We start from the raw sequence: 57,671 nt of genomic DNA on the forward strand, positions 1-57,671 counted from the left end.
CTGCTTTGTCTGAATATAAATATTCCATAGCTATAGAAAATACATCATGCGATGATTATGTTACTGAAAAATTTTTTGATTGTTTGTATTCAAATACTTTTGTGTTTTATTATGGGTGTCCTAATTTGAGCTCTTATGTAGATGATAGAACATTTGTTAAAATAGATATAGATAATATAGACGAAACAATTAAGGTAATAGAACAAAGTATATTTAAAAACTTATACGAAGACAGAAAAAAGATTTTAATAGAAGAAAAAATAAAGAGTCTTCATAGAGATCAATTTTTTCCATTTATTTCTAATATTTTAAATAGTTTTGATGCTAATTTAAAAAAAGAAAAGTTTACATTGAAAAATGAATTGGAACTGTCAAAACCCTCAAAATATCATGTAATCCAAAAGAAAATAAAAAATTTGATCAAGAAATGCATATGATTTTAAGAATTAAAAAATTTATAAAAAACTGTTTTAAAAGTAACAAAAACAGTAATAATAAAATAAGCCATAACGATTTAATTCAGCATAACAGAGTACAACCTTGGTTTAAAATAAATGGAGATGAAACATTAAGGTTAGATTACGACTTAAATTCAAATTCAATAGTTTTTGATGTAGGAGGCTATAATGGAGATTTTTCGTCAAAAATTTTTTGCAAATATAATTCTAGCATATACATATTTGAACCTGTGAAAAAGTTTTATTCAAATATTGAAAAAAGATTTTCTCATAATGACAAAGTAAAGGTTTTTAACTTTGGGTTATCGTCTAAAGATGATGAATTAGAAATAAGTTTATCAAATAACGCATCTTCAATTTATTTAAATGATGTAAATAGCGAATTGGTTTCTTTAAGATCTATAAATTACTTTATAGAAAAAAATAAAATTAAACAGGTTGATTTGATAAAAATTAATATTGAAGGTGGAGAATATGAATTGTTAGAATCTATTCTAACTAATGGTGATATTAAAATGTATAATAATATTCAAGTTCAATTTCATGACTTTTTGTTTGAAAATGCAAAGGAAAGAATGAATTTGATTCATAAAAAGTTAGTTAAAACACATAAATTGAGTTATCAATACGAATTTGTTTGGGAAAATTGGGAATTAATAAAGTAATTATTTACATAGATGGTGGTTTAGGAAATCAAATGTTTCAGTTCGCATTTGCTAGTATTATTGCAAAAAAAAATAATTCTAAAATTTTAATTGACAACAGTTTCTTTGATGCAAATAATAAAGATATCAACTACATTTTAAGAGATTTTGGTCTAAGTATTTTTAATATAAACTATAAGGTTTATAAAAGTTCTTTTTTAAATAATTTTTTTTTAAAGTTTATAGCTTTAGAAAAATACATAGAACCTTCTTTTGATTTTAATCAGAAAGCACTAAAATTAAAGCCCCCTATATATATAAAAGGATATTTTCAAAGTCATAAATATTTTTATGGTCATGAAAGTTATATAAGAAAAATATTTACTTTTCCAGAACATTTAATAGATCTTAAAAATATTAAAACTTTAGATGAAATACAGCACACAGAATCAATTTCTATTCATATAAGAAGAGGAGATTATGTAGATGACAAAACAACCAATAAAGTTCACGGTACTTGCAGTTTAGAGTATTATCTTGAGTCCATAAAAATGATAACAGAAAATAAATTAAAAAACTTTTGTATCTATTTTTTTTCTGATGATATAGATTGGGTTAAAGAAAACTTTAATGATTTAGAATTTAAAAAACAATTTATTGATAACAATAAAGATGATAAGAGCTGGATTGATATGTTTTTAATGAGTAAATGCAAACATAATATCATAGCCAATAGTTCTTTTAGTTTTTGGGGAGCTTGGTTAAATTCTAATAAAAACAAACAAGTAATTGCCCCTAAACAATGGTTTTTAGATCCAGATTTAGAAGCTCAGTCAAAAAATTTAATTCCACCTACATGGATCAGAATTTAGAAAAGCCTTTAGTTTCTGTTTTAATGCCTGTTTATAATGCTGAAGAGTACATTGAAAAATCGATAGAAAGTATTTTAAATCAGACCTATAAAAACTTTGAATTTATAATTGTTGACGATTTTTCCTCTGATAATTCTGTTAAAATAATTTGTCTCTTTTCAGACTCTAGAATTAGATTAATTACTAAAAATAATAATTCGGGTATAGCTAAAACTCTTAATATTGGACTAGAAAACGCTAAAGGTAAATATATTATTAGAATGGATGCTGATGATATTTGTCATCCCAATAGAATACATAAGCAGGTAGAATTTCTTGAAAATAATGAAGACTACATTTTGTGTGGTTCTAATTATAAAACGATTGATGAAAACATAATTGTTAAACTCCCTCAAAATAATGAGTCTATTAAACTAGGGTTATTAAGTAATTGCTGTATAGCTCATCCGACAGTTGCTATAAGATTTAATGTTTTAAAACAATATAATATTCATTATGATTCGATAATGGAACCTGCTGAAGATTATGATTTATGGGTTTCACTTGCTTCAAAAGGGAAATATTATAATTTGCAAGAAGAACTATTGTATTATAGGGTTCATGAAGAACAAATATCTAACAAAAGAAAAAAAGAACAAGATCAAAAATCTTTTGCTGTAAAAATTAAGTACATTTCTAGTTTTTATAAAAAAATAATAGAGAAAGAAGAGGTAATCTTAAAAAAAATACTACTATCTAGTGAAAGAATAACTAAAGAGGATGTTGAATCTTTTTCAAAATTTATAAAATCAATGAAAAAGAATAATGAATCAAACAGTTATTTTAATAAAGATGAGTTTAATATATTTTTATCAGGTTTAGAAGAATTGCTTTTAGAAAATTATTTTGCAAAATATGAAAGATATACGATTTCTGATATTATTAATTACTACAAAATAAATAGAGAATATGGGTTAAAATTTAGTTTTAAAAAGAAATTTGGTTTGTTTCTAAAATCTGTATTTTTTTATAAAATAAAAACTAGATAAATATGATTCCTAAAATATTACATTATTGCTGGTTTGGAAAAAGTCAAAAACCTTCAATGTTTTTAAAGTGTTTTGATTCTTGGAAAAAATATTGCCCCGATTATAAAATCATTGAATGGAACGAAACTAATTCAGAAATTTTTTCAAACTCTTTTTATAAAAATGCTCTTAGAAAAAAAAAATACGCTTTTGTATCTGATTATGTAAGATCTAAAGTGCTTTATGAATATGGAGGTATATACATCGATACTGATATGTTACTTTTAAAACCAATAGATAATTTATTACAGTATAATTTTTTTTCAGGATTTGAAGTTGATAATAGAGTTGCTTATGGATTATTTGGAGGTGTTAAAAAAAATCATTTTTTCAACAAAATGTTACATTTTTATAATGAAAATAACTTTGATGAATTCAGTCCGCCAGTAATTACTCATACATTTAAAGAAGTAATATTAAATTCTAACCTAAATGAAAAAGAAATTTTATTTGATTCTTCATATTTTTATCCCTTAACTTATCAAGATAAAGATAAAGATTATAAGAAATTTATCAATGAAAATACTTATGCTGTTCATTTATGGAATCATTCTTGGGCGATTAATAAGAAAGAAAACATACCAGTTCTTTTAGAGAAAATAAAGATTGTGATACTAGATTATCTGTTTTTTAATTATTCTAAAAAATATTTTAGAAGGTATTTCAAAGAGTTTTCCAGAAAAATATATTTAATTTTGGTCAAAAGGTAACATGAAAGTTCTGCATATTACATATTCATCTAAGGGAGGGGCTGGAATTGCTGCTAAAAGACTGCACCATGCTTTAACTGAAAATGGTATATCATCAGCTTACATATCAACAAATTTAACAATTGACTTTAACAATAAACATATTAAAGATAATTTTTTCGACTACCATAAATTAAATATCGTTAATAGAATAATTAGAAAAATTAAATTTTTGTTTTTTTTATCAAGAAAACAAAAAATTGACAATAAAATTAAGTCATTTTCTAACGAAAATAATTTTGAAATCATATCGTCCCCTTATAGTAAATTTAAGATAGAGAAACATCCATTATTTTTAGAGGCAGATATTATTAATTTACATTGGGTTTCTGGTATCATAGACTATACCTCTTTTTTTAAAAAATGCAAAAAACCTATAGTTTGGACTTTACATGATATGAATCCATTTATGGGTATTTTTCACTATGAGAATGATGCGTTAAACAATTCAAAAGAAATAGAAGATTTTAATTTAAAGATAAAAAAAATTCAAAAGGAGAATATTAATTATATTAAAAGAGGGGCTATTGTTTCTCCATCTCAATGGTTATTGGAAACGGCTAATAAAAGTGGTTTTTTTTCAAATTTAAAAATGAAAAAAATTACAAACTCTATTAATTTGGACGTATTTTGCATTAAAAATAAAGAAGACATTAGAAATGAATTCTCAATAAATAATAATGAATTTGTTATTCTTTTTGTGGCAGAAGATATTAGGAATTTTAGAAAAGGTTTTGACTTATTAATTAATGCTATAAACCTAATTGATTCTAAGACTATAACAATTGTTACAATTGGAAAAGATGATATCAAAGTTAACGATAATATAAGAGTAATTTCTTTAGGTAGAATTTATGATGAACATAAAATAGCAGAAATTTATAATTTGTCTGATGTTTTTGTTTTACCTAGTAGGGAAGATAATTTACCAAATGTTATTTTAGAATGCTTTGCAACAGGTACACCATTGTTAGGTTTTAAAATTGGAGGAATTCAAGAGCACATTTTAAAAGATAAAACAGGACTTTTAGTAAATAACATAAATCCGGTATCATTATCAGAATCAATTTTAGAAATTATTGACAAAAAAAGTACTTTTGATAATACTAAAATTCGTGAATATGCAAAGACTAATTTTTCTTTTCAAAAACAATATACAGAATACTATTCTTTATATAATGAGCTTTTAGATTAATTATATGAAATTCTAATCGCTTTTCTTTAGATTTATTAAAGTCATTTTATTAAGAAGATACACAATGCCATGAAGCAATTATCTATCATAACTATTAATTATAATAATGAAAAAGGGTTAAAAAACACCATAGATTCTGTAGTATCTCAAACTTTTAAAGATTTTGAATTTATTATTATTGATGGAAATTCTAATGATGATAGTGTTAACCATATATTAGCCGCCCAAGAAAAAATTACTTTTTGGTTAAGTGAAAATGATACAGGTATTTATAATGCTATGAATAAAGGCATTAACAAGGCGAAAGGAGAATATTTATTATTTTTAAATAGTGGTGATTCTTTAAATGGAATAAATGCATTACATAATTTCATCAACCATAAAGGTTTTTTCGGTGATATAATTTATGGTGACTATAAGTTTGATATAGGAGAAAAAATTTTCCCAAATAATTTAACACCACTTTTTTTTATTAAAAGTTCGCTTCCACATCAAAGTACATTTATAAAAAAGAGTATTTTTAAAGAAATGGGAAACTATAATGAACAATATTCTATTGCTTCAGATAGAGAGTTTTTTATAAAGTGTTTTTTATCAGAAAAATATAAATTTAAGCATATTAATATATTGCTTACATCTTTCGATTTGTTAGGTATAAGTAATAATCCAGAATATGCAACGATTAAAGAAAAAGAAGATAGAGAAATTTTAGAAAGCAATTTTGGTATTTACTATAAAGATTATAAACATCTGCTTATATTAGAAAAGAAAATTAACGAATTCAAAAGAAAAACTTTTAGAGGTATTTTTAAGAGAATTATAACAAAAATAAAAACTTATGCAAAAGCCTAAAGTTTCTGTTATAATAACAACATACAATAGGCCAAATTATTTAGAAGAGGCTGTAAAAAGCGTTGTAAACCAAACTTTTCAAGATTTTGAAATATTGATTATAGACGACGGTTCAAAAGAAAAATATGCTAAAGATGTCGTAAACAAATATGAGAAATGTCTTTATTTTTTTAAAAATAATGGCGGAGTTTCGTCTGCAAGAAATTATGGCATAAATAAAGCGAAAGGAGATTATATAGCTTTCTTAGATGATGACGACTATTGGAAAAACAATAAATTAGAAATTCAAGTAAACTTATTAAATAATAAACCAGAAATAGATTGTATTCACTCATCAATAGAAGTTGTTAACGAAAAAGGAAAGCTTTTAAATAAAAGACTTGGGGCTTCAAAAAATAAAGCACACAAGAGGTCAGGATATGTTTTTTGGAATGCTTTAGGGGTTTGGCTTGTTAAAGCATCGACACCATTAATTCGGAAAAAAGTTTTCAATAATAATAAAATGATGTTTGATGAGACTTTAGAAGTGGGAGAGGACACAGATTTTTACCAAAGGATGTTTTATAAACATAAGGTAATTTATATTGAAGAACCGTTAACTTTTTATAGAGAATATAATAACATTTCTAGGCTTTCATTACAAAATAGTAAGTATATTGGATTGGAAAAGAAAATTTATAATAACTTTGTTAAAATGGGTATAAAAAATCCATTTGTTATGTATAAAATTGCTTCAAAATTATTGATTTCTGGGGTAAATAGATATAACTTTCAATTTCCTAAATCTAAAATTAAATTAAATTTATTAGATAAATATATTTACCCTATGAGAAAACTTAAAAACATTAAATTTAATTAGTGTGAATTTATTAATAACTGGAGCCAATGGTTTTATTGGTAGAAACATAATAAATAAGATAAGTATAACAGATGAGTATAATTTATTTTTTATCTCAAGATTTAACGATAGCATTTACCCATATACTCCAGATAAAATTGATTTCACCTTGCATTTGTCTTCTGTGCACAGAGCAATACCAGAAAGCTTAATTTATGATGAAAATATAAAAATTAATCAGCATTTAATTGATGTTTTAAACAACCATAACTTAAAAAGTAATATCTTATTCACAAGTTCAATTCATGAGAATAAAGATACTTTTTATGGAAGATCAAAAAGAAAAAGCAGTTCAACCTTGCAATATACATGTAAAGATTGGGGTACAAAATTTGTCAAAATTGTTTTTCCTAATATTTTTGGTCCATTTGCAAAACCTAATCATACGTCTGTAGTTGCAAATTTTTGTAGTGACATTATATATGGAAAAAAAAGTTTTATAAATGATGTTGATTTAAATTTGTTATATGTTGATTTCGCAGTAGAGGCTATCTTAAATTTTAAATCAAAAGAAGAATTCACAACTCATAAAGTAAATTTATTAGATTTACACAAAAAATTGAAAAATTATTATAATTTATACAAAGATGAAAAACCTATTGTCTTAAATTCTAAATTCGATTTTCAATTATTTACAACCCTAAAAAGTTATTTGAATGAATAAAAATATGAAGTTATTTATAACTGGTGGTGCTGGTTATCTAGGTAGAGAAATTGTAAAGAGATACTATAATAAAGCTCAAATAACGGTTTATAGTAGAGATGAAGCAAAACATTATTTTTTAAAAAAACAATTTCCAGAAATAAAATGTATCATTGGAGATGTAGCTGATTTTGATCATATGAAAAAAGCTGCAAAAGGGCATAATTTTGGCATTTTTGCAGCTTCTTTAAAGCAAATCGAAGCTGTAGATCAAAATGTGGACATAGCAATAAGAACTATAATAAATGGTGCTACCAACTCTAGAAATGTAGCTGAAGAAAATAATTTTGAAGCAGCTTGTTTTATTTCTTCAGATAAAAGTAGAGCAGCAACAACACTTTATGGAGCAATGAAATTCATAGGAGGAGAAGCATTTATTGTTAATGCCGAAGAGTCTAATGTAAGATTAACAACAGCTATTTATGGCAATGTATTAAATTCTACAGGAAGTATTATTCCATTAATTTTAGATTCTATAAAAAACAATTATGAAATAAAGCTATATTCTCCTGAAATGACACGCTTTATGATAGATGTAGAAGAAGCAATAAACCTTATCGATAACTCTTTTAACTATTCAGGATATAATATTATACCTAATATATCAAGTTTTAAAGTTTTAGATCTATTTGAAATTTATAAAAAAGAATTTGGTTTAAAGTATTCTTTAGGTGTACCAAGAATTTCTGAGAAGATTCATGAAATTATGATTGCTAAAGAAGAAATACCAAGGACTTTTTTAGATGAAAATACAAATATGTATATGATGCACTATAAAAAAATATTCAATGACTCTAAAGTGAATTTTAATGAATTTTCAAGTGAAAATGTCGTAGTTTCTAAACAACAATTATATGACAAATTAAAAAAGAATAATTTTTTCCAAAAAAACAACAAGTGAGGATAGGAACTAACCCCAATATTCATAAAGAAATTGACATTCTTCAGAAATCTCATAGAGTAATTATACCTGTATATATTCCAAATTTTGAGGGATATTTTAAAGATTCTCTAAATGTTTTTAAAGTTTGTATAGAATCATTATTGCTTACTATAAATACTGATACAGTTATATCTGTAATTTCCAATGCTTCATGTGATGAAGTAAATCAATATATTTTTAACTTAAAAAAAGAGAAAAAAATAGACCGAGCCATTTTTAATGAAGAAAATGTAGGTAAAATGAATGCCATAATTGCAGAAGCAAGAGCAAGTTTTGAAGATATAATTACTTTTTCTGATGCGGATGTCTTTTTTGATAAAAATTGGCTTTCTAATACTTTCAATATATTTAATAATTTTCCTAAAGCAGGTTTAGTTTCTATGAATCCAATGCCTGGGAGTTATGGTTTCGCAGCTTCAACAATTTTTAGCAATATCTTTGTATTAAAAAAAGAGAAAACTAGTGAATTATGTAGTTTTAGTGATTTAGAAAATTTTCATAAAAGTATAGGGAGAGATAAAAAATTAACAGAACAACTTTATAATAAAAATATTGCATATTTAAAGTCAAATAATGTTAATGCTCTTATTGGTGCAGGACATTTTTGTTGTACTATAAAAAGGACATTAACTTTAAATTATGTACCTAAAGAAAAGTCAAATAAAGCAGCTTCTGGAGGTTCTGAAACTAAATATTTAGATATTCCATTAGATATATCCCATCAATGGCGATTATCTTCTACAAAAGCTTATATATGGCATATGGGAAATACTTTAGAAAAAGAACTATACTTAGAGAAACTCGAAAGCTTAAAATCATTTAAAGAGAAAAACTTCAATTTTCATGGTCTAATGCATGATAATTCTTATTTATTTTCTAAATTCATTCCTTATAAATTAAAACTTAAATTAGTTTCTTTTATTAAAAAACAATTTTTAAAATAAATGTTTACTATAGCAGAAATAGCACAAGCCCATGATGGTAGTTTAGGTATAGCACATTCTTATATAGATGCTCTAGCAAAAACTGGTGTGGATGCAATAAAATTTCAGACCCATATTGCTGAAGCAGAGAGTAGTGTTTACGAACCTTTCAGAGTAAAATTTTCTAAACAAGATAAAACTCGTTTTGAGTATTGGAAGCGAATGGAATTTACGCTAAAACAATGGAAAGAGCTTAAATCTCATTGTGAGGAAGTTGGTTTAGAATTTATGAGTTCTCCATTTAGTAACGCTGCTGTTGACTTATTGGAACAAGTTGGTGTAAAAAGGTATAAAGTAGGTTCTGGAGAAGTAAATAATTTTTTATTGCTTAATAAAATTGCAAAAACAAAAAAGCCAGTAATAATTTCTTCTGGAATGAGTTCTTTTAAGGAATTGGATAATACTGTAAAATTTTTAAAAAGTAAGAATGTAAAATATTCAATTTTACAGTGTACAACAGCTTACCCAACTAGTCCTAATCAATTTGGTTTAAATGTTATTCAGGAGTTAAAAAAACGTTATAATGTTCCAGTGGGCTTTTCAGACCATTCCGCTAAAATAGAGACATCTATTGCTGCAACAGCTATGGGGGCTGAGATACTTGAATTTCATGTAGTTTTTAATAAAGAAATGTTTGGTCCTGATGCTAAATCATCTTTGACAATTGAAGAAACGAAAAAAATGATTACTGCTGTAAAAAACATAAAAAACGCTATAAATAATCCTATTAACAAAAAAGATAATATTCAATTTTTAAACTTAAAGTCCATATTTGAAAAATCTCTAGCAATTAATAAAGATTTGCCGAAAAATCACACAATTACTTTTAATGACTTAGAAGCAAAAAAACCAAAAGGATATGGTATTTTAGCAAGTGATTATGAAAAAGTTTTAGGAAAAAAAATTAAAAATGATATAAAAAAATGGAGTTTTATAAATTATGAAGATTTAATTCTATAATATGTCGCAAAAAAAAATATGTGTTGTTATTACTGCTAGACCCTCTTACAGTAGAATTAAAACGGCTTTAACTGCAATTAAAAATCATCCTAAGTTAGAATTACAACTAGTTATAGCTGGATCTGCTTTATTGGGCAGGTACGGAAATGCAGTAAATTTTATCGAAAATGATGGATTTATAATATCTGAGAAAGTTTTTATGGTGCTTGAAGGAGAAAATCCTTCTTCTATGGCAAAAACAACCGGACTTGGTGTTATGGAGTTAGCTAATGTGTTTTATAATTTAAAACCAGATGCAGTAATTACCATTGCAGATAGGTTTGAAACTATAGCAACAAGTATAGCTGCCTCTTATCAAAATATACCATTAATTCATATTCAGGGTGGTGAAGTTACTGGAAACATTGATGAAAAAGTAAGACATGCTAATACCAAATTAGCAGATTTACATTTCGTAGCATCAGAAGAAGCAAAAAAAAGAGTACTTAAAATGGGTGAAAACCCGAAAATGGTTTTTAATACTGGTTGTCCTTCTATTGATTTAGCAAAAAAAATTAAATTAAACCCAAAATTAGATTTTAAGCCTATAGAAAAGTACGGTGGTGTTGGAGAACAAATAAACTGGGAAAAAGGTTATTTAGTTGTAATGCAACATCCTGTTACAACTGAGTATAATTCTGCAAGAAAAGATGTTTTACAAACGCTAGAAGCAATACATGAGCTAGACATACCTACTTTTTGGTTTTGGCCTAATGTAGATGCAGGTTCAGACGGCACCTCTAATGGAATTAGGTATTTTAGAGAGACTAAAAAACCTCAAAATATTCATTTCTTTAAGAATATGGAACCAAAAGATTTTTTAAAACTTTTAATAAATAGTAAGTGCCTAATAGGAAATTCAAGTGTAGGAGTTAGAGAATGTTCTTATTTGGGGGTACCTACTGTTAATATTGGTTCTCGTCAAAATAAAAGACAAAGAGGTTCTAATATAATTGATGTAGAATATGATAAAACTGAAATTATTAATGCTATTCAAAATAGATTAAACGCTAAAGATATTGTTTCTGAAAGCATTTATGGCGATGGAAACTCAGGAAATAAAATTGCTGACATTTTAGCAACAACAGATTTTACGTTTCATAAAACGATTGAATATTAATGAAAGTTTTAGGAATTATACCAGCCAGAGGAGGTTCTAAAGGAGTAAAAAAGAAAAATATTCGTTTATTAAATGAAAAACCTCTCATAGAATATTCTATAAATGCAGCTAAGAAAAGTAAACTTTTATCACATTTTACAGTAACTACTGATAGCGAAGAAATAATTGATATTGCTAAACAAAATAATTGTAATTACCATAGAAGAAGTATTGCTAATTCTTCAGATTCATCACCTATAGAACCTGTAATTCATGAAGTGCTTGATAGTTTTGATACTGATTTTGATATCATAATATTATTGCAACCAACTGCACCTGCTAGAACAGGTAAAGATATAGATGAAGTTATAAAAATGTTTAAAGATGATGAGAAGTTAGAATGTGTTGTATCTGTAGTTGAGTTAAATGACATTCACCCTGCAAGAATGTATAACATTCATAATCAAAAATTAAATTCATTAGAAAAAGAAAATGAATTTAAAAGAAGACAAGATTTAAAACCTGTTTACCTTAGAAACGGTGCTTTTTATGCTATAAAAAAAGATTCTTTTTTATCAAATAATAGATTAATTCTTGAGAATAAAAAAGCGTACATAATGCCCGAAGAAAAATGGATAAATATTGATACAGAAAGAGATTTAATGATTGCTAATCTACTTATAAAAAATCTGGATATTTAAAATATGGATAAAGTAATTGCTCATATTTCTGGTATAAAAAAATTAACAAACCAAGCTTTAGATATATTATCAAGTATTTCTTCTGTTTGTTATGTGAAAATAAATTCTGAATCAGAATTAAAAAAATCATTAAAAAATTGTGATATTTTTTGGTTTAGGTTAAACCATAAAATTACTGAAGAAGTTTTAAAAAATGCAAGATGTAAATATATACTTTGTGCTGTTACTGGCTTAGATCATATAGATATTATTGCATGCAAAAAATATAATATTAAAGTTATAAGTCTAAAAAATGAAAAAGAATTTTTAAAAGAAGTTAGGGCAACTGCAGAGCATAATTTTGGACTTCTATTGGCTTTAATAAGAAAATCTAAAAGTGCTTTTAAGCATGTAGAATCTTACCAATGGAATCGAAATTTATTTCAAGGAGAAGAATTATATAAAAAAAAAATCGGTATACTAGGCTTAGGTAGATTAGGTAAAATTATTGCTGAATATGCAAATGTTTTTGGGATGGAAGTTTATTACCATGATAAAATAGATTTTGAAGAAAGCATATATACAAATTGTGAATCTCTAGAAGATTTAATTACTCAGGTAGATATATTATCAATAAATATTACCTATGATGATACTACTCATTTTATAATTAACAAAAGGATTCTAAGTAAAATTAAAAAGTCATTATATATTGTAAATACCTCAAGAGGAGGTGTAGTTAATGAAGACGACATTATTACTTTTCTTAATAAAGGTAAAATAAAAGGCTATGCTACAGATGTTTTGTATGGAGAGCCTGATATAGAAGAAAATAAACTCATCAAATATGCTGAAGAAAATGAGAATGTTATTATAACACCTCATATATCTGGATATACCAAGGAATCTATTGAGAAAACTGAAATTTTTATAGCTAATAAGTTTTTGAAAAACTTTAATAAAAACTAACCTATGTGTGGTATTGCTGGTATAGTTGGTGAAAAGTCCAATAAAAAAATATTGACTAAGATGTTGGCTTCTCAAAATCATAGAGGACCAGATAACACAGGGATTTATGGTGATAATGAAGTTATGTTAGGGCATAACAGATTATCTATTATAGATTTAACAAAAAATGCAAATCAACCTTTTACTGATGTTAACAAGCGCTATTATTTAACTTTTAATGGAGAAATCTATAATTATTTAGAACTAAGATCTGAACTTAATTATTGTTTTAAAACAGATTCTGATACTGAAGTTTTATTAGCAGCTTATTTAAAATGGGGAAAAGACTGTCTTCATAAATTAAATGGTATGTTTTCTTTTGCTATTTGGGATTCTGAGAAGAAAAAACTATTTGCAGCTAGAGATCGATTTGGTGTAAAACCGTTTTATTATTGTCTTTATGAAAAAGATTTCTATTTTTCTTCTGAAATTAAAGCTTTATTTGAAACAGGCATAATAAAAAAACCAAATAAAAAAGTATGGGCTAATTATTTTTCTTATGGTTCTTATGGTTTACCGCATGAAACTTTTTGGAAAGATATTCATCAACTTTCCGCTGGACATTATATTGAATATGAAAAAAACAATTTAAAAATTAGTAAGTGGTATTTTTTTGAAGAAGAAATTAGAAAATATTCTACACAAAATTTATCATATCAAGAATCCAAAGAAAAATATACAAAACTTCTAAAAGACAGTATAAAACTTCGTTTTAGAGCAGATGTTTCCATAGGTTTTAATATAAGCGGTGGAGTGGATAGTTCTACTTTATTGGCATTAATAAATAATGAAAAAAGCACAAAGAACATAAAAGCTTTTACTTTTTATTGTGATAATAAAGAATATGATGAGCTTCCATGGGTTGAAGAAATGATATCTCATACTAATAATCCATTAGAAAAAGTTTTACTAAAATCTAATGATGTAAAAAAATTATCAGCAAAAATATCAGATTTACAAGACGAACCATATGGAGGTATACCTACAGTAGCTTATGCTAATATTTTTAAAAAAGCACGTAATCTTAATACAATAGTTTTATTAGATGGACAAGGTATGGATGAGCAATGGGCTGGTTACGATTATTATTTGTCAAATAATAACACTAATACCATACAAGGGGTAGTTAATTCTCCATTTAAAAAAAATGTTTTAACTAAAGAATTTCTAAAATATGCAGATAAACCTACTTATCCAAAACCATTTTCTGATGATTTGTTAAATAAACAATATAGAGATTTATTTTACACAAAAATTCCAAGGGCATTAAGGTTTAATGATAGAATATCTATGGCTTTTTCAACAGAATTAAGAGAGCCCTTTTTAGACTATAGATTAGTTGAATTTGCATTTTCTCAACCATTGGAGTATAAGATTAAAAATAATGTTCAAAAAAAAATGATTAGAGATATTGCGTCAGAATATTTGAGTAATTCAATTTCTTACGCTCCTAAAAGACCTTTGCAAACACCACAAAGGGAGTGGTTACAAAATGAATTATTTGATTTTGTTCTTAATAAACTAAAAACACTTAAAGATTCAGAATATTCTTCTTGGTTTAATTTTTCTGAAATAGAAAAAGAATTAAAACTATATAAGGAGTGCGAATTAGACTCTAGTTTTCATATTTGGCAATGGTTAAATTTATCGCTTTTAATTAATAAATAGTAAATATTGATGAAAAAAAAAGAATTAATAGTGTTTGTAGTTCCTGATGGAACTGGTATAAAAAATTATCTTTTTTCTAATATTATTCCTATTTTAATTCAAAAAGGAAAAGATGTTTTTATTTATCATTCATTAGACGAGAATGCCTTAAATGAAGTTAGAAAAATTCATAATATAGAATTTGAATCTAAAGCTATTCCTACTTTTAAAGAACCTTTTAAACAAAAATTTTTAAGAGAGGCAATTGCATATGCAAGATTAAATTACAATTCAAAAATAGTAAATAACCCTACTATACTAACAAATTGGAATTCTAGTAAAAAAGGGGTTTTAAAGAAAGCTTTTTATTTTTTGGTTGAAAAATCAGGAAAATATTTGTCAAAAAAATATTCTAGAATTCTAAATTTTGAAGAGAAGTATCAACAAACTATAAAAAGTACTATATACAAAGACATTCAATTTCTAGAAAAATTAAATCCTGAGAGTTTATTTTTTACACATCAAAGATCTGTAAAAGCTATACCTATTTTGCATGCTGCAAAACAATTAAAAATAAAAACTATTGGAGCGATTTATTCTTGGGATAATATTCCTAAAGGAAGATTAGCTTTAAGAACACAAAAATATGTTGTTTGGTCTAATTATATGAAAAAGGAGCTTAAATTTTATTATCCCGAAATTAATGAAGAAAATATTATTATTACAGGGTCTCCACAATTCGATTTTTACAAGAAAGAAAGTATAATAGACAAAAAAGAAAATTTTTACAAAACATATAATTTAGATTTAAGTAAGAGAACAGTATGTTTTTCTGGAGGTGATGAATTAACTTCTCCTTACGACCAAAACTATTTACAAGATATAGCAGAAGAAATAAAGAAAAACAAAAAAGAAAATGAAATACAGATTCTTTTTAGAAGATGTCCAGTAGATATTTCTAGTAGATATGATAAAGTTATAGAAAAATACAAAGATTTAATAATACCAATTCATCCTCTTTGGAGTAATGATAGCAAGCACTGGTCTACTTTGTTTCCATATTATGATGATATAAAATTATTAGCCAATATTTGCAAACATAGCGACTTAGTTTTCAATATAGGCTCTACAATAGCGTTAGATTTTGCAGCTTTTGATAGGCCTGCTGCATATTTAAATTATGACACCTGTGAAGATAAAAATTGGTCTGTTAAAACTATTTATAATTTTGAACATTTTAAATCTATGCCTGATAAAAACCAAGTTTTTTGGGTGAATTCAAAGAATGATATTCTTAAAATTATTGAAAAAGCTAGTAAAACTAACTTTTCCTTAGGAAAAGATTGGTTTAATATTATTAATATTGATAATGATAATATATCTTTGAATATAGTTAATCAAATTATAAAATAGTGCATATCATTTTTCTTACGAGTGAATTTCCAGATAATCAGAATACTTATGGAGGTATTGGCACATTTGTGAAGTTTTTAGCTGAAAAATTAGTGGCACAAAATGTTAAAGTATCTGTAATTGGCATTTATAAAAATGATGAATCTATAGAAGTAAATGGGATTAAGGTACACAAGCTAAAAAAATCTAATTGGATTTTAGGTAAGTTTTACCATCATAATTTGAAAATTCAAAAAAAAATAAAAGAAATTAATAATTACTCTCCTATAGATTTTATCGAAGGCAGTGAATTAAATTTTGCTTTTTTTCCAAAAAAAACTTCTTATAAAAAAGTAATAAGATTACATGGAGGTCATCATTTTTTTGCAAATGAACTAGGGAAGAAAACTGCTTTTTGGAGAAGTTATCAAGAAAAAAAATCGTTTAAAAAAGCAAATTACTTTATAGCAGTTACCAATTATGTAGGAAATCAAACAAAAAAGTTTTTAAAATTTAATTTTAAATTTATAACAATTTTTAACACAGTTAAATTGGATGCATTTTATAATTCTAATCCTATAAAAGAAATTCCATTTAAGCTCTTGTTTATTGGTACTGTTTGTGAAAAAAAAGGAGTAGAAAATTTGATAAATGCTTTTTATTTTATAAAACAAAAGTTTCCAGAAGCAACTTTAGATATTATTGGAAGAGATTGGTCTTTTAAAGAAAATGCATCTTATACAGATTATTTAAAGATAATAATAAAAGAAAAGAATATTAGTGGTATTAAATTTTTAGGAGCTTTGCCATATGATGTAATTCCTTCTGAAATAGAGAAAGCTCAAATCTGTGTTTATCCTTCATTAGCAGAATCTTTTGGTTTAACAATTATAGAATCAATGTCAATGGGTAAAGCAATTGTAGCGAGTAAAATAGAACCTTATAAAGAAATAGTTGGAAACAGCAATTCTGTTCTTTTTCATGATGTTAATTCTATTGAAGATATTGTAGATAAAATTTCTTTATTATTAACCTCCCAAAAACGAAGAGAGCAGTTGAGTTTAAAAAGTAGAGATTATGTTATAAATAAGTTTAAAATAGATAAAATCATAGAACAAAACTTAGAATTTTATAAGTCGATATCTTAAATCCTAAAAAATAAATTAATATTTTGTTTAAATCAGATATTTTAAAATATAAAAAATATAGTGGTAAACCAGCACTAATTCTTATAATAACTACCCAAGGTTTATGGGCTATCTGTGTCTATAGAATATCTAATTTTATTTATAAAAGTAATTTGCCAAAACTAATTAAAAAACCACTTCTATTAATCTCTATTTTGTTTCAAAAGTGGATTGAAATTATCACTGGAATTTCTATTCCATATTCAGCATCAATAGGTAAATCATTTTATATTGGACATTTTGGAGGTATTATTATTAATGCTAAAAGCGTAATAGGTGACAATTGTAATATATCTCAAGGGGTAACAATCGGAGTTAGTGGTAGAGGTGATAAAAGAGGAATTCCAATTATTAAGAATAATGTTTATATTGGTGCAAATGCAGTTGTTGCAGGTAAAATCGAAATAGGTAACAATTGTGTTGTTGCTGCAAATTCATTAGTAATTAATTCAATAGAAGATAATTCTACAGTAATTGGTGTGCCAGCAAAAATTATCAATAAAAATAGTTCTATCGGATATATTTAATGAATTTTTTAGTAATCTCAGACGCACCAATAATAAAGCAAAAGGATAAATATTTTGCTTACGCACCTTATGTTAATGAAATGAATATCTGGATGAAATATTGTGAAACCACAATTATTTCACCAACAAAATATCATAAACCCTTATTAATAAAAAATTTTAATAGAGAACCAATTGTTAAATCAATACCAGCATTAGTATTTAATTCTTTTGGTAAATCTTTGAAGAGTATAATTAGTATGCCATATATTTTTTTTATGCTCTTTTTTCAAATATATAAAACAGATCATTTACATTTAAGGTGTCCTGGTAATATTGGATTATTGGGTAGTTTAGTTCAAATTTTATTTCCAAATAAGAAAAAGACTGTTAAATATGCCGGTAATTGGGATCCTAACAGCAAACAACCATTAAGTTATAGAATTCAAAAATGGATTCTCTCTAATACATTCTTAACTAAAAACTGTAAAGTATTGGTTTACGGAGAATGGAAAAATCAGTCTAAAAATATTGTTCCCTTTTTTACAGCCTCATACAGAGCTACTGAAATAGAAGTTATATCTGATAAAGATATTTCTAAATTGATTAGGTTTATCTATGTTGGCGCATTCTCTGAAGGTAAACAACCTATGTTAAGTGTAAAAACTATTGAAAAATTGTTGACTACTAATTATAATATTCAGCTTGATATGTATGGAAATGGAGATGAGTTTGAAAAGGTGAAAAATTATATCAAAGAAAAATCTTTAGGAGAATATATTTATTTACATGGCAATCAATCAAAAGACATTGTGAAAGAGGCTTTTAAAAAAGCTCATTTTTTAATTTTTATTTCCAAATCCGAAGGGTGGCCAAAAGTTGTAGCAGAAGCTATGTTTTGGAAATGTTTGCCCATTTCTTCTAAAGTTTCATGTGTTGAATTTATGTTAGGTTATGGTAATAGAGGGATATTAGTTGATGATAAAACTGATGAAAACCTTCTGTCTAAAATTGTAATAAATATTTTAGAAAATAATAATTACCATAAAAAAGTAAATCTTGCTCAAAATTGGTCGCATAATTTTACATTAGATAAATTCGAATCAGAAATAAAAAAGCTTTTAATCTGATGAGAAAATTAAACATAATTCAGATAATAGATAGCCTTAATACTGGAGGTGCTGAAGTACTAGCAGTTAATATTGCAAACGAACTTCATAATTTAAATTATGGCTCTCATTTATGTACTACAAGAAAAGAAGGTAAATTAAAGAGTAATCTAAAAAAAGAAGTAGGTTATGTTTTCTTAAATAGAAAAAAAAAGATTGACATTACATCGGTATTTAGCCTAAGAAGTTATATTATTAAAAATAATATTAGTATTATTCATGCTCATAGTACTTCTTATTTTATTGCTGTCTGTGTTAAATTTATTTACCCTAAAGTTAAAATTATTTGGCACGATCACTTTGGAGTTATTCAGAGTTTAAATCATAGAAAATTATTTCCTTTAAAGTTTCTTTCTTTATTTTTTAAGACAATAATTAGTGTTAATTCTGACTTAGAAAAATGGGCAAAAGAAAAACTATTATGCAAAAAAGTTTATTTTTTAAACAATTTCCCAAACTTCAATAATTCAGATTCTAGTACAATTTTGAAAGGCTTAAATGATAAGAGGATTATACATTTGGCGGCTTTCAGAGAACAAAAAGACCATATAACATTAATAAAAGCGTTTAATTTATTTCATTCAGTTAATAAAGAATGGACTTTACATTTGGTTGGACAACAGAATAATGAAATCTATTCTAAAAAAATATTAGATTTAATAAAAAAAATGGGATTACAAAATCATATTTTTGTTTATGGATCATGTTTAGATATTGAAAATATTTTAGATCAATCTTCAATTGGAATTTTATCGTCTAATTCTGAAGGTTTACCTTTAGCTTTGTTAGAATATGGTTTGGCCAAATTACCTGTTATCGTAACTGATGTTGGCGAATGCTCTAAAGTTGTTATTGATGGTGTTTCTGGATATGTTGTTAACTCTAAAAATTATAATGAATTATCAGAAAAAATATTACTATTAGTAAGTTCTAATAAAAAAAGAAAAGAATTTTCCGCTAAGCATTATGCTAACGTTTTAAAAAACTATTCTAAAAAAAGTTTTTTTAAAAAAGTAATTGAAATATATAAAGATTAATTGTGCAGAATAGAATTTTAAATAACAAACTTACTTTTATTATTGTACATCTTGTATTTGGTTTTTTGGGAACATTCCCTTTGTTCCCCAGTATGATGGGTTTTTTAAGTATTGTAATACCATTATATTTAATTTTTATTGAAGGTAATGAAAATGAAATAGCTTTTCTTTCTGCCGCATATTTAGTTGGTGCAGAGGTATTTATTAGAATGACTGGAGGTTTCATTTTATATGAATCAGGTAAATATGCTGTTATTGTTTTTTTAGTATATGGTATGTTGTCGGGAAGATTCAAGCAAATTTTTTCAATTCAATACTTAGCCTATTTATTTTTATTGCTAATAGGTATTGTTTTTACACAAGTGCCAGAAGGAGAATCTTTAAGAAAAAATGTATTGTTTAATTTAAGTGGTCCAATAGTTTTAGGAATTTCAGCATTTTACTTTTTCCAAAGACCAATAAAACTAAAATTGTTAAAAGACGCTATGTTCTTTATGTTATTACCATTGTTTTCAATGATAATTTATCTATACTTTAGAACTCCTGACTTAAAAGAAATTGTTTTTGGAGGTGAAGCTAATTTTGCAACTTCTGGAGGTTTTGGACCAAATCAAGTAGCTACAGCTATTGGATTAGGAATGTTTATTTTAACAGTATTTATACTTTCAAAATATAAGTTAACTGGATATCTTTTTTTAGATTCAATTTTTTTAATTTATTTTAGTTACAGAGGCTTATTAACTTTTTCAAGGGGTGGTATTATAACATCTTTTATTACCCTATTAGTTTTTTCATTGTTTTATATTCTCTATAAAAAAATTGCTTTTTCAGTGCTTTTAAAATATATTTTTATTGCCGGATTCTTTATAGTAGCTGTTTGGCTTTATACATCTAATATTACTGGAGGCATGCTTAACAATAGATATACAGGAAAAAATGCGGTTGGTATACAAAAAGATATTACTACTGGAAGAATAGATATTTTTGAAGTTCAATTAGATAATTTTTTAAAAAACCCTTTAGGTATTGGAGTGGGTAATGGAAAGTATGAAAGATTAAAGAGTATAGAACATGTTACTGGAGCATCACATAATGAAGTTGGAAGATTACTAGAAGAACATGGTATTATAGGTTTTTTCTTACTTTTATTATTAATGATTGTACCTCTGTTTAATTTTTTTAGAGGTAATTTTTTGCAAAAAGCTTTTATTATTTCTTTTTATACCATTTGGTTTTTGACAATAAACCATTCTGCAATGCGGATTGCTTTACCTGGTTTTATATATGGTTTAAGCTTGATAAGAATTGAAAATATAGATGAATAAAAAAATTCTATATATAGGTAATAATTTGAACATGAAAACTAAATATCCGACTGCGTTATTAAGTTTAGTTACAAATTTAAAAAATGAAGGGTTTGATGTAATTGTTAGCTCTAATATGCAGAATAAAATACTAAGATTATCAGATATGATTTTTTCTACTATAACAAAAAGAAAAATAGTAGATTATGTTTTAATAGATACTTATAGTACAACAAATTTTTATTATGCTTTAATAATATCTCAATTAGCGAGATTTTTTAACTTAAAATATATTCCAATTTTACATGGTGGTAACCTTCCGAATAGATTAGAGAATAATAAGTTTTTATCTAATTTAATATTTAAATATTCTTACATAAATGTTGCTCCTTCAAATTATTTAAAATTTATTTTTGAAAAACATAGATTTAAAACTTTAAATATTCCAAATACCATTTCCATAGAAAAATATCCATTTAAAAAAAGAGAATTTTATAAACCTAGGCTATTATGGGTAAGATCTTTTAAAAGTATTTATAATCCTATTCTAGCTTTAAAAGTTTTAATTTTGTTAAAAAAAGAATACCCAAAAGCTACTTTATGTATGGTAGGGCCTTTTTTAGATACTTCTTACAAAGAATCAATTAACTATCTTAAAAATAATAATTTAGAAAATTCTGTAGAATTTACAAATGTCATTACAAAAGAAGAATGGCATAAGAAATCTGAAAGTTATGATATATTTATAAATACCACTAATATTGATAATACACCTGTTAGTGTTATAGAAGCTATGGCTTTAGGCTTACCAGTTGTTTCTACAAATGTCGGAGGAATACCTTTTTTGATAAAACATAAAATTGATGGAATGTTAGTTGAGAAAAACAATGTTATTGAAATGAAAAATGCCATAACTTCAATTTTAAATAATGAATATCCTAATATAGCAATTAGTGCAAGAAAAAAAGTTGAAGAATATGATTGGAGTGTGGTTAGAAATAAATGGTTAAGTATTTTAAATTCATAAGTATGAACCTGATTGATTTATCTTTAAAATTAAACGGCTTCCCTATCAATAAGGCAGAAAGAAAACTAAAACAAATTGAAGGTATTCAAGCTGAAAAATATGAAGAGTTTATAAATAATCAAAAACTAGCCATTGTTAACTTTCACTTAAAAAACAATAACTTTTACCGAGAAATTGTTAAGTTAAAAACGCATAACTGGGAATCACTCCCTGTTCTAGAAAAAAAAGATTTACAAATTTCTTTGCAACAAAGGTTAAGTGATAATTTTACCTTAGACAGAATATTTAAAAATAAAACTTCTGGATCCTCAGGTAACCCTTTTTATTTTGCCAAAGACAAGTTTTCTCATGCTTTAACTTGGGCTGTTATTAAGAATAGATTTAATTGGCATCAACTGTATGGAAAAAAACAAGCTCGATTTTATGGAATCCCTCAAAATGGTTTTGATAGAAAAAAAGAGTTATTGAAAGATTTTTTTTCAAATAGATATAGATTTGATGTTTTTGATGTTTCTCATTCTGCAATAGAGAGATGGTTGAAGAAATTTGAAAGTTCTAAATTTGTTTACTTAAATGGTTATACAAGTGTTTTAGTAGTTTTCGCGAAATATTTAATTTCACAAAAGAAATTATTAAAAGACATTTGTCCAACTTTACAAGCTTGTGTTGTCACCTCAGAAATGTTATTTAAAAGTGATAGAACAATTTTAGAAAAAGGATTTGGTGTTAAAGTTATTAACGAATATGGAGCTTCTGAATTAGATTTAATAGCATTTGAAGATGCCAATGGAAATTGGATTTTAAATACAAGTACTTTGTATGTTGAAGTTTTAAACGATTTAAATAAACCTGTTAAAGATGGAGAAATAGGAGACATTGTAATCACCTCATTATTCAATAAAGCCCATCCATTTATACGTTATAAAATAGGAGATAGAGGAGCAATTAAGAAAGTAGATTCAAAAAAATATTTATTAGAAAAACTAGAAGGTAGAAACGAAGATATTATTAAATTGCCCAGTGGTAAAGTATCTCCTGGACTCACGTTTTATTATATTACTAAATCTGTGATGGAAGATTCTGGTAAAATTCGAGAAATTAAAGTAATTCAAAATAGGTTGGATAACTTTACAATTGAATATATTTCTGATATGAAACTGACAAAATCAGAAGAAATAAAAATAACAGATGCTTTAATTAAATATTTAGAGCCAGATTTAGACATAAATTTTGTTAAATTAGAGAAATTAAAGCGTTCTAAAAGTGGAAAATTAAAACAGTTTACTTCATTAATTAAATAACATACTAAATGAGAGTAACTATAGTTGCAGGAGCAAGACCAAATTTTGTTAAAATAGCGCCAATTATTAATCAAATCTTAGATGCAAAACCAAAAGGAAATTCTATTGATTATAGATTAGTACATACTGGGCAGCATTATGATAAAAAATTAAGTGGAACTTTTTTTGAAGAATTAAACATACCAGAACCACATATAAATTTAGAAATAGGTTCTGGATCTCAGGCAGAACAGACTGCTGGAATAATGATTGCTTTTGAGAAAGAATTATTAAATAATCCAACTGATTTGGTTTTAGTTGTTGGAGATGTTACATCAACAATGGCTTGTACAATTGTAGCGAAAAAAAATCAAACCAAAGTAGCTCATGTTGAGGGAGGTATTAGATCTTTTGATCAGACAATGCCTGAAGAAATAAATAGAATGGTAACAGATGCTATAACTGATTATTTCTATGTTACCTCTGAGGTTGCTGTTAATAATCTAAAGAGAATCGGTGTTAAAGAGGAAGCCATTTTTTTTGTGGGAAATACAATGATAGATACTTTAATAGCAAATTCTAGTAGATTAAAAGAACCTCAAATTTTTAAAGATTTAAGTTTAAAAAAAGAGAAATATATTGTTTTAACTATGCATAGACCTAAAAATGTTGATGAAGAGTCTAAGTTAAAATCATTTTTGGAAGAAATTATTAGTTCATCAAATAACTTTCCAATTATTTTTCCTGTTCATCCAAGAACAAAAAACATTATCTCAAAATTAAATGTAAATTTTAATAACTTACATTTGACAGAACCTTTGGGGTATTTAGAATTTAATTATTTAGTTAAGAATTCCTTATGTGTAATAACTGACTCTGGTGGAATTACAGAAGAAACAACCTATATGAAAGTACCCTGTTTAACTTTAAGAGATAATACAGAAAGACCCGAAACAATAACTCAGGGCACAAATAAATTAGTAGGAACAAACCCAAAAAAAATCAAAGCATCATTATCTATAATTTTTGACGGAAAATGGAAAAAAGGTAAAGTTCCTAAATTTTGGGATGGCAAAACTGCTTATCGAATTGTACAACATTTACTAACTTTAGATATCTAAATTTGAATCAAAAGATTGTAATTATTACAAATTATTTCCCTCCTGAAATGGGAGCAGCAGCCAATAGAATTAAAAATCTAGCTGAAGGATTAAAAAATAATGGATATGAAGTAACCATTATATGTCCATTGCCTAATTATCCTAAAGGAAAAATTTATGATGATTATAAAAATAAATTTTTTGTTAAAGAGACTCTAGAAAATATTAAAATTAAAAGATATTGGATATTTCCTTCAAAATCAAAATCTCCTTTTCTTAGGTTATTAAGTATGTTATCTTTTGCAATTTCATTGTGGTTTTCTTTTTTTGGATTTATTAGTAAAAGACCAAAAACAATTATAATACAATCTCCACCTTTATTAGTTGCTTTATCTGGTTTAATTCTGAGTAAAATTTTATTTTGTAAAAACATTTTAAATGTTTCAGATATTTGGCCATTATCAGCATTAGAACTTAAAGTCATAAAAAAAGGTGTTTTTTATAATTTTTTAAAAAAAATTGAAAAATATAATTACAAATTGGCTGATAAAATTATTGGTCAATCAGAAGAAATTATTTCTCATATAAACAAAATTGTAATTAAAAAAAATATCATTTACAGAAATGTTCCGAAGTATAAAAGTTATCCTGTAAAAAGTAAAACAAAAGGAAATTTAAAAATTGTTTATGCAGGTTTATTAGGTTATGCACAAGGAATTTTACAAATATGTGAGCATATAAATTTTAAAGAATTACATTCTGAATTCCACATTTATGGAGCTGGTATGGATGAAGAAAAAATAAAAAATATTGCTAATAAAAATAATAAAAACATATTTTTTCATGGCGTTAGACCAGCAAATGAAATAAAAGAAGAAATTATAAAGTATGATGTTGGTCTAGTACCATTAAAAAATAAAATTTATGGAGCAGTACCTTCAAAAATATTTGAAATGATGCAGTTAGGAATGCCTATTCTATTTATTGGTTCTGGTGAAGCTGCAAATATTATTATTAAACAGCAATTAGGTATAGTTTCGGCACCGAATGATTATAATCATTTGAAAAAAAACATTCTACAGTTTAAAGGCATAGACAAAGAATATTATGCTCGTTATTCTTCTAATTGTATTACAATTCATAAGAATAATTATAATTTAGATTATCAAATGAATAAAATTAAAAAGTTTATTTAATTATCTATAAATATGCTCTTTAACTCAATAGATTTTGCAATTTTCTTACCAATAGTTTTTATACTTTATTGGTTTGTATTTTCAAAAAAAGTACAACAACAAAATGTATTAATTTTAGTTTCAAGTTATGTCTTTTATGGTTTTTGGGATTGGAGATTTCTTTTGTTAATTTTCTTTAGTTCGTCTGTAGATTTTATAGTTGGGATTAAATTAAAAAAAGCATCAAAAACTATTAATAGAAAATTATTGCTATTTGTAAGTATTTTTATAAATATTGGCTTACTAGGTTTTTTTAAATATTTTAATTTTTTTTTAGAAAACTTTGCTAATTCTTTTTCTTTTTTTGGAGATAATTTTTCAGTAAATCGATTAAATATAATCTTACCTGTTGGTATTAGTTTTTATACATTTCAAACTTTAAGTTACTCTATAGATATTTACAGGAAAAAATTAGACCCCACAGAAAACTTTATTGAATTTTTATCATTTGTTAGTTTTTTTCCACAATTAGTTGCTGGCCCTATAGAAAGAGCTTCTAATTTATTACCTCAGTTTTATAAAAGAAGAATTTTTGATTACGATAAATCAGTTTCTGGAGTAAGATTAATTATTTGGGGATTCTTTAAAAAAGTGGTTATAGCTGATAATGCCTCAATTATTGTTAATGGAATTTTTAATAATTTTGAAAATCAGTCATTTGAATCTCTTCTTATAGGAGCTTTTTTATTTTCTTTTCAGATTTATGGTGATTTTTCAGGATATTCAGATATCGCTATTGGTACTGCAAGACTATTTAATTTTGATTTAAAGACTAATTTTAGATATCCATATTTATCAATAAATATAAGTGAGTTTTGGAAAAGATGGCATATTTCTCTTTCTACTTGGTTTAGAGATTATCTTTATTTTCCATTAGGTGGTAGTAAATATGGATTAAAAAAAACGATTAGAAATATTTTTATAGTTTTTCTTGTTAGTGGTTTTTGGCACGGTGCAAATTGGACTTTTATTTTTTGGGGTTTTATACATTCAATATTATATATCCCCTTATTTATATTAAATACAAAAACAAAAAAACAAGCTATAGGGATTAAAAAAGTAAATATTTTAATAAAAACAATATTAACTTTTCTTATGGTAATGTTTTCTTGGATAGTATTTAGATCTGATACAATTTCAAATTCATTAATTTATATTCAAAGAATATTAACTCTTGAAGAAGGATTGAATTTCTTTGTGCAAACAGACAAGTATATGGTAATTACTCTTATATGTTTTATTAGCATCATTTTCTCAATGATAATAGAATTATATAACGAGAAAAAGAATAGGGTAGAAGTGTATTTTAATTCATATTTTTTAATTTTTTTATGCCTTATAATTACATTTTTTGGGGCTATTAAAAACCATGCTGATTTTATATATTTTCAATTTTAAATAATGATAAAGTTTATAAAAAAAATTATTTTCTATTCCTTTCTAACCTTTATTTTAGGAAATATAATTTCTTTTTCTGCAAATTACTTCTTAAAAAAATCTCAATTTTATAAACCTAGTTTTTTGGTAAATGGTTTTAATCCAAATGAAAAGTTAGATTATTTTATAGTGGGTTCTAGTCGTGGTTTAACATCACTAGATTCAAAGCAAATAGATGAAAGTTTAGATGTTAAAGGTATAAATTTATCTATGGATGATACAGATTTAAAAACGCAATTTTTAATGATTAAACACTTCTTTAAATCTGGTTTCAAGTCTGAATACTTAATACTATCACTAGATGAATCTCATTTTATAAATACAACTAAAAACTTAGGTAGTAACGATTATAGGTTCTCTCCTTTTATAGATAGAGATTATGTGAAAAGTCATTTTAAATCTTATGAAAAATCTATATTAAAGATAATTACTAATTCCAATTTAAACCCTTTATTTAATTATTCCTATCATAATTTTGAGTTACTTTTTCCTGCAGTTCTTAGTGCATTAAAACCTAAATTTAGAAATAAATTTGATGAAAAAGGAAATTATTCTTACCCAAACTCAGGAGTAAAACTATTATATCAAGAACCTAAAGTTGAGAATTTAAAAATTTCCAACCCGATTTTAATAAACATTAATTCTTTTTTAAAACAGAATAATTGCAAACTTATAATTTATATAGGTCCTTATTTTAACAAAAATTATGTTTTTGAAAATAATTATAATTTTACCATAATAAATCATTCTAATATTTTAAAGGATGATTTAGATTATTATTACGATTATATGCATGTTAATTTAAAAGGTAGAAAAATTTGTTCAAATTTATTTAGCCTAGATTTTAAATCTTTTTTAAAGTAAGTAATAAGCTGTGTTTTTTTTTTTAAATTTGCTTGTCCCTCATTATATCAATTATTTTATGTCCCCTAATTACAAGTAAAATTACAAGCACTTGACAGCAAACAAATCTTATATTAACATATCAGAAAGAAAAATATTTTTAAGAATAATCGATTTATTGGTTGTTTTTTTTAGTCTTTGGATGGCGTTTATCTATATTGACTTTACTTATATAGATTTTAAGAGTGAATTAGTTTTTAACTGGTTTATATTATTGGCTTTTTATTTTTTGATTTTTGGTCAAATTTTTCAACTTTATAATTTAAATGTATCTAACAATAGATACCTTGTTGTTAGTGCTACTGTTCTTACTGCTTTCGCAACAACTATATTTTATACTTTCACTCCTTTTTTATCGCCTATTTTACCTCAAAATAGATTACAAATTGTTTATTTCTTTTTAATATTATTTATACCTATTATTATATGGAGGTTTGCATATATGTCTTTAATATTTTCACCAAAATATTTTAAGTCAGTATTATTTATTGGGAAATCTGATAAAATTGAAAAATTATTGCATAAAATTAATAATGATTCTTTTCATAATATAGCTACTTATATCTCTGATAAAGAAATTGATGGAATTAAAGGTTTTAAGAATATAAATAATACTAAAATTTCAAAATTTATTGATAAGAATTATATTACAGAAGTTGTTGTTTCTAATAAAGGTTTATCTGAAGATAATATCAAACTAATCAATAAAGAACTAATTCTTTTGTTTGAACAAGGAGTGAATATAATAAGTTATGAGAGTTTCTATGAAGAAGTTAATGCTAGAGTGCCAAGAGAATATCTAAATCATAATTTTTATAAACACATAAACTTTAGTAAAAATAATACGAATCGATTTTATCTTTTTGGGTTAAGAATAGTAGATATAATTGTTTCTTTTATAGGTATGTTATTTTTTATTACTTTATTACCATTTTGTCTAATAGGAAATTTATTCGCAAATAGAGGCCCATTATTTTATACTCAGAATAGAGTAGGAGAAAATGGAGTTATTTTTAAAATTTACAAATTGCGATCAATGATTAAAAATGCTGAGTCTAATGGAGCGGTTTGGGCCAAAAAAAATGATGTTAGAATTACATCTTTTGGTAAATTTTTAAGAAGAACTAGGTTAGATGAATTTCCTCAATTTATCAATATTTTAAAGGGAGATATGAGTATAATTGGGCCAAGGCCTGAAAGACCAGAGTTTGTTATAGACCTAGAAGAAAAGATTCCATTTTATGCAATACGCCATATTGTTAGACCAGGTTTAACAGGTTGGGCGCAAGTAAATTATCCGTATGCAAATACAATTCAAGAACAAGAAACTAAATTACGTTATGACCTTTATTATATTAAAGAAAGAAGTGCTTTTTTAGATTTCAAAATTTTAATTAAGACCATTACTACAGTCTTATATTTTAGAGGTCAATAAGTATTTTTGTAGAAACCAATATCTAAATATTATTAATATCAGTAAAGGTATAATTACTAGTGGGTATACTTGAACTTTAACAATCCAAAGTATTGGAATAATTATTAATAAAAGAGTTATTATTTTTAAGTAATTGATTATCCAATTTGGTAGTTTCTTTTTTAAGAATTGAAAAGAAAAAATTAAATTTAATGGAAATGCCCAAAGTATATTAAAATTATTTGGTGCAGTAGAATGACTAGAGAAAAACCATAGAAAGAAAAGTATACTACCAATAAAGCCTGTTGTAAAAAAAAGTAAAAAATCTAAACTTTTAGTTCTTTTTCTATTTTTAATATCTTTATAAGTAATAAAAAATCCTAATAGAGAAATAAAGCCAAATATTAAAAGAGGATTAAAAATAGAAACGCTTGGTTGCTTTTCTTCAAAAGCTAAAAGTATAGTTTCTTTTTTAACTAGACTTTTAGTTTGATTTTCATTGTAAATAATAGCCTTTCTAAATTGTGTATAAACATAATCAGGCAAATACATATATTCTTCTGCAGTTGCTTTTTCATCTAATTTTATGCCAGCGATTAAATTCAAAGCAAAACTACCCCAAGTATTCCAATTTAATTCTTTGTTGGTTAAATCTCTAAAACTTAATTCTTTTTCGAAATCATCATTATTAAAAACAACTTTATTTTTTAAAATTGATTTGGTAATATCTCTTAATATTGTTGCACAATTATCGAAATATGGATCGTATTGATAGTTTCTGTTTTGTGGCAAAGCATTATTTTCTAAAAAAGAAAAATAGGCTTGCTTTTCTTGTTGATTCAAATTTAATACTTGTTCTTTTAACCAACGTTTATCTCTTTTATAGCTTCGTAAAAAATATTTAAAATCGTAGCGTGCTAAACTGTAAATCATATTTCCTTTTGCAAAATTAGAATAGAAATTTGGTTGATTAAAATCAAAAACCCCATAGTTATAAATTAAATCAAAGTTTAAAACAGGATCTTTAATTCTTATAGCAGAATGCCCAAAAGCTTCGTATAATTTATCACCAGGACCAGCAGTAACAATACTAACTTCTGCATAAACAGAAAGGTTAATTTGTGCTTTAGCAGTATAGTAGAATATGAAAAGTAATAAAAAGGAAAAATATTTTTTTTTCATAAAAAATTAGCGTCTAAAAAAACTATAATCAATAGTAACAGAAAAAATGTTAGAAAATAATGCGTTTCCCACACTTCCAATATTGGTTAAAGCGTAATCAATTTGAATTCCATTGTATTTAAAACCAACTCCAAAATTAGGTTGTAAAGAAAGTGATTTAGAGTTATCGAATTCTGTGATGTATTGAAAATTACCGATACCGGATCTTAAATAAACCAAATTATCATAATCTATTTGAAAACCAGCTGCAGGGTCTATACTTGCAAAATTAGATGATAGAATATCATTAGTTTTTGCAAATCTAACGTTTAAATCTAGTTCTGTGAGTAAATTAAAAAAACGACCAATTCTCCAATTCTTAGCAACACCTAATTGTAATTTTGGCTTTGTTATTTCTGTAGATTCAGGTGCTTGTTGATTTTGTCCTGGAATAGCATTTTTGATTTTATTAAACTCATCATCATTAACAGACCAACTGTTAAAAGTAGTAGTAATATCTCTAGCCATTAGACCAAAATACCAATTATTTCTTTCGAACTGAAGACCAATATCAAAACCAAACCCCCAAGATGAAGCGAAATCGCCAATAATTCTTCTCACAATTTTAGCATTCACTCCAAGTTTTAAATCTCTAAATGGTAAGTTTCTTGCATATGCAAGATTAAAAGCATAATCTACCGAAGAAAAAAGTTGAATTCTATTAAAATCAATGTTTCCTTGGCTATCAATTAATTCTGTAGTATTTAAAATATCATCTACACCAAAACGAATAATAGATATTCCAACAGAACTCTGTTGGTCTACTGGCATTGCAAATGCAGCATGATTATAGTTTGCAATTCCTGCAAAATAAGAAGCATGCATTAATGAACCTTGATAATCTTTAATTCCAACTAAACCAGCAGGATTCCAATATATTGAATTTACATCATTTGTAGTAGCAACAATACTTTTACTCATCCCCAAACCTCTAGCATCAACACCAATATTAATGAATTCATTAGAGTAATTTCTAAATGCCTGTGTATATATTAATGTTGGAATGGTAATTAAAAAAAAGGCTATTATATATTTCAAATTGAAAAATTTATGGATAACAAATATCTAAAAACATACTAAAATAACAGTAGTTTTTTAAAGTTATTGTTTATTCAACATGAATCTTAATGTTTTGTTTAATAAAACGTGCTATCCTTTTTTCTAACCATATATTATCAGAAGGTTTAAAAGATGTCATAAATCCAACATGTCCTCCATAATTAGGAGCTTCAAAGAAGAAATTATCAGAATCGTGGGCAATATCAAATGGAAAACATTCTTTGGATAAAAAGGTATCATCTTTGGCGTTTATTAGAAGAGTTGGCTTTTTAATTTTTGCTAAATAAGGTTTAGAACTTGCTTTATGCCAATAATCTTCTGGGCTTTCGAAACCAAAAACAGGTACAGTATATAAATATTCTAAATGCTTAAATTTTGTAGCTTTAAATAATTTGTCTTTATCTAAATTATACTCAGGAAATTTATGTGCTTTTTCTAGAACTTTGTTTTTCATTGTTTTAAAAAACATTTCCATATATAATTTATTTTTTAGCTTGTCCATTTCTATTTCAGCAGTAGCAATATCAATAGGAACAGAAACCGCAATACCTCCTTTAATTTTTTGTGACAAATCATCACCTTTTTCACCCAAATACTTTAAAGTTAAATTTCCGCCTAAACTAAAACCGGCAATTATAATATTTTCATAGTCATAATTTTCTATAAGATAATTAATAACAAAATCTACATCTTCTGTTTTTCCACTATGATAGGTTGATAACAATAAATTATCTTCACCAGAACAACCTCTTAAATTAAAGCAAACAGTGTCTAAGCCTTTAGAATTTAAATACTTAGTAGTTGATGCCATATATCTAGATTCTGAACTACCTTCTAAACCATGAATTAACAAAACTAAAGTACTTGAACCGACTTGAGAAAAATCTAAATCTATAAAATCGTTATCCCAAGTAGTAACTCTTTTTCTTAAGTAGCTACAAATATCTTTCATAAACAATGGCCTGTACATAGTATTAAAATGACCATTTTTAAACGGTAAAGTAGGAGAGAAGTCTGAGGTAAAAACTGGCATAGCGATTTTCTTTGTTTACAAATATGACAAAAAATTAAGAATAATGAAAACTACCAAAATTTGATTTCTTATTTTAGCTTTTAAATAGATAGTTAAATGAACATTAAAAAACATATTCCTAATTTATTAACACTAGGTAATTTATTTTCTGGAACTGTTGCTACGATTTATGCAGTAGAAGGTAGTTTGGAAATGGCTGCATTATTTGTAGTTATTGGAATTTTGTTTGATTTTTTAGATGGATTTACTGCACGTATATTAAATGTTTCTGGAGAATTAGGGAAACAATTAGATTCTTTAGCAGATATGGTTACTAGTGGAGTTGTTCCAGGAATTATTATGTTTAGAATGATTGAACAAAGTAATATTAAATTTACTGATGGTGGATTTGATGAAGACTTGGTTATACCTCTGTTTGGAATGGATGAATATTTGCCAAATGTCATATATTTAATAGGTTTACTACTTACTTTAGGTGCTTGTTACAGACTTGCAAAGTTTAATATAGATTTTAGACAATCTGATTCTTTTATTGGTTTACCAACACCAGCAATGAGTTTGTTTGTTATTTCTTTGCCTTTAATTTTAGAGTATTCTGATTTTGAAATTGTACATCAATTAATAACTAATAATTACTTTTTAATTATTGTTACAGTATTATTAACTTACTTAATGAATGCAGAAATCCCTCTGTTTTCATTGAAATTTAAAGATTATGCTGTGAAAAATAATGTAATAAAATACTTGTTTTTAATTATATCATTGTTGATGATTATCTTTTTGCAATATATATCTATTCCATTAATTATTATTCTTTATGTGGTTTTATCAGTAATATCAAATTATGGAACTAAAGTCTCAATTTAAGTCGATTAGAAGTTTTATTGGTGCTAAAGACTTTGAAGAATCTAGCAATTTTTATAAAGATTTAGGTTTTTTAGAAACTGTTTTATCAACAAACATGTCAGTTTTTAAGGTTGATGAAAAATTAAGTTTTTATCTACAAAAAGCATATGTTAAAGATTGGGTAGATAATTCGATGTTATTTTTGGAAGTTGATAATTTAGAAAATTATTTAACAGCGTTAAAATCTAAAGAGCTTACAAAGAAATATTTTAATGTTAAATTATCTGAAATTGTAGTTAATAAGTGGGGAAAAGAGTTCTTTTTACACGACCCTTCTGGAGTTCTTTGGCATATAGGTTCTTTTTATTGAAAAACTTTTTTTCTTTTCAATTCAAAATCTTTACCTAAATATACTTTACGAACCATTTCATCAGCAGCTAAATCTTCTGGAGTACCGCTTTTTAAAATACTTCCTTGGTACATTAAATAGGTTTTATCAGTAATGGCTAAAGTGGCTTGTACATCATGATCGGTAATTAAAATACCTATATTTTTATTTTTAAGTTTTGCAACAATACTTTGAATATCTTCTACAGCGATTGGATCTACACCAGCAAAAGGTTCGTCTAATAAAATAAAATTTGGATCAGAAGCTAAACAACGTGCAATTTCAGTTCTACGTCTTTCTCCTCCAGATAATAAATCTCCTCTATTTTTACGAACATGTCCAATATTAAATTCTTCAATTAAAGATTCTAACTTTATCTTTTGTTCTTTTTTTGATAGACCTGTAAATTGTAAAACCGACATAATATTGTCTTCAACCGATAATTTTCTAAAAACGGAAGCTTCCTGTGCTAAATATCCAATACCTTTTTGAGCACGTTTATACATAGCATCTTCTGTAATTTCTTCATCATTTAAGAAAATCTTACCATGATTAGGTTTAATCATTCCAACAATCATATAGAAAGAAGTTGTTTTTCCAGCTCCATTAGGTCCTAAAAGTCCAATAATTTCACCCTGCTGGACTTCTAAAGAAATACCTTTTACCACTTTTCTACTCCCGTAGATTTTTTGAATATTATCTGCTCTTAAAATCATAAATCAAATATAGTAAATGATTGAAGTTGAAGTCTTAAATATATTATAAATTACTTTCTTCTAAAGCCTCCCAATATTCAACAGCCCTTCTTAAATGAGGAATCATAATGGTTCCACCAATTAAGTTAGCGATAGACATGGTTTCCATCATTTCTTCTTTTGTAACCCCGTTTTTCATTGCTGCTTCTAAATGATATTGTACACAATCATCACATCTTAATACAGCAGAAGCTACCAAACCTAAAAGCTCTTTTGTTTTTACTGGTAAATGACCTTCTTTAAAGGCATTTGTATCTAAATTGAAGATTCTTTTAATTACTTTGTTATCAGAATCTAAAATTTTATCGTTCATTTTTTCACGATATTCTTTAAACTCTTGGACTTTTTTGTGCATCTTTTTGTTGTTTTTTTATTACTCTTTTCGAAACAGTAATTCCAATTTCATATAAAATTAGTATTGGAATAGCTACAATTACTTGACTCGCAATATCTGGAGGAGTTATAATAGCAGCTAAAATTAATACAACTACTAAAGCGTGTTTTCTATATTTTTTTAGAAATTCAGGTGTAATTAATCCAATTTTTGTTAAAAAATAAATCAAAACAGGTAACTCAAATAATATTGAAACTCCTAATAACATATTGGTTATTAGACCAATATGTGATTGTAATGTGAAACTATTTACAATACTTTCAGATATTTGATAATTGTACAAAAAATGTACTGAAATAGGAGCAATTACATAGAAACTAAATAATAAACCTATAAAAAATAAAAATGAAGCTGTAAAAATAAATCCTTTTGATTTACTCACTTCTTTTTCTGTTAGACCAGGAGCTACAAATCGCCAAATTTCCCATAATAAATAAGGAAAAGAAACAATTACGCCTAATATTAATGAAGACCAAATAGAATTCATTAATTGCGAGGTTACTTTAATACTTTGTAGTTTTTTATCAGCAAATGTTACATTACAAAAATCACTCTCGAGCCCAAATAAATTAAAAAAGTCACAAAAAACTTGATAAGTAATAAAATCAGGTTTAATATGAGCTAATAAGAAATTGTCATATACCTCTTCAGCAAACACAAAAAATACAATTGCTAAAATAAATATTGCTGATGCACCTCTTACTAAATGCCACCTTAATTCTTCTAAATGTCCTAAAAAGGACATTTCTTTTTGTTTTTCTGCCATTAGAAAATACCTTCTTTAATTAGATCATGCAAATGTACAACACCTACGTATTTATTTTTGTTATTAATAACCAGCATTTGAGTAATGCTGTTTTTTTCCATAATTTGAAGCGCATCAATAGCCATAGCGTTTTTATGAATCGTTTTAGGGTTATTACCCATAATATCTTTTGCTGTAAACTTAGAGATTTGAGTCGTTTTAGAAAGCATTCTTCTAATATCTCCATCTGTAATGATGCCTACTAATTTTTCTTTATTCATAACAGCTGTGACTCCTAATCTTTTTTCTGAAATTTCTATAATAACTTTGGCTATACTGTCAGATTCATTAACTTTTGGAATTTGATTATTTTTAATCAAATCAGAAACTCTTAAATATAATTTTTTTCCTAAAGCACCTCCTGGGTGATATTTAGCAAAGTCTTTGCTTGTAAAACCTTTTAGCTCTAATAAGCAAACTGCAAGTGCATCACCTAAAACTAATTGTGCAGTTGTACTTGTTGTTGGAGCTAGATTATTTGGACAAGCTTCTTGTTCTACATAAGCATTTATAGTAAAATCGGCATGTTCTCCTAAATAAGAATCAACATTACCAGTAATGGCTACAATTTTATTTCCATAATTTTTTATTAAAGGAACTAGAACTTTTATTTCTGGAGTATTACCGCTTTTAGAGATACAGATTACAACATCATCGGTTTGAACATTTCCTAAATCACCATGAATAGCATCTGCAGCATGCATAAATATAGCAGGAGTTCCGGTAGAATTAAAAGTAGCTACAATTTTGGCGCCAATATTTGCACTTTTTCCAATTCCGGTTAAAATTACTCTTCCTTTAGAATTTAAAATAAAATTTACTGCTTTTTCAAAGTCAGCATCAATTAAATTTGCCAAATTAGCAATAGCATTACTTTCAATTAAGATTGTTTTTTTAGCGGTTTTTATAATTGAGTTTGTCTTTTTCAATAGTTTTATATTTTATCAGAACAAAAAAAAGTTATATCTTTAGTTTAAGAAACAAGCAAATTTACTATAAAAAATAGTTAGAACAAATATTTAATAGGTTTGTGTTTGTTTTGAATGTTAAACAAATATTTTACATAAATGGATTTATACAATCCTCTTAAAAAGTTTTTTGGATTTACAAAATTTAAAGGCTTACAAGAAGAAGTAATTAAAAGTATTGTTAATGGTGATAATACTTTTGTTATAATGCCTACAGGTGGAGGGAAATCTCTTTGTTACCAACTGCCTGCCTTAATGCAAGAAGGAACAGCAATAGTGGTTTCTCCTCTAATTGCTTTAATGAAAAATCAAGTAGATGCAATCCGAGGTATATCTGAAAACAATGGTGTTGCACATGTTTTAAATTCGTCTTTAAATAAAACTGAAATTGCTCAAGTAAAAGATGATATTAATAATGGTATTACTAAATTATTATACGTAGCTCCTGAATCTTTAATAAAAGAAGAGTATGTAACTTTTTTAAGAACTCAAAAAATATCTTTTGTAGCCATAGATGAGGCACATTGTATTTCTGAATGGGGTCATGATTTTAGACCCGAATATAGAAATCTAAAACATATTATTAAAGCTATTGATAATGTACCTGTTATATGTTTAACAGCTACAGCTACCGAAAAAGTGCAAGAAGATATTTTAAAAACACTTGGTATTTCTGATGCAAACAGATTTAAAGCTTCCTTTAATAGAGCTAACTTATTTTATGAAGTTAGACCAAAAACAAAAGAAGTTGAAAAAGATATTATCCGTTTTGTTAAACAAAGAATAGGTAAATCAGGTATTATTTATTGTTTAAGCCGTAAAAAAGTTGAAGAGATAGCCCAAATATTGCAAGTAAACGGAATAAAGGCTGTTCCTTATCATGCTGGATTAGATGCTAAAACACGAGTTAAACATCAGGATATGTTTTTGATGGAAGACTGTGATGTTGTGGTCGCTACAATTGCTTTTGGAATGGGGATAGATAAACCAGATGTGCGATATGTTATTCATCACGATATTCCCAAAAGTTTAGAATCTTATTACCAAGAAACAGGAAGAGCTGGAAGAGATGATGGAGAAGGATATTGTTTGGCTTTTTATGCTTACAAAGACATTGAAAAGTTAGAGAAATTTATGGCAAGTAAACCCGTGGCAGAACAAGAAATTGGTCATGCTTTATTGCAAGAAGTTGTGGGTTACGCAGAAACCTCTATGAATAGACGTAAATACCTATTGCATTATTTTGGTGAAGAATTTGATGAAAAGAATGGTGAAGGTGCTGATATGGATGATAACTCTAGGAATCCTAAGAAAAAACACGAAGCAAAAGATGATGTTCAAACTTTATTAAGGGTAATTAAAGATACATTACAAAAATATAAAGCAAAAGAAGTAGTTAATACACTCATTGGCAAAGAAAATGCGCTTTTAACTTCGCACAAAACCCACTTACAACCTTTTTTTGGCATTGGTAAAGATAAATCTGCTTCTTATTGGATGGCATTAATTAGACAGGTTTTAGTTATTAATCTTATAAAAAAAGAAATTGAGCAATACGGTGTTGTAAAATTGACAAAAGCAGGAGAGGAGTTTATAGAGAATCCAACTTCTTTTATGATGACAGAAGATCATGAGTATAATGAAGAAAATGATAATTCGATTATTACTAATTCGAAATCTGCTGGAGGAGCAGCTGATGAAAAATTAGTAAAACTCTTAAAAGATTTGCGTAAAAAAGTTGCAACAAGACAGGGAGTTCCGCCTTTTGCAGTTTTCCAAGATCCTTCGATAGATGATATGGCTTTAAAATATCCAATAAATTTAGAAGAACTATCTAAAGTTCATGGTGTTGGTGAAGGTAAAGCAAGAAAATTTGGAAAAGATTTTGTGAAATTAATTTCTGATTATGTTGAAGAAAATGAAATTCTAAGACCTGATGATTTAATTGTAAAAAGTACTGGAGTTAATTCAGGGTTAAAACTTTTTATCATTCAAAATACTGATAAAAAACTTCCTTTAGATGATATTGCTAAATCAAAAGGGCTGGAAATGAATGAATTAATTAAAGAAATGGAGGTTATCATTTTTTCTGGCACAAAAATTAATATAGATTACGCTTTAGATGATATTTTAGATGAAGATCAACAAGAAGAAATTCATGAATATTTTATGGAGTCTGAATCTGATGATATTCAAGAAGCATTAGATGAGTTTGATGGTGATTATGATGAAGATGAATTGCGACTTATGCGTATTAAGTTCATTAATGAAGTAGCAAATTAAAACTGATATTTCATATCAATAGCATATTTTACCAATTCGTTTCCAGAAGATAAATCTAATTTTCGTATCATATTTTTTCTGTGAGTATCTACCGTAGTTTTTGCTATAAATAAAGTTTCAGCGATGTCTCTTGAGGTTTTACCTTCTGCGATTAAATTTAAGATTTCTTTTTCTCTATTAGACAATACTACTTTATCAGATTTTCCAATAGTAACATTATCATCGATATAATCATTCATAAAATTAAAAGCTACATTTGGGTCAAAGAAAGTTTCTCCACTAGCTACAGTTATAATGGCTTTCGATAACATTTTAATTCCCGAATTTTTTAGGATATACCCAGTAGCCCCAGCAACTAACATTTGTTTAATTGCATCGGGTTGATCAAACATCGTCATAGCCAAAATATTAATATGAGGTAATTTCTTTTTGATGATTTTTGTAGCTTGTATACCATCCATAATTGGCATTCTTATATCGGTAATTACTAGTTTAGGTTGCTTTAAAGAAACTAATTTCACCAATTCTTCACCATTATTAACAGACCCAATAATTGAGATATCTTCATCATATTCAAAAAACGATTTTACACCGTCAATTAGCATTTGATGATCCTCTGCCATTATAATTGTTATCATAGTTTATTTTTAATAAAAATACTATTTTAAATGAATATAAATATACCTACAATTAAGGAGTTAAATAATTGGGATATCAATAATTATAGAACTCCCTTTTCCAATAGTTGAATCTACTGTAAAAGAACCTTTTAAATGCTTAATTCTAGTTTTAATAGAATTTATTCCTATTCCATTTTCTGATTTTATTTTACTGGCATTAAAACCTGTACCATTATCTTCTACAATAACATTTAAATTTTTATCATACAACGAAATATTAATAGAAGCTTTTGTTGCATTTGCATGTTTAATGATGTTTGTTATAAGTTCTTGAATAATTCTAAAGACAGTTATTTCTAAACTGTTTTCTAAACGTTTATCTAGCCCATAATCAATTACTTCGATATGAATTTTATCAGCAGAAGATATTTTTTTTGCCATCATTTGTATAGCAACCAATAAACCTTGATTAGCAATAACTCCAGCATTTTTAGCATGTGCAATTCTACGTACTTTTAAATACGCCTCATCAATTAAGTTTTCGGTTTTATCAAATAATTTATCCTGATCTATTTTCTTTTTGTTTTTATTAATTTTTAAATTTTCAAAATGTAATTTTAGAGTGGCTAAAACAGAACCTAAATTATCATGTAAATCTTCTGCAATTCTTTTGCGTTCTTTTTCTTGACCGTCTACCATGGCATTTATGGTTGTAATTTCTTGTTCTTTAATTAAAGTAAGATTTTTTTGTGTTTCTAGTGCTTTTTGTTGCTCTGCAAGTTTTCTTTTTCTTTTAGAGTTTTGTAGGGTTAGTGTTGCAATTGTTCCTCCTAAGGCTATAAATAGAACTGAACCTATTAATAGGTTTCTGTTTTGTTTATTATTTTGTCTTTCTATTAAAATTTCTTTTTCTTTTTCAGCAGTTTTATATTTTTTATCTAGTTTGGCAATTTCAGATATATTATTCTTATAATCCAATTTTGCTAATTGGATACTAGATTCTTTAAGGTAATCATAAGCTCTTCTATATTTTTTCCTGTCATAATAAATAAATGATTTGTATATGTTAAGATAGTATTCAGAACTCAAAGAATCCGAATCGTTAATATGTTTAGCGGCATGATCTAATTGTTTTTCTGATTCTAAATAATTATTATTTTTTCTATAAAGTTCCGATAAATGTATGTGTGATCTAAAAAGAATATGTTCCAAATAAAAATGCTTTTTTGAAATATTAATTGCTTTTTGAAACATGATTCTTGATTCATTCGTTTTGTTGTCTAACTTCAATAAAATACCTAAGGAAGAATAATAATCTGCGTAAAATGGATGATTTTCATCAAAATTACTCATGATTTTTGAAAAACTTTTCAAAAAGCCTTTGTTTAGATTAACATTGTCCGTAACTGATCTAAGTTTAAGATGAATAAAATGAAGGTAGTAGTAGTAATTATCCGCAGGAATTAAGCTGTTTTTTTTTAATTCATTTAAATAAAATAAACACTCGTTATTAGATTTGTAAATTTCATTATAGTATACATCCAATATTGCAACTAATGTTAATCTTAGTAAAAGAGTATTTTTGTTTTTTTTAGCTAAAACATATGCTTCACTAAATAACTCAAACGATTTTATATCATATGGTGTGGTATATAAATAATAATAACCCCTAGAAATTAGATATATTATTTTGGTATCATTTTTTTTAGGGATTATAACATTTTTTAAAGTAAACCTTTTTTGACCAGCATAAAACTTTATTTTAACTAAATCTAAACAAAGAATTTTTAATTCTTCATTTTTAATAGATAGAGCTTTTTCTGTTGCTTTATCATAATTTAAATTGTAAACTTCTATTAAAAAATTATTAAATATATCTTTTTCTTCGTATTTGCCTTTAAAAGAAAACAAAAAAAATGGTATTAAAACAAAAAAGATATATTTCATGAATTAAATTATTTTATTTCTTGACCTTGGACATCTAGGTGTACCTAAACTAATCAATCCAGCAGAGTATTGGTTATCATCAATATTTACTTCAATTTGTCTCTCTTGAGAGGCTATGTTAACGTTTCCTTGTGAATCTTCATTAATACCATCTCTGTAAAAAAACTCTTCATCAAAAATACCATTTTCAAAGTTAACACCTTGGGGATGCATCTTTGAGAGTTTTCTATCAACAAATAAATATGAATTATTTTTTGGAAAAGGATGGTTCTCATCACAACAATGCACATCCGCTTCATCTTTATCTAATGCTTTTAATGTAATCTTTAACGTACCTCCCAAAGAAATGTCATCTGCATCAAATTCTTTTATAAATGAAGCATTTTCGATACCAATATTTATGAGACCTTTGTAGTTTATTATTTTTAATTTTATTTCTTTTACATAATAATTGTTTTCATCTTCAGTAGTTTTAAAATTTGCGTAGACTATAAAAAATGTACCATATGATTGACTTGAATAGATGGCTTGATAATAATCTTGAGGTTGATGTTTAGTTGAAAAATTGATGTGATTGATAAGTTTCATATTTGCTTATTTAATTAATAATTTATACTGGTGATTGGACGAATCCATAGCTACAATCTCTAGAATCAGTATCCAGAGGTTTACATAACTTTTTTAGTTCAGCTTCTATTTGGTATGCATTAAAATTAGGATATTTTTGATAAAGTAATGCAACAATTCCTGTTACAAAAGCAGTTGCCATACTAGTACCAGAATCATTTTTAAATTGCTTTTGAGGGTCTCCTGTTATAGACCAAGAAGAAAAAATAATTTCTGCAGGTGCAGCAAAATCAATCTTTTGGTTTCTTTTGGCCCTATTAGAAAAATTCGATATTTTCATTTTTTCACTAATACCAGTAACAGACAAAGATGTTGGACAGCTGGCAGGAGATCCAGCAGAAATTTTTATTCCAGATTCTCTATCACTATCATTTCCAACTCCAGAAATACATAATATATTTTTGTTTTTACATTTCCTAATTACTCGTTCGAATACAGTGTTGTATATTTCATGCCTTTTATTTTCTTGAGAAAAAGCTAAACATATAACATTACATTCTTCTTTCATTGCCCAATAAAAACCCTGTAATACATTAAACTGTGAAATATTTATTGATGAATCAGTAACTTTACAGGCATATATTTTTGCTTTCGTAGCAACTCCATACCTTTTATTATTATTGATTCCTCCACATGCTATTCCAGCAATATGTGTTCCATGCCCAACAAAATCTTGCGCAGTATCACTTACAACTGATGTAGGAATAACTCTTCCACTAAAATCTTGATGTTCTAAATCTATTCCAGAATCTAAAATTGCTACTTTTATATTATCACCATCTAGAGAGTTTTGTTCATTGCTTAAGTTAAGTGATTCTATCCCCCAATTACTCGAGACTTCTACATCAGTAAGATTAGGTGAAAGTTTCATAAAAGCTTCTTCTAAAATTTTTGCTCTTATAGATATAGCTTTTGATTTATTAGATAATAAGTTCGAATTTAAATAAGCAATTTTTAAATTCTTAAAGTAAATTACAAATTGAGAATATTCATTTAAATCTTTTATAAATCCGTTATCATGAAAAACTTCTTCATAAATGATAATGTTTTTAGTTATTTCATTTTTTATTTTATTGATGTTAATTGAATGTTTTGAGTAATTCTCAAAAAATAAAAATTTCCATTGATTCATTAGCAAATAAACTTTAGTTCAAATATAAAAACTAATTTTATTAATTATATACCTACAAATAAGTATATTATCTTCCTAAAAATACACAAAAAATTAAAGTGTAGCAATTGTAAGTAGTACCCCTAAAAGGATTGCAATAAACTTTTGCAGGTTAAATTTATGGTTTTCAGTACTTTCAAAAAGAATGATGGTGGAAATATGTAAGAAAACACCTATTATAAATGATGTAATTTCAGTAGCATAAGTTGTAAAAAAGCTAATTCTATCGCCTAATAATACACCAAAAGGACTCATTAAAGCGAAAGTAACTAAAAATGTAAAGACTATTTTTTTAGAATATTTGCTATGAATTAAGAAAGTAGTTAGTACAATAGCAATCGGAATTTTGTGAACCACAATTGCCCATAATAAATTATCGCCAGTGTTATGAATGGGTAATCCTTCTGAAAAGGCATGAAAACATAAGCTAATAAATAATAATGAAGGAAATTTAGTTCCATCCGAATGGATATGAATATGTCCGTGTTCTGCTCCTTTAGAAAACGATTCTAAAATAGATTGAATGATAATCCCAATTAAAATAAATACACCTATTTTTTTATAATCCGTAGTTTCTTGATATACTTCTGGTAATAAATGTAATATAGTAACGGATAGAAGGTAAGCACCACTAAAAGCTAATAATAGCCTTACAATACTTTTCTTCGGTTTTAAAATAAAAACTAAGAATGCGCCTAAAAAAACTGATGCTATTAGTAAGATGTAACTCATTTTGCAACTAAAATTAAACGATCTGATCTTCTAGCTGAAAAGTTATTTAAGTGATAATCTCCAAAAACATCGCAAACTTTAAAGCCAACTTTAGTAAAGAAAGAAGTCATTTTTTCTAAATCTAAATACTTTACTTTTTCTGTATAAGAATGATTGTTTCCATCAGCAAAAAAAGAAATGTGTTTTAGAATAAAACCATTAGTAATTTCTCTTTTAATATGGAAAGTTATGTTATCTACAATTTTAGTTTCTTCAGCAACTAAGTTTAATTTCACTTTTTCAGCATTTAAAAAATCAAAGACAAAATAGCCTTCTGTATTTAAGCCATTTTTTATATTTTGTAGAATTTGAATATCTTCTTCATCATTATCAAAATAACCAAAACTTGTAAATAAATTAAAAACCGCATCATACTTATTATTAAAAGGTTTACGCATATCATGAACTTTAAATTTTAAAGTGTCATTCTCGAAATTTTTAGCTAATTGAATACTGTTTTCAGCTAAATCTCCGCCGGTAACTTTATAACCTAAAGAATTTAAAAAAACTGAGTGACGGCCTTTTCCACATGGCAAATCTAAAATATGTGTAGTTTTTGGTAAATCTAAAAATGCAGTTATATTTTTCATAAATAACTGTGCATCTTCATCATTTCTATCCTTATATAAAATATGATAGTAAGAAGTATTAAACCAATCTGTAAACCAATCTTTTTGTTTCTTAAGTGAGTTATTCAATTAATATTTTACTTTTAAATTTTTGATAATTATTCGCAATGACTTCAATAATATACAATCCGCTTTCTAAAAAATTAGTGCTTATTTCTAATGAGTTTGAATTTGGCTTGTATTGCTTGTTAAAGTTTTTTTTGCCATTCACATCAAAAATTGTCACTTCAATTACAGAAAAATTATTTTTTTGCAAATTTAAAGTTATTTTCTCTTTTGAAGGATTAGGATAGATATTTTTTACAATTAATGAAAGATTTTTTTGGTTTGATAAAGTTGAGGTGTCATAAGTAAAAATGCCTTGTCCTAATGTTCCCGCATATAAACTTGTTCCATCTTTAGAAAAAACTAAACTTGTAATAGCTCTATTAGATAATCCAGAATTTACAATATTCCAACTTTTACCTCCGTCTATCGACATATGTATCCCGTTTTTAATGTCCCCAGCTACAATATTATTTTTATTGGTAGGGTTTACAGCAATAGCGGTTAATAATTTATTAGAAGATCCTTCTAATAATTGTTCCCAAGAGATGCCATTATTACTAGATCTGTAAACACCATTACTTTTAGTTGCAACGTAAATAACAGCATTGTTTTCTGCTAAAGCAATTCCAAAAACACTTTTACCCGGCAAATTTAAACCAATAGGGCTCCATGTAGTTCCTCCATTTGTAGAGTGGTAAATTCCAGAACCTACAGATTCTCTTAATCCAATGTAAATATTATTCTCATCAGTAGAGTTTACAGCCATAGCCGTAATATTTAAATTGGTGTTAGGTATAGAAGTTTGATGACCAACTTGAGACCAATTTTCTCCACTATCTATGGATTTATATACTCCATAACTATTTTGAAAATTTGATTTTGAAGGATTATTATAGAATTGTTGATATGCAAAACCAGCATATATAGTTGAGGGGTTACTTGGACTTATAACAATTTCTTTGACACCGTGTCTGTCTGTAAAAGCACCAGCACTTGCATTCGGATGGTTAAACTTTTGAACCCAATTCTGTCCTCCATCTGTACTTTTTAAAATTAATCCTTCATGCTCATCTGTTATAAACATTATGTTATTATTAGAGGGGTGTATAGCTGCAGAATACCATTCTGCAACCCCGCCAGCATCACCAAAGTAAAGACCTGTATAGGAAGCACCATTATTATCAGATCTAAATGGCCCACTTCGACCAACTGTTAAAAAAGATTTTGAATTTTGATTATCGATAGCAATTTTATGAACAGTAGCACCTGTATAACCAGTACCTAATACATTCCAAGTTTGGGCTCCATCAGTAGATTTAAAAATTCCACCTCCATAATTAGCAGCAAAAATAGTATTTGCATCCTCTTTATCTATTACAATCTCAATAGGAACACCAGCTCTAATTCCTTTAGGTCCCCAAGGCAAAGGAGCGCCATTTACGCCTCCTCTATAACCAGACCAATTAACACCTGCATCAGTACTTTTAAAAAAAGCATAAGCACTAGCAGCATAGACAATATTGTTATTTGATGGAGCAATCTTTACGGTATTAAAAATTTTTTCTGAATAACCTGGTAAAATCATTTCTGTTGGGGCAATTACTTGAGTCCAAGAGTTTCCAAAATCAATAGATTTAAATACGCCACCAGAAATTGAAGGATTCATATTCACTTCAGCATTATTACCAGTTGCAGCATAAATTAAATTAGGGCTATTACCCGCATCAGTCATTCCTCCGATAAATAAACTACCAGTGATTCCAGAGTTCGATTCTACCCAGTTAGTACCTCCGTCTATAGATTTTATAATGCCAACTCCAGAAGTATTATTTGCTTCTCTATCAAAAATACCAGTAGAAACGGTAAGAATATTTGCATTATTTCCGTTAATACAAAGCCATCTAGCTAAACTATCTCCTTCCCAAATTTTCATCCAATTTTCACCTCCATCAATGGTTTTGTAAATAATACCTTTAACCTTTTCAAATTCATTTCCTTGATTTCCAGTAGGAACTTCACCACTCGCATAAACAATGTTAGAGTTCCCGTTGATAACACTAATTTCTCTAAAAACTATATTAGTTTCAGTAATTCCATTATTTTTTTTTGTCCAATTTTCTGCGCTGTCAGTAGATATGTAAATTCCACTATCATACTGAGTTCCAGCCCAAATTGTAGTGGGATTGTTTTGATCAATTCCAATTACAAATACGGGGATTTTGTCGTTTGAAATTCCAGATCTTGAAGTAATTCCATTATTTTTTTGCACCCATGTCTCTCCACCATCAACACTTTTATGTACACCGCTAAATGCATCTGTTATATAAATAATTTGATTATTAGTAGGATGTATTTTAATATTATAGCCCAACCCGCCAATAGGACCTCCAGTTTTATTCCATTGTTGTGCAAAAATTAATGAACAACAAAAGAATAACAATAGTGTTAATTTTGTTTTCATAATAAAAAAGAATTTGATTGTTTGCATACAAGTTACAAAAAAACGACTATTATTTTCTGAATTGAACTACATTTGTTGCATTATTAGTTTGGTTATTTATGAATAAAGATTTTAAAATGGTTGCCACTACACTTTTTGGTTTAGAAAGTGTTTTAGCAAACGAATTAAAGAAATTAGGTGCACAAGATGTAAAAGAGGCAGTTAGAAGTGTTTCTTTTAGAGGAGATAAAGGTTTTATGTACAAAGCCAATATTGCTTTAAGAACCGCTGTTCGTATCCTAAAACCGATTAAGACCTGTAAAGTTTATGATGAAGAAGATTTGTATGAGGCGATTCAAAAAATAAAATGGGAAAAATATCTAGATGCAGAGGGTACTTTTGCAATTGGAGCAGTAGTTAATTCTAAGAATTTCACCTCCAATTCCCATTATATTTCTTTAAAATCAAAAGATGCTATTGCTGATTATTTTAGGCATAAATATCATAAAAGACCAAATGTTGATTTAAAATATCCAGACGTAAAAATTCATGTGCATATTCAGAAAGATTGGCTAACCGTTTCTTTAGATTCCTCAGGAGATTCTTTACATAAAAGGGGGTATAGAACTGCCACAAACATTGCTCCAATAAATGAAGTTTTAGCGGCAGGAATGATTCTTTTATCTGGGTATACAGGTGATGAAAATTTTATAGATCCCATGTGTGGTTCTGGTACCATTTTAATTGAGGCTGCAATGATTGCTAACAATATTCCAGCCAACATCAACAGAAAGCTTTTTGCTTTTGAGCATTGGAAAGATTATGATGAAGGTTTGTATTTTACCATACAAGATGCATTGTTAAAGAAAATACGTTCATCACACTTTAAAATTATGGGCTTTGATAAAGCACCATCAGCAGTTCAAAAAGCAAAAGCGAATATTGTATCTGCCAATCTAGAAGAATTTGTTGGTGTACATCACGTTAATTTTTTTAACTCCACCAAAGAAGTTTTTGGAAATACTACAATTTTATTCAATCCACCTTATGGTGAGCGTTTGAATATTAATGTGGATGAATTTTATAAAAAAATAGGGGATACCTTAAAACATAATTACTCAGGTTCTACAGCATGGTTAATTACCTCAGATACAGATGCTTTAAAGTCTGTAGGATTACGAACTTCTAAAAGAATTGCGCTTAAAAATGCAGATTTAGATTGTAAGTTTGTCAAATACGAATTGTACGAAGGCACTCGTAAAATTAAACCTCGTAAAGAAGATTCTGATGACTAGAACGTTCGTCTTTTTTATACTTTGTAGAAATCTAAATCTTTTTCAAAAGTTTTGTTTATCAAACTAAGAATAAATCTAGTGAATTTTACGTAGTTTTGAAGTGAAAAACATCTGAATTGTCACAATATTTTATTGATCTTATATTACCTATACCGCTTCAAAAAACGTTTACCTATAGCGTAACAGAAGAAGAAGCGAATTTCTTACAAAAAGGAATGCGTGTAGCGGTTTCTTTTGGAAAATCGAAGATGTATACAGGTTTGATCTTTCATATTCATCAAACGGCTCCCACTTTGTATGAAGCTAAAGAAATTCATCAAATTTTAGATGAAAAGCCCATTGTAAACGAGTTACAGTTAAAACATTGGCAGTGGATAGCTAATTATTATATGTGTGCTTTAGGAGATGTTTACAGAGCCTCATTACCCTCTGCTTTTTTATTAGAAAGTGAAACGATTGTCTATAAAAATGAAGCCTTTGTAGATGAATCTATTTTGGCAGATGATGAGTTTCTTATTTCTGAAGCCTTACAACATCAATCTCAATTAACCATTCATCAAATTGCAGATATTTTAGGAAGGAAAAAAGTGATGCCAATTGTTAATGAATTGATAAAAAAGTCAGTCATTTATATTAAAGAAGAAATTTATGAAACGTATAAACCTAAGCTAGTAAAATATATTCGTTTAAAAGAATGCTATAAATCTGATGAATCTTTAAATGCACTTTTAGAAGAGCTATCAAGAGCAAAAAAACAGCGAGTGGCTGTTTTAACATTTTTCCAATTAGCCACTTCAAAAAAACCAATAAAAGCTAAAGATTTAGAAAAAGCTGCTAATGTTTCTTCAACAATTCTGAAGTCTTTAGTAGCTAAAGATATATTCGAGTTTTATCAGGTGCAAACTGATAGAATTAATTTTAAAGGGGATACTAATTCATTAAAAGAATTAAATGAATATCAAGAAAAAGCACTTTCAGAAATAAAAACCTCTTTTGTAGAAAAAGATGTTACCCTTTTGCATGGAATAACTAGTTCTGGTAAAACTGAAGTCTACACCAAGTTAATCCAAAAGGTTTTAGATACCGGAAAACAAGTGTTGTTTTTATTGCCAGAAATTGCATTAACCACTCAAATAATTACACGATTACAATATTATTTTGGAAATCAGATTTCAGTATTTCATTCTAAATATTCGATGAATGAAAGGGTAGAAGTATGGAATAATGTTTTGGAAAACAAAACCAAAGCACAAATAATTTTAGGTGCTAGATCTTCTATTTTTTTGCCTTTCTCTAATCTAGGTTTAATCGTAGTTGATGAAGAGCATGAAACATCATACAAACAATTTGAACCTACACCAAGATATAATGCTAGAGATGCTGCGATAGTTTTAGCAAAAATGCACAATGCTAAAATACTCTTGGGTTCTGCAACTCCATCTTTAGAAAGTTATTTTAATGCACAACAAAAAAAATATGGTTTTGTAGAATTGAAAAGACGTTTTGGTAATGTTCAATTACCAAAAATTGAGTTGATAGATATAAAAGAAAAACACCGAAAAAAAGAAATGAAAGGTCATTTTTCGGATAGAATGCTGAAATTAATCACAGAAGCCATAGAAGAAAAGGAACAAGTGATATTATTTCAGAATAGACGAGGTTTTTCTCCTGTTGTAGAGTGTAAGACTTGTGGAATTTCTCCTCAATGTCCTAATTGTGATGTATCCTTAACATATCACAAATACAAAAACGAATTACGTTGTCATTATTGTAATTATCAGCGTGCAATGCCTAATAGTTGTGGAGCTTGTGGTAGTAACACATTAGATACCAAAGGTTTTGGGACAGAACAAATTGAACTTGAATTGAAAGAATTTTTTCCAGATTTTAAAATTGGTAGAATGGATTTAGACACTACTCGTGGTAAGTTCGGATATCAAAAAATAATAGGTGCTTTTGAAGCTAGAGAAATCGATATTTTAGTGGGTACACAAATGCTTTCTAAAGGGTTAGATTTTGAGAATGTTTCTTTAGTCGGAATTTTAAATGCAGATTCGATGCTCAATTTTCCAGATTTTAGAGCGCACGAACGTGCTTATGATATGATGGTTCAAGTTTCTGGGAGAGCAGGAAGAAGTAAAAAACAAGGAAACGTAGCTATTCAGACCTATAATCCTTATCATCAAATATTACAGCAAGTCTCTACTACAAATTATACAGAAATGTATAAAGAACAATTGCAAGATCGTTGGCAATATAACTACCCCCCATATTACAGGTTAATAAAAATAACTTTAAAACATAGAGATTTTATTAAAGTTGATAGTGGTATAAATTGGTTATTTAGAGCATTATACAATTCTTTTGGAGAACATGTTTTAGGACCAACAACACCAGCGGTTTCTAGAATTAGAAATCTATATATTAAAAATGTTGTAATAAAAATTCCACCAAAACAATCACTTGTAAGCACAAAAAAACAGCTTCAAAAGATTAAAAATACATTTGAAGCTGTTAAAGAATTTAGACCCATCCGATTTATTATCGATGTAGATGCCTATTAAAAATAGACTTAATTAGATGCAAAATCCATAAATTTTTCTCTGTTTAGTTTTATTAATTGTGTTTTGAAATTTTCTATTTTTAAATTAAAAACCTTAATTTCTTTAGTTTGGTTGGGTCTTCCCCAATTATAATATGTTGTTACTTTTATAGTAGTCGGTTTATATTGTTTGTTTCCAAGGTAATTAATATTTACAAGCCAATCACCGTTGTCGAAGTGTTCTATCATAAATTCTTTCGAAGTGTATCCTCGTACTTTCTGATTTATAATTAATTCGTTGTTTTCATCTAATGAATTTACTTCTTTATGAATTTGATTGTTACTATTTACAAATTCTAACTCAAATTCTGCTTCAGAAGTATTCCATTCAAAAACTAAACGAATATCACTTTTTACTATTTTATCATATTCGCTAATTTTAAATATTTCTTTGAAGTCTTTGTTTTCTTTGAGTTTCATATAATTGGCAATCATTTCTGAATTTAAAATATCACCAATATCATTTTTTTCTATTATAAATCCCTTTTTTAAATAGTATTTATAAATTTTCCATGCATTCTTATAATCTTCTTGTTCTAAAAATGTATTTGCAATATCTCTAAATGTTTGTGCGTGGTTAGGCCTTAACTTTGCAATTTTTTTGTAGACTTTCATTGCTTTTTCATTTTCATTTATTTCTTGATATTTATAAGCAATCGTTTTTAAGTCTTCTACATGGTTAGCTGATTTTTTTTCAAAGTCAGATAATACTTTTAATATTAGTTTTTTATCTCTATACTTTTCTTGAAAATGATTTAGAATATTTAAATGAAAACTATTTTTATTCTTATATGCTATAGATTTCTCTATGTAAATTGCTAAAGCTTCATTAGCAGAAGAAATAGTATTAAAAGCTTTAATATATTCTGGTATACCATACTTTACTTCATGAAAAGCTGTTGCGTCGTTCTTATAGAAATCTTGATTTTGATAAAATTTTCGAATATCATTTTTTAACTTTTTATTTCTAAAATCAGCTTTTGTACTCACCAATATTACACCTCCAGCTGCATCATTACCATATAGAGTAGTAGCTGACAGCGAACTAATTACTGCGATATGTTCTATGATAAAAGGATCAAACCTAGGTGGATTCTTTGTTACAAGTCCATCAATATCCCATAAAGGTGGTGTGTTCGAAGAAAATCCTCTTAAAAATACTGTTTCGTTACCAGGTGCTCCCACAATTCTCATACCTGAAAATTTCCCTCTCATTGCTTGAAAAATGTTTATTGCTCCATGATTTAATTTATCACCCGGCAAATATTTTATTGCATAACCAGAAGATTTTATATTAATATTTGCTTGCCCTAAAAAAATCAAATTTTCAACTCCTTTCTTTTTAAGTTTAGATTTTACACTAAATTCTGCCAATTCATTACTTATAACTTTCATATTTATATTTAAAATAGAAGTAACATCTTCAATGTAAATTTTTACTGTTTTAAGACCAAGGTATTTGAAAACTATAATATCTCCTGTATTAGCTTTAAGCGAGAAATACCCCTTATTACTTGTAGTTGTTCCTATATTTTTCCCTTCTATATAAATATTAACTTTAGATAAAGGCTTTTTCTGATGATAAACAAAACCTTTAATTTGCCGATCTATATTTTTATTTTGACTAGCAGCATATAAGCTTGATAAAAGTATTAGAAGTGATAATAATTTTTTCATAATAATTAGCTTTTAATTTAAACTTATACAATTGTTAGAAATCAATTTTTTTGAGCTGAATTTTCATGTTTTTAACTTTTAATTCAAAAACCTCTATCTCTTTTGATTGATTATTTTTCCCCCAATTGTAATACGTTGTCATTTTTAAGATTGTGGGTTTGTATTGTTTGTTACCTAAGTATATAATATTCACTAGATATGGCGTTTTATCTAGTTTTTCAATCATAAATTCTTTTGATGTGTAACCTTTTTGTTTTTGATCAATAATCAAATCATTATTAGCATCCAAAGAATTTTCAACCTTATAAGATTGATTTTTATAATTTACAAATTCTAATATAAATTCTGCTTCAGAGGTATTCCATTCAAAAACCAAACGAACATCACTTTTCATGATTTTTGTAAAATCATTAGATTTAAAAATTTCTTTAAACGTAGAATCTTTTTTTCTATTAATGTAAGTCTTAATCATTTCAGATTCTATAATTTCTCCAATATCATTCTCTTCTATCGTATATCCTTTTTCTAAGTAAAATTTGTAAATTTTCCATGCATTTTTGTAGTCATTAACTTCTAAATATGCGTTTGCTAAGTCTCTGTAAGATTGTGCATGATTTGGCCTTAAATTAGCAATTTTTCTATATAACCTTATTGCTTTTTCAAATTCTTTAAGTTCTTGATATTTATATGCTATAGATTTTAAATCGATAACATTAGAAGCAGCTTCTTTTTCGAAATCTGCTAACACTTTTAATAAGAGTTTTTTATTGCTATATTTTTCTTTAAATTCATTGAAGATATTAAAATGAAAATTACTCTTATAAGAATTATTAAGATATTGATTTGCATATTTAGCAAGAGCAGTATCTAAGTTTGAAATGTTATTATAAACCTTTAGATAATTAGGTTTCCCTGTTTTTATATCTTTATAAGGAATTGCCTTACCATTATAAATTTTATTATTCTCATAGTTGCTACGATTTGATTTAGTAGTATTGTTTATTCTAGCATCAGAATTTGTGCTAATAATTATTACACCTCCAGCCCCATCTGCACCATATGCATTTGTAGCACCCAAAGAACTTAGAATTACAATGTGTTTAATTTGACTAACTGCTAAATTTGGAGTAGTGTTTGTTATTGCCCCATCTACATCCCATAAAACACTTTTTCTTGCTCTAAAAAAATTAGATTGCCTTAAATACACCACTTCTTGAAAAGGTTTTCCTTTAACTTCTAAACCTGGTGCTAACCCTCTAATTGCTCTTGCTAAACTAAAAGAACTTTCATTTAATTTATTACCATTTATGTATTTTATTCCAAAACCAGAAGATCTTGTATTGATATTAAGTCTACCTAATTTTAAAACTGTATTTAAGTTTTCTTCTCTTTGTTTTATTGATGTCGTCGTTCCTTTTTTTCTTTTTTTAGTATTAATACTTATTCCGTCTAACATATTATTATCTATTTTCATAGTAATATTTAGAACAGATGTTACATCTTCAATATAAATTTTAACTGTTTTAAACCCTAAATAATTAAAAACTAAAATTTCTCCAACTTTAGCTTTAATTGAAAAAAAACCTTTATTATTTGAAGTAGTTCCAGTTTTTTGATTGCTAGAAAGCGTAATATTTACATTAGATAATGGTTTATTTTGATGAAATATAAAACCTGTAATATTTCTTAATTCATTATCAATAGGTGATTGGGAAAAGCCTATTGAAGTGAAAAAAAGAATAAGGAGTATATTTTTTTTTATAGAATTATTTATCATTTTCATAACTACAATAATGTTATACTAAAATAATATATAGAACTTATATGAATGCATAAAGAATAGTTAAATTAAAAACATTAGAAAAGAAGGTATCAATAAAAGTGCCATTTTTTTTATTTAATAAGCAACCTTTTTCTAACTTGTGTAGTCTATATATTTGTAAGGCAATAAAAACCGATTTAAGAGGCTTGAAAATTATCAACTTGCATAACCAACAAAAATCGCTCATAAAAAAAGCGATAGACAACCATAGAGAAGCGCAACAACAATTGTTTGAGCAGCATTCACCAAAAATGTTGGGAGTATGTAGGCAATATGTAAAAGATTTGCATCATGCTGAAGATTTGATGTTGCAAGGTTTTTTAAAAGTTTTTGTCAACTTACATAAATTTGAACATAAAGGCAGTTTTGAAGGTTGGATAAGGAAAATAATGGTAAACACTTGTATTTCTTATCTCCGAAAAAAAAATATAATTAATTTATCTGATGAAGATTATGTTTTTAATGATGCGGCAACGAATAGTTTAGAAAATACTTCTGTAGAAGATATCCAAAAACTTATAGATAAATTGCCTGATGGTTATAAAATGGTGTTCAATTTATTTGCTATAGAAGGTTATAAACATTCAGAAATTGCTAAAGAATTAGGGATTTCAGAAAGTACATCAAAATCGCAGTTATTTAAAGCTCGAAAAATATTGCAACAGAATTATATAAAAATGAATAAAACCATAAATGAAGACAAATAAGTTCGATAAAGACATAAAAGAGAAGTTCGATAATAGAACTTTTAAACCTTCTGATTCTGCTTGGGAACGTTTGTCTATGCAATTAGATGAACAATCAAAAGAAAAACAAAAAGGCTGGTTTTTTTATATAGGTATAGCAGCAAGTATTTTACTTTTGGTATCTATTGGAATTCAAATTTTTTATGATAAAACTGAAACAAAACTACACAAAGAAGTATTTGTTAATACGTCAATAGATACTGTGCTTATTAATAACAGAATTAATAAAATGTTTGATGAAGTTCCAGTTGAAGAGGCTTGGGTTAAAAATAACAATGTAGAAGATAAGAATACCGTTATTACCAAAATAGTTAAGCAACCTCAAGGTAAATCGAATACCGTAACTAAAACTAAGATTATTTCTAACTCAAATAATACAAATAGAACCAGTACTATAATTGCAGAAGTTAAAGATAATACAAAGAACACTATTGTTAAAGAAAGCTTATCTAAAGAAAAAGAGATTAAAATCTTCAAAAGAAACCCAAAGAGTCGAATAAAAATCAATAGTGATGATTTGTTATTTGCAGTAACACATTCATCGCAAGAAGTAAAAGATTATTATGCAAAACATAACATAAATAGGAAAGAGGTTTTAAAAACGATTAAAGATGAGCTCAAAAAATCTAGTATTATAATCAATCCTGAAACTATTTTAGCAGAAGTAGAGCGTACAATAGATAATGATGATTTTCAAAATAACTTTATGAAATCGTTAAAAACAAAAATATCAAACATTGCAACTGTAATTGCCAGCAGAAATAATTAAATAAGTCATTGCAAAGAATGAGGTGTTCTTTAAATTAAAAAAGATAATTTCATCTATTCAGTGTAAAAAAAACAAAAATTTTAAAATCAATAAAAATGAGAAGAATACTACTTATACTAGTGTTGTTTAGTACAACTATTGGATTATCTCAACAAAAAACGTTTGAGGAAGAAGTAATTAAAATATCAAAAAAAATAGAACAAATTACCACATCTCAAAAAGATTCTTTAAAGATGAAAGTAATTGCTATAGAAAAACGTTTAGAAAAAGGAGAAATTACAAAAACAACAGCAGATACATTAAAAAAAGAAATTGCTTCCTATCATGCAAGAAGAATAGAAAAATTAGTTGGAGAACAAGAACTTTTGTTGCAAAAATTAGTACAGGATAAAACAAACGGAAAAATTGCAAGTAAAAAAGAACAACCAATTACAACAGAAGATGATGATAATACTTTTACTATTGGTAACAAAGTTTTTCGTTTAAATATAAAAGAAGGAGACCAAAAAGAAAGAGATGAAAGAAGAAAGAAAAGATGGAGTAAAAAGCGAAAAAAACAAAGAAGCACTACTACACAATTTGTTTTTGCAATGGGAGTAAATAATGTTTTAAATGATGATGAGTTAAGCTCATTAGATAATTCTGAATATCAATTATGGAGATCACGTTTTTATGAACTAGGATGGACATGGAAAACTCGTTTTAGTAGAAGACCATCTAAATTGTATTTAAAATATGGAGCTTCTTTTCTTTGGAATAACTTAAGGTTAGAAGGAAATAGAATTCATGTGAAAAATGGGGATATGACAGAAATTCAAACCTTTAATAACCAGTTGTCAGAAAGCAGATTACGTCATGTACAGATGACCTTTCCAGTACATGTTGAATGGGATTTCTCTAGAAATAAAACATATGATGACGGTTTTGTAAGAGATCGAACTAATAAATCTGTTCGTTTTGGAATTGG

Annotated in this window: 53 protein-coding genes (2 of these 53 cut by a window edge); 37 read left to right on the forward strand and 16 right to left on the reverse strand. The window is 26.7% G+C overall.

Features of this window, described 5'->3' with window-relative positions:
• From DIS07_RS12705 to DIS07_RS12845, 29 genes are all read left to right on the forward strand, one after another.
• Window positions 1-437: the 3' portion of a glycosyltransferase family 10 domain-containing protein gene (locus DIS07_RS12705; protein ID WP_181374596.1), read on the forward strand. It extends 526 nt beyond the left edge of the window; the window shows 437 of its 963 coding nt (coding positions 527-963); the start codon falls outside the window, past its left edge; the stop codon is at window positions 435-437.
• The gene (locus DIS07_RS12710; RefSeq protein WP_181374597.1) at window positions 434-1,123 is read left to right on the forward strand and encodes an FkbM family methyltransferase; all 690 of its coding nucleotides are present in this window, start codon (window positions 434-436) and stop codon (window positions 1,121-1,123) included. The genes DIS07_RS12705 and DIS07_RS12710 overlap by 4 nt, the downstream gene beginning before the upstream one ends.
• A complete protein-coding gene (locus DIS07_RS12715) occupies window positions 1,096-1,974 on the forward strand; it encodes an alpha-1,2-fucosyltransferase (RefSeq protein ID WP_181374598.1) in 879 nt (292 codons plus the stop codon). The genes DIS07_RS12710 and DIS07_RS12715 overlap by 28 nt, the downstream gene beginning before the upstream one ends.
• Window positions 1,959-3,002: a glycosyltransferase family 2 protein gene (locus tag DIS07_RS12720; protein WP_181374599.1), complete on the forward strand. Its 1,044-nt coding sequence runs from the start codon at window positions 1,959-1,961 to the stop codon at window positions 3,000-3,002. The genes DIS07_RS12715 and DIS07_RS12720 overlap by 16 nt, the downstream gene beginning before the upstream one ends.
• 2 nt (window positions 3,003-3,004) lie before the next feature.
• Window positions 3,005-3,751, forward strand: coding sequence for a glycosyltransferase (locus DIS07_RS12725; RefSeq protein ID WP_109405641.1), 747 nt, complete (start codon window positions 3,005-3,007; stop codon window positions 3,749-3,751).
• A gap of 1 nt (window position 3,752) precedes the next feature.
• On the forward strand, window positions 3,753-4,985 hold the full coding sequence (locus DIS07_RS12730; protein WP_109405642.1) for a glycosyltransferase: 1,233 nt from the start codon (window positions 3,753-3,755) through the stop codon (window positions 4,983-4,985).
• Between the two features lie 69 nt (window positions 4,986-5,054).
• A complete protein-coding gene (locus DIS07_RS12735) occupies window positions 5,055-5,837 on the forward strand; it encodes a glycosyltransferase family 2 protein (protein ID WP_109405643.1) in 783 nt (260 codons plus the stop codon).
• Window positions 5,824-6,696, forward strand: coding sequence for a glycosyltransferase family 2 protein (locus DIS07_RS12740; protein WP_109405644.1), 873 nt, complete (start codon window positions 5,824-5,826; stop codon window positions 6,694-6,696). Before DIS07_RS12735 ends, DIS07_RS12740 begins: the two co-directional genes overlap by 14 nt.
• 1 nt (window position 6,697) lies before the next feature.
• Entirely contained in the window at window positions 6,698-7,399 is a 702-nt protein-coding gene (locus DIS07_RS12745; RefSeq protein ID WP_181374600.1) for an NAD-dependent epimerase/dehydratase family protein, read from the forward strand.
• A 4-nt stretch (window positions 7,400-7,403) separates the two neighbouring features.
• Window positions 7,404-8,339, forward strand: coding sequence for a polysaccharide biosynthesis protein (locus DIS07_RS12750; RefSeq protein ID WP_181374601.1), 936 nt, complete (start codon window positions 7,404-7,406; stop codon window positions 8,337-8,339).
• On the forward strand, window positions 8,336-9,325 hold the full coding sequence (locus DIS07_RS12755) for a glycosyltransferase family A protein (protein WP_109405647.1): 990 nt from the start codon (window positions 8,336-8,338) through the stop codon (window positions 9,323-9,325). Before DIS07_RS12750 ends, DIS07_RS12755 begins: the two co-directional genes overlap by 4 nt.
• Window positions 9,326-10,324, forward strand: coding sequence for an N-acetylneuraminate synthase family protein (locus DIS07_RS12760; protein WP_109405648.1), 999 nt, complete (start codon window positions 9,326-9,328; stop codon window positions 10,322-10,324). It abuts the gene before it with no gap.
• Between the two features lies 1 nt (window position 10,325).
• Window positions 10,326-11,483, forward strand: a complete 1,158-nt coding sequence (neuC, locus tag DIS07_RS12765) for a UDP-N-acetylglucosamine 2-epimerase (protein ID WP_109405649.1) — start codon at window positions 10,326-10,328, stop codon at window positions 11,481-11,483.
• Window positions 11,483-12,163 carry an acylneuraminate cytidylyltransferase family protein gene (locus DIS07_RS12770; RefSeq protein ID WP_109405650.1) on the forward strand — a complete coding sequence of 227 codons (681 nt, stop codon included), beginning with the start codon at window positions 11,483-11,485 and terminating at the stop codon, window positions 12,161-12,163. The genes neuC and DIS07_RS12770 overlap by 1 nt, the downstream gene beginning before the upstream one ends.
• A gap of 3 nt (window positions 12,164-12,166) precedes the next feature.
• Entirely contained in the window at window positions 12,167-13,111 is a 945-nt protein-coding gene (locus DIS07_RS12775; protein ID WP_109405651.1) for an NAD(P)-dependent oxidoreductase, read from the forward strand.
• A 3-nt stretch (window positions 13,112-13,114) separates the two neighbouring features.
• Window positions 13,115-14,818, forward strand: coding sequence for an asparagine synthase (glutamine-hydrolyzing) (gene asnB, locus DIS07_RS12780; protein ID WP_109405652.1), 1,704 nt, complete (start codon window positions 13,115-13,117; stop codon window positions 14,816-14,818).
• A gap of 9 nt (window positions 14,819-14,827) precedes the next feature.
• A complete protein-coding gene (locus DIS07_RS12785; protein WP_109405653.1) occupies window positions 14,828-16,210 on the forward strand; it encodes a hypothetical protein in 1,383 nt (460 codons plus the stop codon).
• Entirely contained in the window at window positions 16,210-17,337 is a 1,128-nt protein-coding gene (locus tag DIS07_RS12790) for a glycosyltransferase family 4 protein (RefSeq protein ID WP_109405654.1), read from the forward strand. Before DIS07_RS12785 ends, DIS07_RS12790 begins: the two co-directional genes overlap by 1 nt.
• 23 nt (window positions 17,338-17,360) lie before the next feature.
• Entirely contained in the window at window positions 17,361-17,903 is a 543-nt protein-coding gene (locus DIS07_RS12795) for a serine O-acetyltransferase (protein ID WP_317045917.1), read from the forward strand.
• Window positions 17,903-19,012 (forward strand): glycosyltransferase, encoded by a 1,110-nt coding sequence (locus tag DIS07_RS12800; RefSeq protein WP_109405656.1) that lies wholly within the window; start codon window positions 17,903-17,905, stop codon window positions 19,010-19,012. The genes DIS07_RS12795 and DIS07_RS12800 overlap by 1 nt, the downstream gene beginning before the upstream one ends.
• Window positions 19,012-20,088 (forward strand): glycosyltransferase, encoded by a 1,077-nt coding sequence (locus DIS07_RS12805; RefSeq protein ID WP_109405657.1) that lies wholly within the window; start codon window positions 19,012-19,014, stop codon window positions 20,086-20,088. Before DIS07_RS12800 ends, DIS07_RS12805 begins: the two co-directional genes overlap by 1 nt.
• 2 nt (window positions 20,089-20,090) lie before the next feature.
• On the forward strand, window positions 20,091-21,413 hold the full coding sequence (locus tag DIS07_RS12810) for an O-antigen ligase family protein (RefSeq protein ID WP_109405658.1): 1,323 nt from the start codon (window positions 20,091-20,093) through the stop codon (window positions 21,411-21,413).
• A gap of 31 nt (window positions 21,414-21,444) precedes the next feature.
• Complete coding sequence (locus tag DIS07_RS12815; protein ID WP_235869144.1) at window positions 21,445-22,419, forward strand: glycosyltransferase family 4 protein; 975 nt, start codon at window positions 21,445-21,447, stop codon at window positions 22,417-22,419.
• A gap of 2 nt (window positions 22,420-22,421) precedes the next feature.
• On the forward strand, window positions 22,422-23,720 hold the full coding sequence (locus DIS07_RS12820; protein WP_109405864.1) for a phenylacetate--CoA ligase family protein: 1,299 nt from the start codon (window positions 22,422-22,424) through the stop codon (window positions 23,718-23,720).
• Between the two features lie 8 nt (window positions 23,721-23,728).
• Complete coding sequence (gene wecB / locus DIS07_RS12825) at window positions 23,729-24,820, forward strand: non-hydrolyzing UDP-N-acetylglucosamine 2-epimerase (protein ID WP_109405660.1); 1,092 nt, start codon at window positions 23,729-23,731, stop codon at window positions 24,818-24,820.
• Window positions 24,821-24,822: 2 nt separating this feature from the next.
• Window positions 24,823-25,995 carry a glycosyltransferase family 4 protein gene (locus tag DIS07_RS12830; RefSeq protein ID WP_109405661.1) on the forward strand — a complete coding sequence of 391 codons (1,173 nt, stop codon included), beginning with the start codon at window positions 24,823-24,825 and terminating at the stop codon, window positions 25,993-25,995.
• 12 nt (window positions 25,996-26,007) lie between these two features.
• A complete protein-coding gene (locus DIS07_RS12835) occupies window positions 26,008-27,432 on the forward strand; it encodes an MBOAT family O-acyltransferase (protein WP_109405662.1) in 1,425 nt (474 codons plus the stop codon).
• 3 nt (window positions 27,433-27,435) lie between these two features.
• The gene (locus DIS07_RS12840) at window positions 27,436-28,335 is read left to right on the forward strand and encodes a hypothetical protein (RefSeq protein ID WP_109405663.1); all 900 of its coding nucleotides are present in this window, start codon (window positions 27,436-27,438) and stop codon (window positions 28,333-28,335) included.
• Between the two features lie 91 nt (window positions 28,336-28,426).
• On the forward strand, window positions 28,427-29,809 hold the full coding sequence (locus DIS07_RS12845; protein WP_235869145.1) for an exopolysaccharide biosynthesis polyprenyl glycosylphosphotransferase: 1,383 nt from the start codon (window positions 28,427-28,429) through the stop codon (window positions 29,807-29,809).
• Here the strand turns inward: DIS07_RS12845 and DIS07_RS12850 are convergent.
• From DIS07_RS12850 to DIS07_RS12860, 3 genes are all read right to left on the reverse strand, one after another.
• Window positions 29,789-30,970, reverse strand: coding sequence for a lipoprotein N-acyltransferase Lnb domain-containing protein (locus DIS07_RS12850; RefSeq protein ID WP_109405664.1), 1,182 nt, complete (start codon window positions 30,968-30,970; stop codon window positions 29,789-29,791). The genes DIS07_RS12845 and DIS07_RS12850 overlap by 21 nt on opposite strands.
• A gap of 6 nt (window positions 30,971-30,976) precedes the next feature.
• The gene (locus DIS07_RS12855) at window positions 30,977-32,047 is read right to left on the reverse strand and encodes a putative type IX sorting system protein PorV2 (protein WP_181374602.1); all 1,071 of its coding nucleotides are present in this window, start codon (window positions 32,045-32,047) and stop codon (window positions 30,977-30,979) included.
• A gap of 70 nt (window positions 32,048-32,117) precedes the next feature.
• Entirely contained in the window at window positions 32,118-33,101 is a 984-nt protein-coding gene (locus tag DIS07_RS12860; protein ID WP_109405665.1) for a YheT family hydrolase, read from the reverse strand.
• A gap of 96 nt (window positions 33,102-33,197) precedes the next feature.
• Between DIS07_RS12860 and DIS07_RS12865 the strand changes: the two genes are divergently transcribed.
• Together DIS07_RS12865 and DIS07_RS12870 are read left to right on the forward strand one after the other, a co-directional pair.
• Entirely contained in the window at window positions 33,198-33,968 is a 771-nt protein-coding gene (locus DIS07_RS12865) for a CDP-alcohol phosphatidyltransferase family protein (RefSeq protein ID WP_181374603.1), read from the forward strand.
• Entirely contained in the window at window positions 33,946-34,317 is a 372-nt protein-coding gene (locus DIS07_RS12870; RefSeq protein WP_109405666.1) for a VOC family protein, read from the forward strand. Before DIS07_RS12865 ends, DIS07_RS12870 begins: the two co-directional genes overlap by 23 nt.
• Here the strand turns inward: DIS07_RS12870 and lptB are convergent.
• From lptB to DIS07_RS12890, 4 genes are read right to left on the reverse strand one after another with little or no spacing between them, the layout of a single operon-like run.
• A complete protein-coding gene (lptB, locus tag DIS07_RS12875) occupies window positions 34,311-35,051 on the reverse strand; it encodes an LPS export ABC transporter ATP-binding protein (RefSeq protein ID WP_109405667.1) in 741 nt (246 codons plus the stop codon). The genes DIS07_RS12870 and lptB overlap by 7 nt on opposite strands.
• A 43-nt stretch (window positions 35,052-35,094) precedes the next feature.
• Window positions 35,095-35,445, reverse strand: a complete 351-nt coding sequence (locus DIS07_RS12880; RefSeq protein ID WP_109405668.1) for a carboxymuconolactone decarboxylase family protein — start codon at window positions 35,443-35,445, stop codon at window positions 35,095-35,097.
• Window positions 35,420-36,250, reverse strand: coding sequence for a twin-arginine translocase subunit TatC (tatC, locus tag DIS07_RS12885; RefSeq protein WP_109405669.1), 831 nt, complete (start codon window positions 36,248-36,250; stop codon window positions 35,420-35,422). The genes DIS07_RS12880 and tatC overlap by 26 nt, the downstream gene beginning before the upstream one ends.
• Window positions 36,250-37,218 carry a KpsF/GutQ family sugar-phosphate isomerase gene (locus tag DIS07_RS12890; RefSeq protein ID WP_109405670.1) on the reverse strand — a complete coding sequence of 323 codons (969 nt, stop codon included), beginning with the start codon at window positions 37,216-37,218 and terminating at the stop codon, window positions 36,250-36,252. Before DIS07_RS12890 ends, tatC begins: the two co-directional genes overlap by 1 nt.
• Before the next feature lie 138 nt (window positions 37,219-37,356).
• Between DIS07_RS12890 and DIS07_RS12895 the strand changes: the two genes are divergently transcribed.
• Window positions 37,357-39,540 (forward strand): ATP-dependent DNA helicase RecQ, encoded by a 2,184-nt coding sequence (locus DIS07_RS12895; protein ID WP_109405671.1) that lies wholly within the window; start codon window positions 37,357-37,359, stop codon window positions 39,538-39,540.
• Here DIS07_RS12895 and DIS07_RS12900 read toward each other — a convergent pair.
• The 7 genes from DIS07_RS12900 to DIS07_RS12930 all read right to left on the reverse strand — a co-directional run bounded on the left by DIS07_RS12900 (window position 39,537) and on the right by DIS07_RS12930 (window position 47,814).
• Complete coding sequence (locus DIS07_RS12900) at window positions 39,537-40,178, reverse strand: response regulator (protein WP_181374604.1); 642 nt, start codon at window positions 40,176-40,178, stop codon at window positions 39,537-39,539. The genes DIS07_RS12895 and DIS07_RS12900 overlap by 4 nt on opposite strands.
• A gap of 60 nt (window positions 40,179-40,238) precedes the next feature.
• Window positions 40,239-42,107, reverse strand: coding sequence for an ATP-binding protein (locus tag DIS07_RS12905; RefSeq protein ID WP_109405673.1), 1,869 nt, complete (start codon window positions 42,105-42,107; stop codon window positions 40,239-40,241).
• Window positions 42,108-42,110: 3 nt separating this feature from the next.
• Window positions 42,111-42,695, reverse strand: coding sequence for a hypothetical protein (locus DIS07_RS12910; RefSeq protein WP_109405674.1), 585 nt, complete (start codon window positions 42,693-42,695; stop codon window positions 42,111-42,113).
• Between the two features lie 22 nt (window positions 42,696-42,717).
• On the reverse strand, window positions 42,718-43,866 hold the full coding sequence (locus tag DIS07_RS12915; RefSeq protein ID WP_109405675.1) for a S8 family peptidase: 1,149 nt from the start codon (window positions 43,864-43,866) through the stop codon (window positions 42,718-42,720).
• A gap of 93 nt (window positions 43,867-43,959) precedes the next feature.
• A complete protein-coding gene (locus tag DIS07_RS12920; protein ID WP_109405676.1) occupies window positions 43,960-44,637 on the reverse strand; it encodes a ZIP family metal transporter in 678 nt (225 codons plus the stop codon).
• Window positions 44,634-45,374, reverse strand: coding sequence for a class I SAM-dependent DNA methyltransferase (locus DIS07_RS12925; protein ID WP_235869146.1), 741 nt, complete (start codon window positions 45,372-45,374; stop codon window positions 44,634-44,636). The genes DIS07_RS12920 and DIS07_RS12925 overlap by 4 nt, the downstream gene beginning before the upstream one ends.
• Window positions 45,367-47,814, reverse strand: coding sequence for a T9SS type A sorting domain-containing protein (locus DIS07_RS12930; protein WP_181374605.1), 2,448 nt, complete (start codon window positions 47,812-47,814; stop codon window positions 45,367-45,369). The genes DIS07_RS12925 and DIS07_RS12930 overlap by 8 nt, the downstream gene beginning before the upstream one ends.
• A gap of 98 nt (window positions 47,815-47,912) precedes the next feature.
• Between DIS07_RS12930 and DIS07_RS12935 the strand changes: the two genes are divergently transcribed.
• Both DIS07_RS12935 and priA read left to right on the forward strand, forming a co-directional pair.
• Window positions 47,913-49,088 (forward strand): THUMP domain-containing class I SAM-dependent RNA methyltransferase, encoded by a 1,176-nt coding sequence (locus DIS07_RS12935; protein ID WP_109405678.1) that lies wholly within the window; start codon window positions 47,913-47,915, stop codon window positions 49,086-49,088.
• Window positions 49,089-49,204: 116 nt separating this feature from the next.
• Window positions 49,205-51,652, forward strand: a complete 2,448-nt coding sequence (gene priA / locus DIS07_RS12940; protein ID WP_181374606.1) for a replication restart helicase PriA — start codon at window positions 49,205-49,207, stop codon at window positions 51,650-51,652.
• An 8-nt stretch (window positions 51,653-51,660) separates the two neighbouring features.
• Here the strand turns inward: priA and DIS07_RS12945 are convergent, their stop codons facing one another.
• Together DIS07_RS12945 and DIS07_RS12950 are read right to left on the reverse strand one after the other, a co-directional pair.
• Entirely contained in the window at window positions 51,661-53,367 is a 1,707-nt protein-coding gene (locus tag DIS07_RS12945) for a carboxypeptidase-like regulatory domain-containing protein (RefSeq protein WP_109405679.1), read from the reverse strand.
• A gap of 34 nt (window positions 53,368-53,401) precedes the next feature.
• On the reverse strand, window positions 53,402-55,150 hold the full coding sequence (locus tag DIS07_RS12950; RefSeq protein WP_109405680.1) for a tetratricopeptide repeat protein: 1,749 nt from the start codon (window positions 55,148-55,150) through the stop codon (window positions 53,402-53,404).
• A gap of 185 nt (window positions 55,151-55,335) precedes the next feature.
• Between DIS07_RS12950 and DIS07_RS12955 the strand changes: the two genes are divergently transcribed.
• From DIS07_RS12955 to DIS07_RS12965, 3 genes are all read left to right on the forward strand, one after another.
• Entirely contained in the window at window positions 55,336-55,896 is a 561-nt protein-coding gene (locus DIS07_RS12955; protein WP_109405681.1) for an RNA polymerase sigma factor, read from the forward strand.
• Window positions 55,883-56,704 (forward strand): hypothetical protein, encoded by an 822-nt coding sequence (locus DIS07_RS12960; protein ID WP_109405682.1) that lies wholly within the window; start codon window positions 55,883-55,885, stop codon window positions 56,702-56,704. Before DIS07_RS12955 ends, DIS07_RS12960 begins: the two co-directional genes overlap by 14 nt.
• Before the next feature lie 95 nt (window positions 56,705-56,799).
• On the forward strand, window positions 56,800-57,671 hold the 5' portion of the coding sequence (locus tag DIS07_RS12965) for a hypothetical protein (protein ID WP_109405683.1). 238 nt of this gene lie beyond the right edge of the window; 872 of the gene's 1,110 nt are visible here — the first part of the coding sequence; its start codon is at window positions 56,800-56,802; the stop codon falls past the right edge of the window.

Origin of the sequence: Polaribacter aquimarinus (assembly GCF_003129485.1) — a bacterium.
GTDB classification, from domain to species: Bacteria; Bacteroidota; Bacteroidia; order Flavobacteriales; family Flavobacteriaceae; genus Polaribacter; species Polaribacter aquimarinus.

Bases quoted from the DNA above. Each gene is read 5' to 3' on its own strand.
- DIS07_RS12800 (WP_109405656.1), top strand. From the start codon at position 17,903: ATGAATTTTTTAGTAATCTCAGACGCACCAATAATAAAGCAAAAGGAT.
- asnB (WP_109405652.1), top strand. From the start codon at position 13,115: ATGTGTGGTATTGCTGGTATAGTTGGTGAAAAGTCCAATAAAAAAATA.
- neuC (WP_109405649.1), top strand. From the start codon at position 10,326: ATGTCGCAAAAAAAAATATGTGTTGTTATTACTGCTAGACCCTCTTAC.
- DIS07_RS12905 (WP_109405673.1), bottom strand. From the start codon at position 42,107: ATGAAATATATCTTTTTTGTTTTAATACCATTTTTTTTGTTTTCTTTT.
- DIS07_RS12815 (WP_235869144.1), top strand. From the start codon at position 21,445: ATGAAAACTAAATATCCGACTGCGTTATTAAGTTTAGTTACAAATTTA.
- DIS07_RS12870 (WP_109405666.1), top strand. From the start codon at position 33,946: ATGGAACTAAAGTCTCAATTTAAGTCGATTAGAAGTTTTATTGGTGCT.
- DIS07_RS12720 (WP_181374599.1), top strand. From the start codon at position 1,959: ATGGATCAGAATTTAGAAAAGCCTTTAGTTTCTGTTTTAATGCCTGTT.
- DIS07_RS12850 (WP_109405664.1), bottom strand. From the start codon at position 30,970: ATGAAAAAAAAATATTTTTCCTTTTTATTACTTTTCATATTCTACTAT.
- DIS07_RS12760 (WP_109405648.1), top strand. From the start codon at position 9,326: ATGTTTACTATAGCAGAAATAGCACAAGCCCATGATGGTAGTTTAGGT.
- DIS07_RS12840 (WP_109405663.1), top strand. From the start codon at position 27,436: ATGATAAAGTTTATAAAAAAAATTATTTTCTATTCCTTTCTAACCTTT.
- DIS07_RS12735 (WP_109405643.1), top strand. From the start codon at position 5,055: ATGAAGCAATTATCTATCATAACTATTAATTATAATAATGAAAAAGGG.
- DIS07_RS12900 (WP_181374604.1), bottom strand. From the start codon at position 40,178: ATGATAACAATTATAATGGCAGAGGATCATCAAATGCTAATTGACGGT.
- DIS07_RS12910 (WP_109405674.1), bottom strand. From the start codon at position 42,695: ATGAAACTTATCAATCACATCAATTTTTCAACTAAACATCAACCTCAA.
- DIS07_RS12880 (WP_109405668.1), bottom strand. From the start codon at position 35,445: ATGCACAAAAAAGTCCAAGAGTTTAAAGAATATCGTGAAAAAATGAAC.
- DIS07_RS12915 (WP_109405675.1), bottom strand. From the start codon at position 43,866: ATGAATCAATGGAAATTTTTATTTTTTGAGAATTACTCAAAACATTCA.
- DIS07_RS12710 (WP_181374597.1), top strand. From the start codon at position 434: ATGATTTTAAGAATTAAAAAATTTATAAAAAACTGTTTTAAAAGTAAC.
- DIS07_RS12820 (WP_109405864.1), top strand. From the start codon at position 22,422: ATGAACCTGATTGATTTATCTTTAAAATTAAACGGCTTCCCTATCAAT.
- tatC (WP_109405669.1), bottom strand. From the start codon at position 36,250: ATGGCAGAAAAACAAAAAGAAATGTCCTTTTTAGGACATTTAGAAGAA.
- DIS07_RS12730 (WP_109405642.1), top strand. From the start codon at position 3,753: ATGAAAGTTCTGCATATTACATATTCATCTAAGGGAGGGGCTGGAATT.
- DIS07_RS12895 (WP_109405671.1), top strand. From the start codon at position 37,357: ATGGATTTATACAATCCTCTTAAAAAGTTTTTTGGATTTACAAAATTT.
- DIS07_RS12950 (WP_109405680.1), bottom strand. From the start codon at position 55,150: ATGAAAATGATAAATAATTCTATAAAAAAAAATATACTCCTTATTCTT.
- DIS07_RS12835 (WP_109405662.1), top strand. From the start codon at position 26,008: ATGCTCTTTAACTCAATAGATTTTGCAATTTTCTTACCAATAGTTTTT.
- DIS07_RS12960 (WP_109405682.1), top strand. From the start codon at position 55,883: ATGAAGACAAATAAGTTCGATAAAGACATAAAAGAGAAGTTCGATAAT.
- DIS07_RS12805 (WP_109405657.1), top strand. From the start codon at position 19,012: ATGAGAAAATTAAACATAATTCAGATAATAGATAGCCTTAATACTGGA.
- wecB (WP_109405660.1), top strand. From the start codon at position 23,729: ATGAGAGTAACTATAGTTGCAGGAGCAAGACCAAATTTTGTTAAAATA.
- lptB (WP_109405667.1), bottom strand. From the start codon at position 35,051: ATGATTTTAAGAGCAGATAATATTCAAAAAATCTACGGGAGTAGAAAA.
- DIS07_RS12770 (WP_109405650.1), top strand. From the start codon at position 11,483: ATGAAAGTTTTAGGAATTATACCAGCCAGAGGAGGTTCTAAAGGAGTA.
- DIS07_RS12865 (WP_181374603.1), top strand. From the start codon at position 33,198: ATGAACATTAAAAAACATATTCCTAATTTATTAACACTAGGTAATTTA.
- DIS07_RS12860 (WP_109405665.1), bottom strand. From the start codon at position 33,101: ATGCCAGTTTTTACCTCAGACTTCTCTCCTACTTTACCGTTTAAAAAT.
- DIS07_RS12740 (WP_109405644.1), top strand. From the start codon at position 5,824: ATGCAAAAGCCTAAAGTTTCTGTTATAATAACAACATACAATAGGCCA.
- DIS07_RS12930 (WP_181374605.1), bottom strand. From the start codon at position 47,814: ATGAAAACAAAATTAACACTATTGTTATTCTTTTGTTGTTCATTAATT.
- DIS07_RS12725 (WP_109405641.1), top strand. From the start codon at position 3,005: ATGATTCCTAAAATATTACATTATTGCTGGTTTGGAAAAAGTCAAAAA.
- DIS07_RS12750 (WP_181374601.1), top strand. From the start codon at position 7,404: ATGAAGTTATTTATAACTGGTGGTGCTGGTTATCTAGGTAGAGAAATT.
- DIS07_RS12920 (WP_109405676.1), bottom strand. From the start codon at position 44,637: ATGAGTTACATCTTACTAATAGCATCAGTTTTTTTAGGCGCATTCTTA.
- DIS07_RS12785 (WP_109405653.1), top strand. From the start codon at position 14,828: ATGAAAAAAAAAGAATTAATAGTGTTTGTAGTTCCTGATGGAACTGGT.
- DIS07_RS12775 (WP_109405651.1), top strand. From the start codon at position 12,167: ATGGATAAAGTAATTGCTCATATTTCTGGTATAAAAAAATTAACAAAC.
- DIS07_RS12935 (WP_109405678.1), top strand. From the start codon at position 47,913: ATGAATAAAGATTTTAAAATGGTTGCCACTACACTTTTTGGTTTAGAA.
- DIS07_RS12945 (WP_109405679.1), bottom strand. From the start codon at position 53,367: ATGAAAAAATTATTATCACTTCTAATACTTTTATCAAGCTTATATGCT.